The organism is Leifsonia sp. NPDC102414, assembly GCF_044765685.1.
In the GTDB taxonomy this organism is placed as follows: domain Bacteria; phylum Actinomycetota; class Actinomycetes; order Actinomycetales; family Microbacteriaceae; genus Leifsonia.
On sequence record NZ_JBIWKN010000002.1, the window covers coordinates 1 to 57,671 of the forward strand.

51 protein-coding genes (1 of these 51 running past the window's edge) are annotated in these 57,671 nt (G+C 68.3%); 28 read left to right on the plus strand and 23 right to left on the minus strand.

What is annotated here, in order from left to right:
• From ACIRCZ_RS08290 to ACIRCZ_RS08315, 6 genes are all read right to left on the minus strand, one after another.
• Positions 1-1,226, minus strand: a 1,226-nt coding sequence (locus tag ACIRCZ_RS08290) for a DUF11 domain-containing protein (RefSeq protein ID WP_402851726.1), incomplete at its 3' end; no start/stop codon positions are given.
• Between the two features lie 572 nt (positions 1,227-1,798).
• Entirely contained in the window at positions 1,799-3,127 is a 1,329-nt protein-coding gene (locus ACIRCZ_RS08295; RefSeq protein WP_402851729.1) for an MFS transporter, read from the minus strand.
• Positions 3,124-3,741: a helix-turn-helix domain-containing protein gene (locus ACIRCZ_RS08300; protein WP_402851732.1), complete on the minus strand. Its 618-nt coding sequence runs from the start codon at positions 3,739-3,741 to the stop codon at positions 3,124-3,126. The genes ACIRCZ_RS08295 and ACIRCZ_RS08300 overlap by 4 nt, the downstream gene beginning before the upstream one ends.
• A 57-nt stretch (positions 3,742-3,798) precedes the next feature.
• The gene (locus ACIRCZ_RS08305; protein ID WP_055898752.1) at positions 3,799-4,140 is read right to left on the minus strand and encodes a hypothetical protein; all 342 of its coding nucleotides are present in this window, start codon (positions 4,138-4,140) and stop codon (positions 3,799-3,801) included.
• Entirely contained in the window at positions 4,137-4,730 is a 594-nt protein-coding gene (locus ACIRCZ_RS08310) for a hypothetical protein (protein WP_402851736.1), read from the minus strand. The genes ACIRCZ_RS08305 and ACIRCZ_RS08310 overlap by 4 nt, the downstream gene beginning before the upstream one ends.
• Positions 4,727-5,290 carry an RNA polymerase sigma factor gene (locus tag ACIRCZ_RS08315; RefSeq protein ID WP_055898749.1) on the minus strand — a complete coding sequence of 188 codons (564 nt, stop codon included), beginning with the start codon at positions 5,288-5,290 and terminating at the stop codon, positions 4,727-4,729. Before ACIRCZ_RS08315 ends, ACIRCZ_RS08310 begins: the two co-directional genes overlap by 4 nt.
• Before the next feature lie 196 nt (positions 5,291-5,486).
• Between ACIRCZ_RS08315 and ACIRCZ_RS08320 the strand changes: the two genes are divergently transcribed.
• The 6 genes from ACIRCZ_RS08320 to ACIRCZ_RS08345 are packed head-to-tail and all read left to right on the plus strand — an operon-like array spanning position 5,487 to position 7,830.
• Positions 5,487-5,906: an Asp23/Gls24 family envelope stress response protein gene (locus ACIRCZ_RS08320; protein ID WP_402851739.1), complete on the plus strand. Its 420-nt coding sequence runs from the start codon at positions 5,487-5,489 to the stop codon at positions 5,904-5,906.
• Entirely contained in the window at positions 5,903-6,094 is a 192-nt protein-coding gene (locus tag ACIRCZ_RS08325; protein WP_055898743.1) for a hypothetical protein, read from the plus strand. The genes ACIRCZ_RS08320 and ACIRCZ_RS08325 overlap by 4 nt, the downstream gene beginning before the upstream one ends.
• Entirely contained in the window at positions 6,091-6,420 is a 330-nt protein-coding gene (locus ACIRCZ_RS08330) for a hypothetical protein (RefSeq protein ID WP_402851742.1), read from the plus strand. Before ACIRCZ_RS08325 ends, ACIRCZ_RS08330 begins: the two co-directional genes overlap by 4 nt.
• Positions 6,417-7,007, plus strand: a complete 591-nt coding sequence (locus ACIRCZ_RS08335) for a DUF6286 domain-containing protein (protein ID WP_402851745.1) — start codon at positions 6,417-6,419, stop codon at positions 7,005-7,007. The genes ACIRCZ_RS08330 and ACIRCZ_RS08335 overlap by 4 nt, the downstream gene beginning before the upstream one ends.
• Positions 7,004-7,633, plus strand: a complete 630-nt coding sequence (locus ACIRCZ_RS08340) for a hypothetical protein (RefSeq protein ID WP_402851747.1) — start codon at positions 7,004-7,006, stop codon at positions 7,631-7,633. Before ACIRCZ_RS08335 ends, ACIRCZ_RS08340 begins: the two co-directional genes overlap by 4 nt.
• A gap of 23 nt (positions 7,634-7,656) precedes the next feature.
• Complete coding sequence (locus ACIRCZ_RS08345; protein ID WP_055898732.1) at positions 7,657-7,830, plus strand: CsbD family protein; 174 nt, start codon at positions 7,657-7,659, stop codon at positions 7,828-7,830.
• A gap of 67 nt (positions 7,831-7,897) precedes the next feature.
• On the opposite strand, the gene ACIRCZ_RS08350 is transcribed toward ACIRCZ_RS08345, so the two are convergent.
• Positions 7,898-9,721, minus strand: a complete 1,824-nt coding sequence (locus ACIRCZ_RS08350; protein WP_402851751.1) for a glycoside hydrolase family 3 protein — start codon at positions 9,719-9,721, stop codon at positions 7,898-7,900.
• Positions 9,722-9,723: 2 nt separating this feature from the next.
• Entirely contained in the window at positions 9,724-11,037 is a 1,314-nt protein-coding gene (locus ACIRCZ_RS08355) for an MFS transporter (protein ID WP_402851754.1), read from the minus strand.
• Positions 11,038-11,178: 141 nt separating this feature from the next.
• Between ACIRCZ_RS08355 and ACIRCZ_RS08360 the strand changes: the two genes are divergently transcribed.
• Together ACIRCZ_RS08360 and ACIRCZ_RS08365 are read left to right on the plus strand one after the other, a co-directional pair.
• Positions 11,179-12,426: a TetR/AcrR family transcriptional regulator gene (locus tag ACIRCZ_RS08360; protein ID WP_402851756.1), complete on the plus strand. Its 1,248-nt coding sequence runs from the start codon at positions 11,179-11,181 to the stop codon at positions 12,424-12,426.
• 59 nt (positions 12,427-12,485) lie between these two features.
• Positions 12,486-12,980, plus strand: coding sequence for a hypothetical protein (locus ACIRCZ_RS08365; RefSeq protein WP_402851759.1), 495 nt, complete (start codon positions 12,486-12,488; stop codon positions 12,978-12,980).
• A gap of 18 nt (positions 12,981-12,998) precedes the next feature.
• Here the strand turns inward: ACIRCZ_RS08365 and aceB are convergent, their stop codons facing one another.
• Both aceB and aceA read right to left on the minus strand, forming a co-directional pair.
• A complete protein-coding gene (gene aceB / locus ACIRCZ_RS08370) occupies positions 12,999-14,642 on the minus strand; it encodes a malate synthase A (protein WP_402851762.1) in 1,644 nt (547 codons plus the stop codon).
• A 10-nt stretch (positions 14,643-14,652) separates the two neighbouring features.
• Positions 14,653-15,975: an isocitrate lyase gene (aceA, locus tag ACIRCZ_RS08375; RefSeq protein ID WP_402851765.1), complete on the minus strand. Its 1,323-nt coding sequence runs from the start codon at positions 15,973-15,975 to the stop codon at positions 14,653-14,655.
• Between the two features lie 146 nt (positions 15,976-16,121).
• Here aceA and ACIRCZ_RS08380 point away from each other — a divergent pair, with 146 nt between their 5' ends.
• Positions 16,122-17,594: a helix-turn-helix domain-containing protein gene (locus ACIRCZ_RS08380; protein ID WP_402851768.1), complete on the plus strand. Its 1,473-nt coding sequence runs from the start codon at positions 16,122-16,124 to the stop codon at positions 17,592-17,594.
• Positions 17,595-17,598: 4 nt separating this feature from the next.
• Here ACIRCZ_RS08380 and ACIRCZ_RS08385 read toward each other — a convergent pair whose 3' ends face one another.
• From ACIRCZ_RS08385 to ACIRCZ_RS08395, 3 genes are read right to left on the minus strand one after another with little or no spacing between them, the layout of a single operon-like run.
• Positions 17,599-18,390: a glucosamine-6-phosphate deaminase gene (locus ACIRCZ_RS08385; RefSeq protein WP_402851771.1), complete on the minus strand. Its 792-nt coding sequence runs from the start codon at positions 18,388-18,390 to the stop codon at positions 17,599-17,601.
• Complete coding sequence (locus ACIRCZ_RS08390) at positions 18,387-19,745, minus strand: 6-phospho-beta-glucosidase (protein WP_402851774.1); 1,359 nt, start codon at positions 19,743-19,745, stop codon at positions 18,387-18,389. Before ACIRCZ_RS08390 ends, ACIRCZ_RS08385 begins: the two co-directional genes overlap by 4 nt.
• A complete protein-coding gene (locus ACIRCZ_RS08395; protein ID WP_402851777.1) occupies positions 19,742-20,515 on the minus strand; it encodes a DeoR/GlpR family DNA-binding transcription regulator in 774 nt (257 codons plus the stop codon). Before ACIRCZ_RS08395 ends, ACIRCZ_RS08390 begins: the two co-directional genes overlap by 4 nt.
• A gap of 182 nt (positions 20,516-20,697) precedes the next feature.
• On the opposite strand from ACIRCZ_RS08395, the gene ACIRCZ_RS08400 reads away from it, so the two are divergent.
• Genes ACIRCZ_RS08400 through ACIRCZ_RS08420 form a run of 5 tightly spaced genes read left to right on the plus strand, consistent with a single transcriptional unit; the run spans position 20,698 to position 26,613 of the window.
• The gene (locus ACIRCZ_RS08400; protein ID WP_402851780.1) at positions 20,698-21,723 is read left to right on the plus strand and encodes a carbohydrate kinase family protein; all 1,026 of its coding nucleotides are present in this window, start codon (positions 20,698-20,700) and stop codon (positions 21,721-21,723) included.
• Between the two features lie 34 nt (positions 21,724-21,757).
• The gene (locus ACIRCZ_RS08405) at positions 21,758-22,792 is read left to right on the plus strand and encodes an extracellular solute-binding protein (RefSeq protein WP_402851783.1); all 1,035 of its coding nucleotides are present in this window, start codon (positions 21,758-21,760) and stop codon (positions 22,790-22,792) included.
• On the plus strand, positions 22,789-24,531 hold the full coding sequence (locus ACIRCZ_RS08410; RefSeq protein ID WP_402851786.1) for an ABC transporter permease: 1,743 nt from the start codon (positions 22,789-22,791) through the stop codon (positions 24,529-24,531). Before ACIRCZ_RS08405 ends, ACIRCZ_RS08410 begins: the two co-directional genes overlap by 4 nt.
• Positions 24,532-24,565: 34 nt before the next feature.
• Entirely contained in the window at positions 24,566-25,627 is a 1,062-nt protein-coding gene (locus tag ACIRCZ_RS08415; protein WP_402851789.1) for an ABC transporter ATP-binding protein, read from the plus strand.
• Positions 25,624-26,613: a sugar phosphate isomerase/epimerase family protein gene (locus tag ACIRCZ_RS08420; RefSeq protein WP_402851792.1), complete on the plus strand. Its 990-nt coding sequence runs from the start codon at positions 25,624-25,626 to the stop codon at positions 26,611-26,613. Before ACIRCZ_RS08415 ends, ACIRCZ_RS08420 begins: the two co-directional genes overlap by 4 nt.
• Here ACIRCZ_RS08420 and ACIRCZ_RS08425 read toward each other — a convergent pair.
• The 9 genes from ACIRCZ_RS08425 to ACIRCZ_RS08465 all read right to left on the minus strand — a co-directional run bounded on the left by ACIRCZ_RS08425 (position 26,559) and on the right by ACIRCZ_RS08465 (position 38,236).
• A complete protein-coding gene (locus ACIRCZ_RS08425; protein WP_402851795.1) occupies positions 26,559-28,082 on the minus strand; it encodes a glycoside hydrolase family 3 protein in 1,524 nt (507 codons plus the stop codon). The two genes, ACIRCZ_RS08420 and ACIRCZ_RS08425, sit on opposite strands and share 55 nt — an antisense overlap.
• Positions 28,083-28,169: 87 nt before the next feature.
• Positions 28,170-30,956, minus strand: coding sequence for an FAD-binding and (Fe-S)-binding domain-containing protein (locus ACIRCZ_RS08430; protein ID WP_402851798.1), 2,787 nt, complete (start codon positions 30,954-30,956; stop codon positions 28,170-28,172).
• The gene (locus tag ACIRCZ_RS08435; protein WP_055899104.1) at positions 30,953-31,642 is read right to left on the minus strand and encodes a PIG-L deacetylase family protein; all 690 of its coding nucleotides are present in this window, start codon (positions 31,640-31,642) and stop codon (positions 30,953-30,955) included. Before ACIRCZ_RS08435 ends, ACIRCZ_RS08430 begins: the two co-directional genes overlap by 4 nt.
• Before the next feature lie 62 nt (positions 31,643-31,704).
• The gene (locus tag ACIRCZ_RS08440; protein ID WP_055898708.1) at positions 31,705-32,589 is read right to left on the minus strand and encodes a carbohydrate ABC transporter permease; all 885 of its coding nucleotides are present in this window, start codon (positions 32,587-32,589) and stop codon (positions 31,705-31,707) included.
• Complete coding sequence (locus ACIRCZ_RS08445; protein ID WP_082581583.1) at positions 32,589-33,557, minus strand: carbohydrate ABC transporter permease; 969 nt, start codon at positions 33,555-33,557, stop codon at positions 32,589-32,591. The genes ACIRCZ_RS08440 and ACIRCZ_RS08445 overlap by 1 nt, the downstream gene beginning before the upstream one ends.
• A gap of 96 nt (positions 33,558-33,653) precedes the next feature.
• Positions 33,654-34,958, minus strand: coding sequence for an extracellular solute-binding protein (locus tag ACIRCZ_RS08450; RefSeq protein WP_055898706.1), 1,305 nt, complete (start codon positions 34,956-34,958; stop codon positions 33,654-33,656).
• A 32-nt stretch (positions 34,959-34,990) separates the two neighbouring features.
• Positions 34,991-35,965, minus strand: coding sequence for a GNAT family N-acetyltransferase (locus tag ACIRCZ_RS08455; protein ID WP_402851807.1), 975 nt, complete (start codon positions 35,963-35,965; stop codon positions 34,991-34,993).
• A gap of 132 nt (positions 35,966-36,097) precedes the next feature.
• Entirely contained in the window at positions 36,098-37,300 is a 1,203-nt protein-coding gene (locus ACIRCZ_RS08460) for an exo-beta-N-acetylmuramidase NamZ domain-containing protein (protein ID WP_402851810.1), read from the minus strand.
• 66 nt (positions 37,301-37,366) lie between these two features.
• A complete protein-coding gene (locus ACIRCZ_RS08465; RefSeq protein ID WP_055899097.1) occupies positions 37,367-38,236 on the minus strand; it encodes a MurR/RpiR family transcriptional regulator in 870 nt (289 codons plus the stop codon).
• Positions 38,237-38,394: 158 nt separating this feature from the next.
• Between ACIRCZ_RS08465 and ACIRCZ_RS08470 the strand changes: the two genes are divergently transcribed.
• The 9 genes from ACIRCZ_RS08470 to mgrA all read left to right on the plus strand — a co-directional run bounded on the left by ACIRCZ_RS08470 (position 38,395) and on the right by mgrA (position 46,509).
• A complete protein-coding gene (locus ACIRCZ_RS08470) occupies positions 38,395-39,315 on the plus strand; it encodes an N-acetylglucosamine kinase (RefSeq protein WP_402851813.1) in 921 nt (306 codons plus the stop codon).
• Complete coding sequence (gene murQ / locus ACIRCZ_RS08475) at positions 39,308-40,249, plus strand: N-acetylmuramic acid 6-phosphate etherase (protein WP_402851816.1); 942 nt, start codon at positions 39,308-39,310, stop codon at positions 40,247-40,249. Before ACIRCZ_RS08470 ends, murQ begins: the two co-directional genes overlap by 8 nt.
• Before the next feature lie 118 nt (positions 40,250-40,367).
• Positions 40,368-40,982, plus strand: coding sequence for a GNAT family N-acetyltransferase (locus ACIRCZ_RS08480; RefSeq protein ID WP_055898694.1), 615 nt, complete (start codon positions 40,368-40,370; stop codon positions 40,980-40,982).
• Positions 40,983-41,038: 56 nt separating this feature from the next.
• Positions 41,039-42,310 carry a sensor histidine kinase gene (locus ACIRCZ_RS08485; RefSeq protein WP_055898692.1) on the plus strand — a complete coding sequence of 424 codons (1,272 nt, stop codon included), beginning with the start codon at positions 41,039-41,041 and terminating at the stop codon, positions 42,308-42,310.
• Positions 42,307-42,984, plus strand: coding sequence for a response regulator transcription factor (locus ACIRCZ_RS08490; protein WP_055898690.1), 678 nt, complete (start codon positions 42,307-42,309; stop codon positions 42,982-42,984). Before ACIRCZ_RS08485 ends, ACIRCZ_RS08490 begins: the two co-directional genes overlap by 4 nt.
• Before the next feature lie 121 nt (positions 42,985-43,105).
• A complete protein-coding gene (locus ACIRCZ_RS08495; protein WP_402851821.1) occupies positions 43,106-43,990 on the plus strand; it encodes an ABC transporter ATP-binding protein in 885 nt (294 codons plus the stop codon).
• Entirely contained in the window at positions 43,987-45,111 is a 1,125-nt protein-coding gene (locus ACIRCZ_RS08500) for an ABC transporter permease (protein WP_402851824.1), read from the plus strand. The genes ACIRCZ_RS08495 and ACIRCZ_RS08500 overlap by 4 nt, the downstream gene beginning before the upstream one ends.
• 24 nt (positions 45,112-45,135) lie before the next feature.
• A complete protein-coding gene (locus ACIRCZ_RS08505; RefSeq protein WP_055898681.1) occupies positions 45,136-45,396 on the plus strand; it encodes a LapA family protein in 261 nt (86 codons plus the stop codon).
• Positions 45,397-45,471: 75 nt separating this feature from the next.
• Complete coding sequence (mgrA, locus tag ACIRCZ_RS08510; protein WP_402851828.1) at positions 45,472-46,509, plus strand: L-glyceraldehyde 3-phosphate reductase; 1,038 nt, start codon at positions 45,472-45,474, stop codon at positions 46,507-46,509.
• A 50-nt stretch (positions 46,510-46,559) separates the two neighbouring features.
• Here the strand turns inward: mgrA and ACIRCZ_RS08515 are convergent, their stop codons facing one another.
• Complete coding sequence (locus ACIRCZ_RS08515; RefSeq protein WP_402851831.1) at positions 46,560-47,267, minus strand: SOS response-associated peptidase; 708 nt, start codon at positions 47,265-47,267, stop codon at positions 46,560-46,562.
• 547 nt (positions 47,268-47,814) lie between these two features.
• Here ACIRCZ_RS08515 and ACIRCZ_RS08520 point away from each other — a divergent pair.
• The 5 genes from ACIRCZ_RS08520 to ACIRCZ_RS08540 all read left to right on the plus strand — a co-directional run.
• Entirely contained in the window at positions 47,815-49,356 is a 1,542-nt protein-coding gene (locus ACIRCZ_RS08520; protein WP_055898673.1) for a sugar transferase, read from the plus strand.
• 62 nt (positions 49,357-49,418) lie between these two features.
• Positions 49,419-54,137: a PKD domain-containing protein gene (locus tag ACIRCZ_RS08525; protein WP_402851834.1), complete on the plus strand. Its 4,719-nt coding sequence runs from the start codon at positions 49,419-49,421 to the stop codon at positions 54,135-54,137.
• Positions 54,138-54,145: 8 nt separating this feature from the next.
• The gene (locus tag ACIRCZ_RS08530) at positions 54,146-55,297 is read left to right on the plus strand and encodes a glycosyltransferase (protein WP_402851837.1); all 1,152 of its coding nucleotides are present in this window, start codon (positions 54,146-54,148) and stop codon (positions 55,295-55,297) included.
• Positions 55,298-55,367: 70 nt separating this feature from the next.
• Positions 55,368-56,711 carry a hypothetical protein gene (locus ACIRCZ_RS08535; RefSeq protein WP_402851840.1) on the plus strand — a complete coding sequence of 448 codons (1,344 nt, stop codon included), beginning with the start codon at positions 55,368-55,370 and terminating at the stop codon, positions 56,709-56,711.
• A gap of 121 nt (positions 56,712-56,832) precedes the next feature.
• Positions 56,833-57,671: the 5' portion of a polysaccharide biosynthesis tyrosine autokinase gene (locus ACIRCZ_RS08540; RefSeq protein WP_082581579.1), read on the plus strand. Its footprint extends 604 nt past the window's final position; the window shows 839 of its 1,443 coding nt (coding positions 1-839); its start codon is at positions 56,833-56,835; its stop codon lies off the right edge, out of view.

The window sequence follows — 57,671 nt, forward strand, 5'->3', positions numbered from 1 at the left end:
TGAGCAGCCGGGTTCCCGTTCGCATCCGCCGCAGCCGACGCCGCCGCATTCGCATTCACGTCCGCATTCAGCGCTTGCACGGTGGTGTCAGAGGTGGCGCTGTTATTCGAAGCAATCGGATCGACCTCGTTGCCAGCAACTTGAACGTAATTCGTCAGGACCGTGGCCGTCGTCGGCGAAGGAGCCCTCACCTGATACCGCACCACCTGCGATCCACCAGCGGCGATCGGCGCCACATTGCACGCCAGCGCCCCAGAAACGGCCGAACAGTTGGCAGGCAGCTGGGTTACGCTCACTCCTGCTGGCAGCACGTCCTGAATCGTCGAACCCGACGAGTCTTCACCACTCTCATTCGTGACTGTCACCGCGTAGTCGATCAATCCGCCCGCTGCAACCAGCGGCGTCCCCGTCTTGGCGACGCTCAAATCTACGCTGACTTCATCCGCAGCCCGCGGCAGGATTATCGCGCCATTTCCGCTGTTAGAGGTCGGACCGCCTGGAGTTCGGGCCACAAGCGAGAATGTTGGCGAGTCCGAATTCGGGTCGCTCACACGGAATCGCACCGTCAATCCATTCGTATCGTCCGCAGCGCGCTGCACCAGCGATGCAATGTCTCCATTTGCATAGTTCCACATGCCGCGATCAGTTCTAAAAACCTGGTCTCCAAAGAAACCGTCCGGAAACGCGAACCGGGTCTGAACTCCCGTATACGGATCCATACGATTGATGGTGTAGGCGCCTGTCGACCAGAGATAGCCGTCCATATATACGAAGTCCGCGCCAACGTAGGCACTACTAACGTTACTGACCACCGTCGGCTGACCGTTCGAGAAGTCAATGGCAACGATGTGAGTGGTGTCCGGGGCGTAGATATCGTCAGTCAGGACGAAGAAGCGATCCTCGTCGACGCCGGCGCCGAACGCACCACCGATCGCGTACTCGTTCGTCGTGGGAAGTCCGCCAGGTCCCTGCCACATCCCTGGAAGGACGCCCAGCGGCTCGGCAACCCCGTCTGCGCCGATGCGAACCAAGCCTCCGCGGTTCTGGCCCGCAGCTCCCTGAATTCCGTAAAGGTATCCGTCGCCGCTCCACCCGCCCAGAGCCGAGTAGGACAGCTGCGGTACACCGATAGGGCTGAACTGCGCGCCATCGGGGGGCGACGCCCACAACTGTGTATCCGCAATCAAGCTATTGCTCTGCGAGACAAATGGAACGTTAAATGGCACTGGCGAAGCGGCAGCTGAAGCCGAGGGAAGCGTCGGCATACCTGAGACCAACGCCGCGGCCAAGGTGCTACCAGTCACCACCATCGCGGCGGACCGCCACGGTCGACGCCTACCACCCGCCTCAACACGTCCTGATTTTCTACCTAACAAACCGACACTCCAAGATATGGGAAGAATAGGCACAAGTTGTGCCCACGGGCTTAAGACCCCATCGGCACCCATCGGTAACGTGAGCCGCAGGAAAAGGTCGCGAGCAGGCACTTCGAGGAGCGCGAAGGCGCTCCCATAACGCACCGGGACGCTCTCGTTCTTGGGCCTGCGCACCCGGCACCACGACCAGGCCGCCGCGCTCTCCGGAATGGCGCAGTCCGTCGGCTATGACTCGCGGCCGCCGGTCCGATCGCCGCCGGCGTGTTGCACGACGCGACGGGCTGGTGGACACCTGTGCTCGCGATCTTCGTCGGACTGCTCGCCGTGTTCGCCGCGTTCGGCTGCCTCGCCGGCCGGGCACGGGTGATCGCCAACTGAACTCTCGCCCGCTCGCGCGGAGCGCCCGCGGTTTCGCGATACGGCTACGAACTTGCGAGTGCCGGCGGCGGCGTCCTGTCGAGACCGCGCCAGGCGGGGAAGACGAACGGTGCGAGGGTCATCAGGAGCATCGCCGCGCCGGTCAGCAGCAGGGCGGCGGTGAGGCCGACGGCGGCGGCGAGCGCTCCGCCGACCAGCGAGCCGAACGGGATGCCGACCCAAGCGCTCGCCTTGACAGCACCGAGGACGCGGGCGCGCATCCTGGGCGGGATGCGTTCGAACTGCACAGCGCCCACGATCGGGTTCAGGACGCCGCCGAGTGCGCCGCACACCACCGCCACGGCCAGGACAGCGGGGACGGACGACCAGGCGGCGAGCGCGAAGAACGGTGGAGCGCCGGACAGGACGGTGCAGCTCGCGTATGTGGCCCAGCGCGGCAGCCGGGGTCCGAGCCACGCTCCGAGCATCACGCCGATCAGGGCGCCCAGCCCGAGCGCACCGCCGATCAGCCCGAACGTCGCCGAGCCGTGGCCGCGGTCGCTGGCCCAGACCGGCAGGAGCACCGAGGTGAGCGCCTCATCCAGCAGGTTGGTGACTGCGACCATCGCGACGATCCCCAGCAGCAGCCGGTCGGTGCGGAGGAACCGCATCCCCTCGGCGAGTTGATGCGCGTAATCGCGCAGCCCGAGCGAACCGGTCGCCTCTTCCGGCTTCCCTGCGACCGCAGGGACCACAGACGCGACGATGACGACGGCGACGCAGAACGCCAGCGCATCGACAACGAGCACGCCGCCGGCTCCGACGAGGGCGACGAGCGCACCGCCGAGCGGCATGCCGACCAGGAGCGCACCGCGGCTACCTGCCGCGTACACGCCCGTCGCGCGCTCGATCGGCATCCGCGCCGCCTCGGCGACGACAGGGAGGAGCGGGGCGGTCGCAGCATCCGCAAGGCCCCGCGCCGCCCCCGACACCGCGACCAGGACCGCGAGCGGCCAGAACCCGGCGGAGGCACTGGCGGAGGCACCGGCGCGCGGACCGGCGGCGTGGAACGCGACGACGGCTGCCGCGACCCCGATCGCGACCGCGGCGATCGTGTTGCCCACCAGCATGGAGCGGCGCAGACCGGCACGGTCGACGAGCGGACCGGCGGTCGCCTGGAGGAGCACGTACGGCGCCAGCTGCGCGAACCCGACGACCCCCGTCAGGACGGCGCTGCCCGTCAGCTCCAGCACCAGCCAGGGAACGGCCACCGCGGCCATCGCGGTGCCCAGCCCCGAGGCGAAGCAGGCGCCGACCAGTCCGTGCAGCGCGAGCGTCCGCCGACGCTGCGGCCTGTCCGCCCCGTCGTCCCGCCCAGCGCCGGAGGGCATCATTCCGCCCGCTGGCTCTCAGGCACGAGCTGGAACGCGACATGAGCGCGCACGGTGCCAGGCGCATCCGGGGTGGCGGGATCGCGCCGGTAGCGCACGAGCAGCTCCTGCACCTCACTGCGCAGCGCACGCGCCTCGTCCGGCGTGAGCCGGAGCGGCAGGTCGGTCACCGTCCAGGGCGACTCGGCGAGCTCATCGACCTGACCGGCCACCGAGTCGATGAAGGCGATGGTGCGGCGGTGCGACTGCTCGGCGACCAGGCGGAGGAACTGCGCGGCCTGCTCGGTCGCGCCGGCCGTGTCGTGGCCGTCCGCGTCCTCCGGCATCCGGAAGGTGAACGACGTCGACCGTTTCGCCGCCTTCCACCACCGGTCTCTGCCCGTGCCCCGCTCGCTGTCCTCGACGATGAACCCGTGCTCGGCGAGCACCCGCAGGTGGTAGCTGAGCACCCCGGTGGACAACCCCAGCCGCTCCCCCAACCCGGTGGCGGTCGCCGGGCCGTCCGCCTGCAGCAGGTCGAGCAGCTGCAACCGGATGGGGTTCGCGAGGCCGCGCAGCGCGTTCGGCGTGAGGACGTCGTCACTGGCGGGGTCGATCCAGCCGGGGAGGGTGCTCATGCGAGAGAGTCTAATCGCAGAATTGATTCTGCAGAATAAATTCTGCGATTAGTTCGGTCACGCCCCGATCGTCGCCGCCGTGACGTCGATGACCGCGCCGGCGCGCCCGGACGACGCCGCCCACGCGCTCGCGACGTCGTAGACGCGGCGGCACACCTCCGCGGCAGGCTCCATACCGTCCACTCCGATCCGGATGCGGATGCGGTCCCCCGCAACCAGCACGTCCTCCTGCTGCACCGCTCCCGTCGTGAGAGCAGACCCGATCGCGGTGGCCACCTGGCCGAGCGGGCTGGCGGCCGGGTAGAGCGTGTCGACGCCGGGGACGGCGAGGATGCTGGAGGCCAGAGCGGCCGTCGACCCCTCGACGGAGGCGTCGTCCGCCGCGCGCGTCTCGCTCATCGTCCGTCCTTTCCCGTCCGCGACTCGCGCACGTCGGTGACGACCACATCCACGGAGGCGATGGTCAGCTCGGCATGCCTGCCGAGCTCGCCGATGACGGCCGCGCGCACCTCGTCGGCTGCGTTCGCCATGGATGCGCCGTAGCGCACCGAGATCTCCAGGTGGACCGCGATCGGCGCCCCAGGCGTTTCCACGTCGCCGTCCAGCCTGCACCGTCCGACGAGCACTCCGTCGATGCCGTCGCCGACGCTGCGGACGAGGGCGCGCACGGCGCCCTCGGTCAGGGCCAGATCGGCGGCGGGATCCGGATGGACGATGGGGATGCGGCGACCGGACTGCACATCCAGCCGGATGCCCGTGAGGATGCGGCCGACCCAGTCGTCGTCCGCCGGAGCAGCCGCGGCCTCCTCGTCGAGGAGGTCTCTCGTGGCTCGGCCGAGACGTTCCAGCGCCGTCAGCGCCGCACGGCACTCGGGAGAATCGTCGATCGCGGGATCGGCCGGCGTGCGACCTGCCGCCAGGTAGTCGCTCAGCTCGTCGAGAGTGTGCCCGTCGATCAGCTCGTCGGCGGGGAGCAGCGGATCGGTCATCGCCATTCCTCCATTTCGTCGAGCAGCTTCCTGCGGCCACGGGCCAGCTGTCCGCGCACGGTCGACACGGGGACGTCGAGCTCACGCGCTATGTCGTCGTAACTGTACTGTCCGACCTCGCGCAGCACCCAGCATCTCTTCTGCAACGGCGGCAACCGGTCCAGCGCCCGGCCGAGGGCTTCGGTAGCGGTGCGCGCCTCCGCGACCCTGCTCGGCTCCTCGCGGTCAGGTGTCGGCGCATCCAGCTCTGTCACATCGTCGTGCTCGTGGCGCGCGCGGATCCTGTCGATGCACCGTCTGCTCAGGATGCGCATCAGCCAGCTCCGGACGGCAGCGCCCTCCTGCAGTTCACCCAGCCGACGCCAGGCCGTGACGAACGTCTCCTGCACCACGTCGTCCGACTCGTACGTCGAGCCGAGCATCCTGGCCGCGTACGCGCGCATCAGCGGGCCGTGGCGGCGCACCAGCACCTCGAACGCGACCGTGTCGCCGTCCGCGGCGCGGCCGGCGAGGGTGTCGTCGGCCGCGTCCCACAGGTCGGACACGGTTGTCCTCGGCACGGCACCCCCTCGCTTCGACGGCCGCTCTTGAACGGCCGCACGCATCATGTTAGACAGGCGAACAGTACGCCAGGAAAGATTTTCGGAGTTTTCTGTACCGAAAGCGTGACGAACGGGCGCGGCCTCCCGTCCCAGGAGCACGAGTCACAGCAGTGACCGCAGCGGGAGATCCCTGCAGCAGACGGAAGGACCACGCATGGCGAACACAACGACCACCGCCGTATCGAACATCGGAGCGGCGCAGGGCAAGACCGTCATCAACGACGCGGTCGTGGCGAAGGTCGCGGGCATCGCTGCTCGTGAGGTGCCGGGGGTGTACGCCCTCGGCGGTGGAGCGGCCCGCGCGCTCGGAGCACTTCGCGACGCGATGAACAACACCGACCTCGGCCAGGGCATCAGCGTCGAGGTGGGCGAGACGCAGGTCGCCACCGACGTGACCATCGTCGCCGAGTACCCGGTGTCGCTGCAGAAGGTCGCGGCCGACGTGCGCGCGGCGATCACGCAGGCGATCGAACAGATCGTCGGACTCCAGGTGACAGAGGTCAACGTGACCATCAACGACGTGCACGTGCCGTCGGACGATGACGACGAGCAGCAGGAGGCGCGAGTCCAGTGACCTCCGCCAAGTTCGGCGTCCTGGTCGGCGGCGCTCTCGCCGTCGTCTGGGCCGCCTTCGGCTTCTGGGTGTTCGTCGGGGTGGCAGCAGCCATGCTCGTCGGGTACTTCGTCGCGCGGCTGGTCAGTGGCGACATCGACGTGGCACGTCTGACCGACGCGCTGCGCGGCCGCCGCTCCTCCTCATGACCGCGGGGCGCGACCGCATCGCGCCACGCGCGCTGGAACGCCTCGCCAGGGCCGTCGCCGCAGAGGCGCTCGGCGTGCGGATCGCCGACACGGCGGCGCGCGTCGTCGACTCCGCCGGCGCCATCGCCGTGCGCATCCAGTCACCCGTGGCGATGCCGCCGTTGCGCGACGGCACAGGCATCGGGGCGGGCACCGGCCTGACCGTCCGCCTCGCGGACGCCGCAGCCGACACCCGCGCACGGTTGGCGGAACTCACCGGCCTGGAGGTCACACGCGTCGACGTCCGCGCCACCGGCGCCGTCATCACGGAGAAGAGAGTGCGATGAGCGCAGCAGGTTCGATCGGTGCCGTGGATGCGCGGATCGTGCGCCGCGAGACCCACTCGCCGCGGTCGACGGCCGCCGTGATCACTGCGGTGGTCCTGGTTGTGGTGATCGCCTGGGTCGCGACAGAGTCGGTCCTGTTCCTCCTCGGACTGCGACCGCTGCTCGTCTCACCCAGAACGATGCTCACGGCGGTGACCGCGCTGCCGGACGCCCCGGTGGCGCTGCAGCTCGGCATCGCCGCGCTCGCCGCGCTGATCGGCGTCCTCCTGGTCTGCCTCGCGATACTCCCCGGCCGTCGGGCACGACGACGGCTCGCGGCGGACAACGCCATCGTGGTGGCCGATGACGACATGGTCGCGTCGGCACTCGCCCGCGTCGCGGCACGCACGGCCGGGGTGGCCGCCGACGCGGTGTCCGTGTCCCTCGGACGGCGTGCGGCCACGGTCCGAATCGTCCCCGTCTCCGGGAGCCGCGTCGACCGCGAGGCGGTGCGCAGCGCCGTCGTGGACGCCTTCGGACTCGCTGGTCCTGCACACCCGATCCGCGTCGCTGTGCTCGTCTCGCCGGAAGGAAGGGTCGGATCGTGAACAACACCAACCGCGCTCTCAATCGCACAGTCCTCGCGATCGCCGGGCTGGTCTCGCTCGCGATCGGCGCATCCATCGTCTGGATGCTCGTCGATCCGAACGCGCGCACCATCTGGCGAAGCACGGGCGGCACGGTGACCTCGTGGGCCGACGACGTGTTCGGCCGGCCGCTGTGGGCGGGCACGACGCTCAGCCTCGCCGCCGTGATCGCGCTCGTCGTCGCTCTCGTGCTCGTGGTCCTCCTGATCGCGTTCGCGTCTCGGCGGGGCGGAGGGTCGACAGGCACGGTGCTGCGTGCGCGCAGCGACGACGGCGAGATCTCGATCGACACCGCCATCCCGGCCGCTCTGCTCGCGGAGCGTCTCGCCGATGTGCCAGGGGTGGCGACCCTGACGGTCAGCGCATACCGGGTGCGTCGACAGCCGACCCTGAAACTCACCGTCAATTGCCGCAGGGGTGCAGCCCCGCGCACCGTCGTCGATGCCATCGACGACGCCGTCGTCCGGCTCGAGGGCGCGCTGGGCGCCCGTCCGATCGTCTACGCCCAGCTCACCGGAGGATTCCGCTCGCGGATCCATTCGCCCATCAGAGTCGACACGAGCACGACGACCGCCCGGTCGTCGTGACCATCACACAGAGGAGGAACAGCATGAGTGCAGCAGACAAGATCAAGAACACCGCTCAGGACCTGAAAGGCAAGGCGGAGGAAGCGATCGGCAAACTGACCGACGACGACAGCAAGGTCGCGGAGGGCAAGGCCGACCAGGCGGCGGCGAAGGCGAAGAACACCGTCGAAGACGTGAAGGACACCTTCCGCAAGTAGCTCAGGACGCACCAGCGGCGACGACTCTTCCGAGCCGTCGCCGCTGGTGCGTTTCCGTGGTGTCGCGTCAGTACGACAGTCCGTGCCCGAAGCGGAACAGCGGGTCCTTCGTGTCGAAGGGGACGTCCTCGCGGCTGGCCTCGACGGCGGCCATGCTCGACGGAAGGTCGAACGGCAGCTTGCCGAGCGGCTGTGCGGCACCGGTGAGCACGTCGAGGAGTGCCCTCGCGTTCGCGCCGTAGTCGGCGACGATCGCGGCGGGAGCGTCGACGATCGGCGTGAGGATCGCCGGGCGGTCGAGGTGGACGGCGACGATGGTCGGCACGGTCGCCGCGATCTCGCGGAGGTGGCTGACGGCCTCTTCCGTGAAGTCGAGCGAGCCCTGGTGGAAGAAGTTCTCGAACGTCGTCGCCCTGACCTCGAACGGGGCATGCGTCCTGACGATGGCGATGTCCGCATCCACCGGGGAGGCGACGACGGTGCCGTACTCGGCGGCGACGGCATGGTCGATCCCCTCGACATAGAGCCGCAGGCCGGTCGCGAGCGGCAGGACAGGCGCTCCGGACTCCCCCGCCGTGTTCGTCAGCACGGTGATCGAGGAGCGCTGCGCCGCCTCGCCCGCCGCGCGGAACTCCTCGGAGCCCACCAGCGCGGCGGCCTTCTTCGCGTCGACCATGGGCCGGTCGAACAGGCCGAGCCGGAACTTCTCGCGCAGCAGGCGACGCGCCGAGACATCGAGTCGCTGCTCGCTCACCTCGCCGCTGCGCACCAGGTCGAGGAGGAGCTCCGGGATGGCCTCCCCGCCGAACTGGTCGGCACCGGCATCCAGGATCTTCCGCATCCGCTCGCGCGGCGAGAGGTGCTCGACGCCCCAGGCGCGGGCGGGGAACGGCTGCCCCATGATCTCGGAGTCCGAGATCAGACCCCAGTCGGTGCAGACGATGCCGTCGAAGCCGTAGCGCTCGCGCAGCAGACCGGTGATCACGGACTTGTTGAAGCCGAAGCCGACCTCCTCGTGCTCGGTGCCGACGGGCATCCCGTAATACGGCATGATCTGGCTGGTGCCGGCCTCGAACGCCGCCTCGAACGGCTTGAGGTGCAGCTCGAACTGGCCGCCGGGGTAGACCTGCTCGCGACCGTACGCGAAGTGGGCGTCCTCGCCGTCCAGCTGCGGGCCGCCGCCAGGGAAGTGCTTGGTCATCGTCGCGACGGAGTCCGGTCCGAGCTCAGCGCCCTGGAAGCCGCGGATGTATGCGGCCCCCAGTCGCGAGGTGAGGTCGGCGTCCTCGCCGAACGTCGCGACCTGCCTGCCCCAGCGCGGCTCCGTCGCGAGGTCGATCTGCGGGTGCAGAGCCACACGGATGCCGACAGCGGCATATTCCTGGCGCGCGATGTCGCCGAACCGCTCCACGAGCGCTTCGTCCCTGATGGCCGCGAGACCGATCGTCTCCGGCCAGCTCGAGAACGGCCCGGCCATCATCCCCGCGAGAGGGTTGTCGCTGAACGAGTGCCGCGGGTCGCTGGAGATGGTCACAGGGATGCCGAGGCGGGTTCCCGCGGCGAGCTCCTGCAGCCTGTTGTGCCACTCGGCCATCAACTCGGCGGTCGGCGCCGAGCCGAGCACGTTGAAGTGCGTCATGCCCTTCCCGATGACGTACTCCTCGTTGGACGGCAGCCCGAACACCGGGTCGGCCGGCGCGAGCTCGCCGTCCTGACTCATGGTGATCATGGTCTGGAAGAACAGACCGGCCTTCTCCTCCAGGGTCATCTGGCCCAGCAGGTTCTCGACGCGCTCCTCGATGGGGAGCGATGCGTCGCGATAGGTCGGGTCGACGCCGGCTGCGGTGTCGGTGCCTTCCGCGGTGTCGGTGCTGTGTGCGGTGTCGGTCATTGTTACTTGACTCCCTTGATCTTGTAGACGAGCACGGCACCCGACAGCGCGACGAGCGCACCGAAGAGATACCAGAGGGTGTATCCGCCGAGCGCGGTGGTCGCGCCGAACGCGATCACGGCGGGGGCGATCGCCGGGGCGACCGACTGCGGAAGGGCGTTGGCGATGTTCAGCACCCCGAGGTCCTTGGCGGTGTCGGCCGGGTTGGGCAGCACCTGGGTGGCCAGAGCGGTGTCGACCGAGAGGAACGAGCCGGCGCCGAAGCCGATGATCGCCTGCGCGACCACCACGATCCCGATGCTCGGAGCGAAGGCGAGCACGACCAGGCCGACCACCATGATCAGGCCGGCAGCGGTCACGAACGGGCGGCGCTTGCCCACCCTGTCGGAGAGGATGCCGCCGAGCGGACCGGAGACGGCCATGGCGAGCATCGAGGCGAGGTTGGCCAGGAGGATGGTTCCGATGGCGTCCGCCTCGCTCAGGTGGAACTTCTCCGTGAGGTAGAACGGCAGGAAGGTCGCGATGCCGGCGTAGCCGAAGAAGATGAGGAACTTGGTGAGCCAGGTCCAGCCGAAGTCCTTGTGCTTCACCGGGTTGAAGACGAACGAGCCGAAGAAGTCCTTGACGCCGTAGCGCTCCGCCGGCCTCTGGGCGAGCACGCGGTCCTTCAGGGTGAAGACGAACACCAACACCAGCACCACAGCGATCACCGCGGGCACCACGAACCGGCTGACGTCGTCCGCCAGGAAGTTCACCAGGAAGCTTCCGCCGAGGATGCCGAGCGGGGTCGTCAGCCCGACGATGCCGGAGACCTTGCCACGACCGTTGACAGGGACCTGATCGGGGACGGTCGCTGTGGAGGCGGCGAGCACGCCGTTCAGCGACGCCTGCACGATGCACCAGGCGATCAGCACGATCCAGGTGCTCGTTGCGACGCCGATGAGCACGAACGCGGCCAGTCCCACGAGCACGCCGCCGAGCATCCATGGGCGGCGCATCCCGAACCGGGAGGCGGTGCGATCGGACAGGCGGCCGACGAGCGGGTTGCAGACCAGGGCGAACAGGGCGCCGACGCCCATGATCATCCCCAGCTGGCTGGTCGCCTCTGCCGGAGAGGAGGTGATGTGCTCGACCTTGAAGGCGAGCGAGACCATCACGGGGGTGAGGAGGGCGAGGTAGAGGCCGAAGTTCGAGATGGCGAGTCCGGCGATGTACCCGCGGGGCGCCTTCGCGGCCGAGGAGAGAGCCGGATCGGCCAGGAGAGTTTCGGGAAGCGCACCCGGCTGCAGCTCTGCTGCCGTGGACGACTCTGTCATGGTGTTCCTTTCGGTGAACCTGAGCCTTCGTCGGCTCGCGGATGAGCATACATCAAATTAGACCGACTGGTAACTGAAACCTGTCCGCTTGGTAACCGGCGTGTGAGAGGATGGTCTCCGACCGGTCGAGGGGAGCACGGGATGGGCGAGGTCGCGACACAGGACGCCGCTGCGCCCGTCGCGCGTTCAGAGGCAGCGCAGCAGACGCGGGCGGCGATCCTGGATGCGGCGGCGGCCCTCTTCGTCGATCGCGGCTTCGGCGCCGTCTCCCTGCGCGACATCGCCACGGCCGCCGGGCTGTCGCATCCCGGCGTGCTGCGGCACTTCGCCTCGAAGGACGAGATCCTCGACGCGGTGGTCGACGACCTGGAGCGGCAGAACCGGGCGTGGGTCGAGGCGAACGGTGTCGGCCTCGACCTCTACACGGAACTCGCCGCGCACAACGCGGACACCCCCGGATACACCGCGCTCTTCACGACGCTTGCCGGAGAGGCGACGCGGTCAGGGCACCCGGCGCACCAGCGTTTCCGCGAACGCCACCGCGAGCTCCGCGCGCTCTCGACGGCACAGTTCCAGGCAGCGCTGGATGACGGCGTGCTCCCGGCAGGCACCGACGTGGCCGGCGAAGCGGTGCGGCTCGCTGCGGCGTGGGACGGCCTCCAGCTCGTCTCCCTCTATCTCCCCGAACGGGTGGATGTGCCCACGATGGTCGACGCCCACATCCGCCGGCTGAGGGGGATGGCCGCCATGGAACCTGCCGCAGGCGCCCGACCGCCTCGACCGGACGGCGAGAGCTGGGCGAACGACACCGGATACGCACCGGGCAGAGCGAGGCGCGCGCGGATCATCGCTGACGCATCAGCGCTGTTCGCCGCCAGAGGGTTCCACGCGACGAGCGTCCGGGAGATCGCGGAGCGGGCCGGCATCGGCAAGTCGACGCTGCTGCACCACTTCTCGACCAAGGAAGACCTGCTCACCGCGGTGATCGCCCATCGCGACTCGTCGCGCGACGAACAGCTCGGCCTGGATTTCGCAACGGCCGACGCGTACACGCTGCTCCTCGACCTCCCGGAGAAGGCACGCGACGACACCCGCCGCGAGCCGGGACTGATCGAGCTGTACTCCGTGCTCTCCGCGGAGGCGGCAGCGCCTGCCCACCCTGCGCACGCGTACTTCGGGCGGAGATTCGAGCTCGGCATCGCGCGCTTCGCGGAGCTGTTCGCACGCGCTGCCGACGACGGCCACCTGACGGAGGGACTGGACCCAGAGAGCGAGGCCGTCTGGCTCATCGCGCTGTGGGACGGCCTGCAACTGCAGTGGCTGTACGACCCGGAGAGCGTCGACATCGGCGATCAGCTCGCGGCGCACCTCGCCCAACGGCTCCGCTGATCGGAGCGCATCCCGACGCCCCCTGGCGCACCGCAGCCGTGCGCGTACGATGACCGGACATGAACGCAACCGGATGGATCATCCTGATCGTGGTCGTGGTGGTGGTGATCGCGATCATTGTCGTGATCGCGATGACAGCAGGGCGCAGGCGCAAGCTCGACGCCGACCGGCACAAGGCGGAGGAGCTTCGCGTCGCAGCGCGCGACGACGACCTCGCCGCACGGGAACGTGAGGCGAAGGCCTCCCGCGCAGAGGCCGACGCCAAGGAAGCCGAGGTCGAGGCCGAGCGCAGGCGCAGGGAGGCAGAGGCCCACGCCTCCGAGGCCCGCGATGCCCGCGCATCGGTGGACGAGAAGCTGACCAGGGCCGACCAGGTCGACCCGGATGTGCGCACGGACCGGTCGGCGGAGCGCGCGGCGCCCGCTGAGCGCACGGAGCAGGTGGCGGATGGCGAGCGCCGCGAACCGCGCCACAGCGAGCCGCGCATCGACGTCGGCGGGCCGGAGACCGCGAACGGCGGGACCGATGTCCCGCCGCCGCGTCCCGCGCGCTGACGCCCCAGCGCGGACGAGCTAGCCCGCCAGCTCCAGCGCATCCACCCTGTCGCCCGCCTCGACCAGGAACCTGGCGTACGCCGGGATCGTCAGGAACGTCGGGAACTCCTCCGCGAGGCAGACCTCGTGGAGGAGTTCGGCCGCGTCCGCGAAGCGGTCGGAGTCTCCTCCGGCGCCGGCCGAGCGCCGGCGCGTCTCCTCGTCGATGAGCGCGGCGACGCGTTCGCGCGTGACCTCCGCGCCCTCCGAGGTGACCACGCGGTTGTCGATCCACTGGCGCAGCAGGGAGCGGGAGATCTCGGCGGTCGCCGCGTCCTCCATCAGCCCGTCGATGGCGACCGCTCCCGTGCCGCGCAGCCAGGCCTCGATGTAGCGGAGCGCGACGGAGACGTTCGAGCGCACGCCGGCGTCGGTGACCTCGCCGGCCGCCGAAGTGATGTCGAGCAGGTCGCGCTCCGTCACCTCGACGTCGTCTCGGAGTCTGCCGACCTGGTTCGGCCGGTCGCCGAGAACGGCGTCGAACTCGGCGAGCGCCGTCGGGATCAGGTCGGGATGCGCGACCCAGGTGCCGTCGAAGCCGTCGCCGGCCTCCCTGCGCTTGTCCTCCGCGACCTTCGCGAGTGCGTTCTGCGTCGCCTCAGGGTCGCGGCGATTCGGGATGAAGGCGCTCATCCCGCCGATGGCGTGCGCTCCCCGCTTGTGGCAGGTCGCGACCAGCAGCTCTGTGTATGCGCGCATGAACGGAACGGTCATCGTGATGCCGCTGCGGTCGCCGAACGCGAACCGCTTCCCTCTGCCCTCGAACGTCTTGATGATCGAGAAGATGTAGTCCCAGCGTCCGGCGTTGAGGCCAGCGCAGTGGTCCCGCAGCTCGTACAGGATCTCCTCCATCTCGAAGGCGGCGGGGATGGTCTCGATCAGGACCGTGGCCCTGACCGTGCCGACGGGCATCCCGATGCGCTGCTGCGCGAACACGAAGATGTCGTTCCACAGCCGCGCCTCCAGGTGCGACTCCAGCTTGGGCAGGTAGAAGTACGGCCCGCGGCCGGACGCGACCAGTTCGGCGGCGTTGTGCCAGAAGTACAGCCCTAAGTCGACGAGGGATGCGCTCGCCGGGGCGGTGCGACCCGACCGGTCGGTGAAGCTGAGGTGCTTCTCCACGAGGTGCCAGCCGCGCGGCCGCATGACGACGGTGGGCGTGAACTCCTGCGGCGTGGTGACCCGGTAGTCCTTGCCGTCGGCGCTGGTGAACGAGAGCTCGCCTCGCACAGCGCGTTGCAGGGTGCGCTGGCCGCCGACGATGTTCTCCCAGGTGGGGCTCGTGGCGTCCTCCAGGTCGGCCAGCCACACCCGTGCCCCCGAGTTGAGGGCGTTGATCGCCATCTTCGGGTCGGTGGGTCCAGTGATCTCGACGCGGCGGTCGGTGAGGCCGGGGCCGGCTCCCGCGACGCGCCAGGTCGGGTCTTCGCGGACCGAGGCCGTGGTGCTCAGGAACTTCGGGTCGCGGCCGTTGCCGACTAGAGCTCTGCGCTGCTGCCGTTCGGCGAGGAGCTCCTGGCGCCGCCCCGCGAACGCCTGGTGCAGGTGGTCGATGAAGGCGATCGCCTCCTGGGTGAGGATGTGGTCGGTGCCTGGAACGGCAGGACCGGTGATGTCGATCATGATTCTGTCCTTAGAACTGGTGCTGCTCGGTGGAGCCGACGAGGGCGAGGGTGGCACTGTCGGGGTTGAGCGCCGTCGCGATGCGGTCGAAGTATCCGGTGCCGACCTCCCGCTGGTGGCGGGTGGCCGTGTATCCGGCTGGCTCGGAGGCGAATTCGGCCTCCTGCAGGTCGACGTATGCGCTCATGTTGCGGGACGCGTAGTCCTTGGCGAGCGTGAACATCGAGTAGTTGAGGGCGTGGAAGCCCGCGAGGGTGATGAACTGGAAGGCGTAGCCGTACGAGGCGAGCTCGCGCTGGAACCGGGCGATGGTGTCGTCGTCGAGGTGCTTGCGCCAGTTGAAGGACGGCGAGCAGTTGTACGCCAGCTTCTTGCCGGGGAACTCCGCGTGCACGGCCTCGGCGAACCGGCGTGCGAGCTCCAGGTCAGGCTCGGCCGACTCCACCCAGAGCAGGTCGGCGTACGGCGCGTACGCCAGACCGCGGGCGATCACGGGTTCGATGCCGTTCGTCACCTCGTAGAAACCCTCGGCGGTGCGCGTTCCGGTGAGGAACGGCCGGTCGCGCTCGTCGTGGTCGCTGGTCAGCAGCGTGGCGGCGAGCGAGTCGGTGCGGGCGATCACGATGGTCGGCACCCCGGCGACGTCGGCGGCGAGGCGGGCGGCGTTGAGCGTCCGGATGTGCTGACCGGTCGGGATGAGCACCTTGCCTCCCATGTGCCCGCACTTCTTCTCGCTGGCGAGCTGGTCCTCCCAGTGAACGCCGGCCGCGCCCGCCTGGATCATCCCGTGCATCAGCTCGTAGGCGTTGAGCGGTCCACCGAACCCGGCCTCTGCGTCGGCGACGATCGGCGCCATCCAGTCGGAGACGGTGCCGCCCGTCCCCTCGATCTGGCCGGCGCGGAGCAGCGCGTTGTTGATGCGGCGCACGACCGCGGGAACGGAGTTCGCCGGGTAGAGGCTCTGGTCCGGGTACGTCTGACCGGACAGGTTGGCGTCCGCCGCGACCTGCCAGCCGGACAGGTAGATGGCCTCCAGACCGGCGCGCACCTGCTGCACCGCCTGGTTGCCGGTCAGTGCGCCGAGGGCGGCGATCCACTGCGCATCCTGGCCTGTTCCGTCGCGCTGGATGAGTTCCCAGAGCCGTTCGGCACCTCGGCGAGCGAGCGTCTGCTCCTCCCGGACGGGACCGCGGAGGGCCACGACGTCCTCGGCCGTGTAATCGCGGCGGATGCCGGACCAGCGCGGGTCCCCATCCCATTCCAGCCGGAGCTCGTCCGCGGTCTGGCTGGTGTCGCCCGGTCGCGCTGCGCCGGTGCTGTCGTGGATGCTCATCTGGACCTCCATCGGTCGTGGTCTGTGGTGCGTCGTTCGGTGGTGCGTTGTGTCGAGTGTGTGCCCGTCGCACAGCCCGCGAGCAGAATCGATGGACAGAAGTTCGGCCGTTCTTCTGTTTGCCAGAACTTCGGTGGAGTGTCAGCATGGCCTGCATGACCATCGCCGACGATGTGAACACCGACCAGGCGGGCGCGGATGCGCTCACGCTCGGTCGCCGGGTGCGGGCGTTCCGCATCCGGCAGGGGATGACGCTCGAAGCGCTCGCCGCGGCCATCGACCGCGCCCCGTCGCAGGTGTCGACCATCGAGAACGGCAACAGGGAACCCCGGCTGGCGCTGCTGCGCGCCATCGCCTCAGCGCTGGAGGTGAGCGTCGACGATCTCCTCGACCCTGAGCCGCCAGACGAGCGTTCCGCCCTGGAGATCGCGGTCGAGCGCGCACAACGCGGTTCGGTGTTCTCCGCCCTCGGAATCCAGCCGATGCGCGTGGGCAAGACGGTCCCGGATGCCACGCTGCAAGCGGTCCTCGCTCTCCACCAGGAGGTCGAGCGGCTGCACCGCGAGCGCGCGGCGACCCCCGAGGAGGCGCGCCGCGCGAACGCCGAGCTGCGCGCATCCATGAGGGCGAGAGACAACTACTTCGCCGACCTGGAGACCATCGCCGCCGACCTGCTCTCCGTCGCCGGCCACTCGGGAGGACCGGTCTCGCACCAGACGGTCACGGAGATGGCCGACCACCTCGGCTTCTCCCTGCACTATGTGGGCGACCTGCCGCACTCCACCCGCTCCGTCACCGACAAGCGCAACGGCCGCATCTACCTGCCCACCGAGCAGTCGGCCTCCCGGGACTCCCGCTCGCCCATCCTGCAGGCCTTCGCCTCCCAGCTCCTGGAGCACGACGAGCCCGGAAACTACGCGGAATTTCTCCGGCAGCGCATCGAGACCAACTACCTCACGGCGGCGCTCCTTCTGCCGGAGCGGGATGCGGTCGCCTTTCTCACCGAGGCCAAGAACTTCCGGCGCATCTCGATGGAGGACCTGCGGGATGCGTTCGCTGTCTCATACGAGACCGCCAGCCACCGCTTCACCAACCTCGCGACCGCCCGCCTCGGCATCCCCGTCCACTTCATGAAGGTGCACGAGTCCGGCACGATCATCAAGGCGTACGAGAACGACTCGGTGTCCTTCCCCTCCGACGCCCTCGGAGCGATCGAGGGCACCCCGGTCTGCCGCAGCTGGACGGCGCGCACGGTGTTCGACGTGCCGGACCGATTCAGCCCGTACTACCAGTACACCGACACGCCGCGCGGAACATTCTGGTGCACCTCCCGCATCGAGAAGGCGAAGGAGGGCGACTACTCGGTGAGCGTCGGCGTCCCCTTCGAGCACGTGAAGTGGTTCCGCGGCCGCGACACGAGCCACCGTGCGGTGTCGCGCTGCCCGGACGAGACCTGCTGCCGCCGCCCTCCGTCCGCACTGTCGGAGAAGTGGGAGGGGCAGTCCTGGCCGGCGGCGCGCACCCCGACGTCGCTGCTGGCGGCGCTGCCGACGGGGACGTTCCCCGGGGTGGATGCGAGCGAGGTGTACGACTTCCTGGAGCGGCACCAGCCGCGGTGAGTCCTCAGGGGTGGAACTCCATGACCATGCGTTCCGATAGATCTGGCGCCTCGAACGACGGGATGAGCCGCGCGGCGGCGCGGTCGAGGAAGACGGCTGCGCGAGGGTGCGTGCGCAGGAGAGTGGCAGGACAGTCGACCGAGATCTCGCCGGTCGACATGGCGAGGACCGCAGCCGCCTTCGCCTCCCCGGTGGCGATGACCACGAGAGAGCGCGCAGCGGCGATCGTAGCGAGTCCCTGCGTGATAGCGTGCGTCGGCACGTCATCTTCCTTGGGGAAGAAGCGCGCGTTGGCGTTCCTCGTCTCGGCAGCGAGTTGAACGACGCGCGTTTCCGAGTCGAACGGAGAGCCTGGCTCGTTGAATCCGAGATGACCATTGCCGCCGATGCCCAGGATCTGCACATCAATCCCGCCGGCGGCGACGATGGCGCGCTCATACCGTGCAGCCGCCGCGTGCGGATCGGGCGCGGAGCCGTCCGGCACATGCACGCGAGCGGCGTCGAGTCCGAGCGGGACGCTCACGGTTCTGTCCACGACACTGTGGTAGCTCTCCGGATGCGCTGGGTCGATGCCCACGTACTCGTCAAGAGCAAAGACCTCGAGATCGGAGAATACGCCAGGTGTCACTGTTCGCGCCAGGTGCCGATACAGGGGCTCGGGCGACGAGCCGGTGGCGACGCCGAGAACCGGACGCGTCGCGCTGCTGAGCGCGGCGGCGACGGCTTCCGCCGCCGCCGCGCCCGCAGCTTCGGCGTCGTCGAAGACCTCGAGCCGCAGCGAGAGCCCCCGTGTCATCGGTGGAGGACTGCCGCGACTTCGGGGATCCCCGCGATGTAGCCGTCGACGAGCTGCCGCGCAACTGTGACACTGTCTACCAGAGGGTGCAGGGCGAAGGCCGTGACGGCCTCCTCGCGCGAGCCGCTCGATGCAGCCGCGATGATGCCGCGCTCCACCTGCTTGATCTGGGACATCAGTCCGATCTGGTGCAGCGTCGGCGGGCTCGCGACGATCGGGTGCACACCGTTTGCGTCGACCATCGTCGGCAGTTCGACCACAGCATCGACCGGCAACCCCGGGATGGCCCCTCCGTTGCGCACATTCAGGATCATCGTCTGCCGCTCATTACGAGCGATCGCGTTCATCACGCCGAGTGCGACTCCCGCGTAGCCCTGATGAGAAGGATCGGGCTCGTGCTGCTTCTCCGTGATCGGCGCATCCTGAGTGCCCCCTGTCGCTTCGGCCATGTAGCTGGCACTACGTCGATCGACCGTCGCACGCCAGAGTTCGGCACGACCGGAGTCCAGCCCCTTGGCCTTCTCGTAGAATTCCGCCTGACTGACGGCGAGAAAGTCGCCTCTAGTCTTGCCAGACGCCTGGATCGCGTTCACGGCGTCCCTGGTGAAGTAGTAGTAGTAGAGGTACTCGTTGGGGATGACGCCGAGAGCGCGGATCCATTCGGTGCCGAACACCTGACCTTCCTCCAGGCCGGCGAGCAGTGCGGAGTCCCCCAGGAGCTCCGGCAGACGGTCGGTGCCGTCGTAGTGCAGACCACGGAGCCAGCCGAGGTGGTTGAGGCCGACATAGTCCAGCTGGACGCGGGTGTGGTCGAGGCCGAGCAGACTGGCCGCGCGGCGGCCGAGGCCGGACGGAGTGTCGCAGATGCCGAGGACGCGATCGCCCAGCTCGGCCTGCATGGCTTCGGTGATGATTCCTGCCGGATTGGTGAAGTTGAGCACGAAAGCGTTGGGAGCGAGCTCCTTGACCACTCGCGCGACCTCGAGCATCACCGGGAGCGTCCTGAGGGCGTACGCGAGGCCGCCCGGCCCCGTGGTCTCCTGTCCGAGCACGCCGCGGTCGAGTGCCACGTGCTCGTCGCATCTGCGACCCTCGAGCCCTCCGACGCGGATGGCGGCGAAGATGAAATCGCTGCCGGCGACGGCCGCTCGCAAGTCGGTGGTTGCGGTGACCGTCGGCGCGTCGGCGACGCCTTCGGCGAACTCGCTGAGGATCTGGGTCATCGTGCCGAGGCGTGCCTCGTCGACGTCGTACAGCGTCACCTCGTCTACACGCGGATCCCCCGCATCATGCAGGAGGGCTTGATAGATGTACGGGGTGCGGAATCCGCCTCCGCCGAGAATGCACAACTTCATGCGACGATCACCTCTCCGCCGGCGTGCCGGCACAGTTCAAGGGTTTCTTCCGGGGCGTTCTCAGTGGTGATCAGGACGTCGACATCGGCGACCGAACACAGGCGGAGCGCACCAGAACCGGGGAATTTGGCCTCGCTCGCGAGAAGAACGACCCGATCGCTGGATGCGATCATGCCCTGCTTGATCGGAGCCTCGACGGCCATGTTGTCGACGACGTGCCCGTTCGCACGAACGCCGGTACAGCTGAGGAAGAGAATGTCGGCGCTCACCTGGCTGAGAGCAAGTTCGGCGAGCGAGCCGACCAGGGAGCGATAGTTGCGCCGCACGACGCCACCGAGAAGGACGAGACGGACCGCGTTGTCGTCGCGCAGCTCGTCGAACACGGCGATGCTGGACGTGATCACCGTGATGTCGCGCCCTTTGAGTCGCCTGGCGATGAGCGGCGTCGTCGTGCCGATGTCGAGCAGAATCACCTGACCATCGCGCACCATCGCGGCCGCGGCGTCGGCGATGGCTGTCTTGAGGTGAAGGTCGGCCTCCGGAGCGTACGCTCCCTCGTCGCCTGGCTCCCCGTCTTCGACGGTGCTCCGCGGACGCAGGACCGCCCCGCCGTATGTGCGCGTGAGCTCGCCATTGCCGTCGAGAATCTCGAGGTCCCGCCTGATGGTGGACTCGCTCACTTGGAGGCTGCGCGCGAGGTCCCGCACCGATGCAGCTCCGTCGGCGCGCAGCGCGGACAGGATGCTGTCTTGTCGTTCCCGTAGAAGCATGCTGGTCATCCTAGCGTGCATTTGCGCGAAGATGCGCAAACTCTTCCATTTGTGCCTGACAGAATGACAGACCTTGTGCATTTACCCCAAAAGTGTGTCAGTATTCATGCTCATGTTCGCTCATTCGTGAGTATGACAGGACAACAGCCACCGATGGCCGCTCGCCGATGACGAGGAGTTCAGTGTTGAAAGCCCAGCAGGAACCGGGAAACGGGAACCTTTGCGCGCAGATCGATGCCTCGACGCGCCGCGATGTCCTGTTCGTCGGCGACACCTTCTGCGACCTGGTGTTCGCCGGTGTCGAAGCTCCCCGGCCTGGCCACGAAGTGTGGGCGAGCGGGTTCGCCATCGCGCTGGGCGGCGTCGCCACCCGCGCCGTTGCCGCCGCGCGGCTCGGGGCCGGCGCCGCGCTGCTCACCCGCTTGGGCGCGGATCCGCTCGGCAACCATCTCGCCGCCATGCTCGAATCGGAGCCACGGCTCGACACCACTCTCGTCGAGACCGTGGATGGCTGGCAGACCCCCGTCAGTGTCGCGATCACCAGTGAGGCCGACCGCTCCTTCATCACCTACCAGGAGCCACAGGCGGCTCATACGCTGTCGGAGGCTGGACTCGACTTCGGCGCTGTGCAGGTCAGCGTCGCCGACGGCGAGCTTCCCTTGTGGATCGCAGAGCTCCGCCGACGCGGCGCAGTCGTCTACGGCGGCGTCGGATGGGATGAGACAGGTGAATGGTCGCAGGACATCTTCGACCGACTCGTGAATGTCGACGTGTTCATCCCGAACGAGGACGAGGCTCTGCGGTACACCCGCACGGACGATCCCGTCGCCGCTGCCAAGAAGCTCGCAGAGCATGTTCCGCTCGCCGTCGTCACCAGGGGCGCCGACGGCGTCGTCGCTGTCGACGCTGTTACGGGGAGCGTCATCGAGGTGCCTGCACCGCGTGTGCGCGCCGTCGATCCGACAGGGGCAGGCGATGTGTTCGCCGCCGGCTTCATCGCCTCAGCCGCTGTGGCGCAGGACGGTGAGGACTGGAGCCTGCGCGACAGGGTCCGATTCGCAGCGCTCGCCGCATCCATCTCCGTCACCAGGCTCGGGGGCGCGTCCAGCGCGCCGAGCTTCGACGACGTCGTCGCGTTCGCAGACCACTTCGACCTCGACGATCGCGCATTTCTCGACCACCACCAGGCCGCCATCGCCTCCCGGTGATGCTGCAGCCCCCACCCCCAACGAAGGAGAACCCATGAAGTTCAGACGACTGCTTCCCGTCATCGCGGTCGCAGCCATCAGCGCCGTGGCGTTGAGTGCCTGCGCGTCCGGCTCGGAGGGGGCGTCGACGTCGACGTCCTCCGCCGGGTCGAATGCAGGATCAGCGGCTTCCGGCAATCTCGTGATCTACACCGGCAGCGGCACGGAGGTGACAGAGCCGCTCCTCAAGGCATTCGCCAAGCAGTACCCGGACATCAAGGTGCAGATCGTGAACGCCGGTTCCGGCGAACTGCTCGCGCGCGTCACCGCCGAGAAGGGCAACCCCGGCGGCGACGTCTTCCTCGGCGCCTCCCCATCGTCGTTCACGTCCGCGCCGGAGCTCTTCCAGGCGTACACGTCCCCCGGAGACGCCGACCAGGTCCAGAAGGACCCCGATCACCTCTGGCACGGCTGGGACATCATGCCCCAGGCGATCCTCGTCAACACGCAGTTGCTCCCGAACAAGTCGTCGTGGCCGACCAAGCTCTCCGACCTGACCAAGTCCACCTGGTCCGGCGGCAAGATCGCGTTCGCCGACCCGACGAAGTCGGGGACCGGTCAGTCAATCGTGCGCGGGATGGTGGCGGCCAAGGGCTGGGACTACATTTCCAAGCTTGCTCCGAACCTCACTGTGCTGCCTGGCTCAGACGCGATGTTCGATGCGGTCAAAGGCGGCGCACAGCCGGTCGGGTTCATCAACGAGGATCTCGGGACCAAATGGCAAGAGGCCGGGGTCCCTGTCAAGATGATCTTCCCGTCCGATGGCGTGACCAACGCGCTCGACGCGTTCGGCATCATCAAGGGCTCGAAGAACCTCGGCAATGCCAAGCACTTCGTCGACTTCCTCACATCGAAAGAGGGCGGTGAGGTGACGGTGAAGGAGATTCTCCGCCGCTCGACACTCACCGGTGCATCCACTCCTGCCGGCCTCGCCAAGCTCTCCACGCTCAAACTCATCGACACGAGCAAGGTCAACAGCGAGGACGTCTCGACGAAGTTCACCGACACAGTGGCCGAGGCACGCAAGTGACCATCCAGGCCGAACGGGCGGCCCGGCAGGAGCAGCAGGCCGCTGCCCCTGCCGGGCCGCCGCCCGCCAGGGCTGGACGCACGATCCGCGCTGCGCTCCAGCGGAGCCCGTGGCTGATCTTCGCCGCCGTCACGATGGTGATCGGCGCGGTGTTCATCATCCTGCCCCAGATCAACACGATCGCGACGGCGTTCCGAACGTCGACGGGCTGGGGCCTCGACGCGTTCGTCACGTTCTTCTCGTCGTCCCAGTACACGGCGGCCATCGGCAACAGCCTTCTCGTCGTGTTCTCGACGGCGGGCATCGCAACGGTCCTCGCCGTCCCACTCGCATACCTGTTCGCCCGCTATGACTTCACCGGCAAGAATGTCGCCCTGACCTTCATCACCCTCGCGACCGCGTCACCGCCGTTCCTCGGTGCGTACGCGTGGCTGATCCTCCTCGGGCGCTTCGGCGTCGTGCACAACATCGTCCAGGACCTCTTCCACGTCGACCTCGATCTGCACATAATCGGACCAGCAGGGGTCATCTGGGTGGTCACCTGGCTGGTGTTCCCTCTGGTCTTCCTGCTGAGCTTCGAGGGCTTCACGAACCAGGACCCGAGCCTCGCCGATGCGGCAGCGTCCGCAGGCGCCCACCGCATCCGCACGCTCTTCCGCGTCGAGATCCCTCTCGCAATCCCGGGGATCGTCACGGGGATCTTCATGGCGATGCTGGCAGCGTTCTCCGACTTCGGCACCCCCGCTGTGATCGGCGGCGAGTTCCCCGTGATGCCGACCCTCGTCTACGGGCAGTACGTGAGCGAGGTCGGCGGCAATCTGTCGCTCGCTTCCACGGCCGGTCTCGTGATGATCCTGATGTCGTCGGTGGCCCTCACCGTGCAGCGGATCATCCTTGCCAAACGCACCTTCGCCACTTTGGGAGCGAAACGGTCCAGAACCGCACGAGCGGGCCGGGCGGGCACAATCGGCATCATGGTCTACACCGCCGTCATCCTCATCGCCGCTTTCGCGCCGCACGTGACCCTGGTCGTCGTCTCGTTCCTCAAATGGAACTACGGCATCCTCTCCAGCACATTCACGCTCGAGAACTACACCAGCCTCTTCACCGAGCATCTCGCGCCGATCGGCGTGAGCTTCATGGTGGGCGGGATCGCCACCGTGCTGTGCGCAGTGTTCGGCGTCGGGATCTCGTACCTCGTCGTCCGCAAGAAGATGAAGTTCGTCTCGCCGTTCCTCAATGTGACGACGACGCTGCCGTACATCATCCCAGGCACCGTCCTCGCTCTCGGCTATGTCGTCGTCTTCAACAACCCGCCGCTGATTCTCACCGGCACCTGGCTGATCCTGGTCATCGTGTCCTTCGTACGGAAGCTGCCCTTCGCGATCAAGAGCGCGGAGGCGTCGCTCTATCAGGTGCATCCAGCTGTCGAGGAGGCTGCGCTCATGGCTGGGGCCGGCCCTGGGCGCGCATTCCTCACCACGACCCTCCGGCTCATGATGGGTGGCGTGCTGACGGGGGCATCCCTCGCGTTCCTCCAGATGATGACGGAGTTGAGCTCCAGCCTGATCCTCTACCGGCCGCCGTGGGAGACCATGACGGTGGCGATCTACCGCAATGCCCTCTCCAGCGGTGCAGACTTCGGTCTCTCCGCCGCGATGGGCGTGGTGCTCCTCCTCAGCGTGAACGTCATCCTGCTCACGGTGAACCTCGTCACCAGAAAGAACATCCGGCTGTGACAACCCAGAAACTCTCAATGAAGGGGCATCGAGCATGACCGCCGAAATCCGTATCAAGAACCTCGTGAAGTCGTTCGGCTCCGTGCAGGTGCTCAACGGCGTCGACCTGACCGTCGAGGACGGCGAGTTCTTCACCCTGCTCGGTCCGTCCGGCTGCGGCAAGACCACGATGCTGCGCTGCGTCTCCGGCTTCGAACGCGCCACGAGCGGTCAGATCCTCATCGGGAACGAGGACGTCTCGACGGTCGACGTGTGGCGGCGCAACATCGGCTTCGTGTTCCAGAACTACGCGCTGTGGCCGCATCTGACCGTCGCCGACAATGTGGCGTTCGGGCTGAAGACGCGCAAGGTGCCGAAGCCCGAGCGCGAGCACAGGGTGATGGAGGCGCTCGAGATGATCGACATGGCGCACGTCGCCAAGCGCTATCCGAGCGAGCTGAGCGGCGGTCAGCAGCAGCGTGTCGCTATCGCGCGCGCTCTTGTCTTCCGCCCCCGGGTCCTGCTCTTCGATGAACCGCTGAGCAACCTGGACGCGCAGCTGAGGGTGAAGATGCGGCGCGAGATCAAGGAGATCCAGCGCAGCCTCAATATCACCTCCATCTATGTCACACACGACCAGGAGGAGGCCCTCGAGCTCTCGGATCGCATAGCGGTGATGTCGGCGGGCGACGTGCTCCAGGTTGACACGCCTGCCGGCGTCTACCGCACTCCGGCCGACGAGACGGTTGCACGCTTCGTCGGACGGAACAACCGGCTCACCGGCACCGTGGTCGATCGCGTGTTCACCAGCGACGCGGGCGGCCTCACCCTCCCGGCGCCCGAGCGCGGCGATGGCCCCGCCGTCCTCTGCTTCCGGCCGGAGGACGTTCATCTCTCCGGCAGCGCCGGCGAACGAACCCACCACGCTGTCATCGTCGCCTCTGGCTTCCGCGGCAGCTACTCCTTGGCCGAACTGGAGCTGCCAGGTGGGGAGACGTTCGCCGCCGACCTGCCGCCGCTGACCGGGCCGGGAGAGCGGACGGAATTCACCGTCTCCCGGTACCACCTCTTCGACGCTTCCCCGAGCGTCGAAGAGGAGGAGGCGGTCGCAGCATGACCGGCTCACCGCAGACACCTGCAGGCGGAATGCCCATCGTCGGCCTCGGAATCAGCACGAACGCCGACATGATCGATGGAGACGACGAGCTGCTTGCCCAGCACCTCGGTCAGATCGCAGACGCGGGATGCACCCACGCCGAGCTGATCCTTCAGGGTCTCGACGTGGTGGTGGGCGGCGCGCTGCAGCCCGCGCGCGTGCGCAGAGTCGCATCCGTGCTCGCGTCAGCAGGGCTCCGCTACAGCATCCATCTGCCGTACGACCTCAACCTGATGGATCAGGAGTGGGGCGATGACTATCGCGCGGTCTTCGACGCCGGCTTGGAGTTCGCCGGCGACATCGGCGCAGAGGTGGTCGTTTACCACTCGTCGTTTCTGGCTCCCGGCTCGGGAGCGGTCGCCGCAGAGCATCCGCGCGGCCGCGATCTGCTCAAGCGCGACATCGACCAGCTGCGCGCGCTCGGCGACGCAGCGGAGCGCAACGGCGTCGTCATCGGCGTCGAGAACAACGCGTGGACAGATCCGGCAGCGCTGACGTACGGTCTCCGTCCCTCCGACATCGCTCGGCATGTCGAGGCGGTCGCCCACCCGAACGTTGGAATCACGCTCGACCTCGGGCATCTGCACCTCACGTCGGCCGCGTACGGTTGGGGGTTCATCGAGGAGATCGCCGCCGTGCGCCCGCTGCTCGCGCACGTGCACGCGCACGACAACTTCGCCAGGCTCTCGCAGAATGGGCAGTACAACAAGGACCTCCCCCTCGGCCGCGGGGATCTGCACCTTCCGATGGGCTGGGGCTCGATCGACTGGGAGACCACCATCGACGCGCTGGCGGGCTACTCCGGAATCTGGATGATGGAGATCGAGTACCGGCTGTCCGGTCTCTTCCCGGAGATCGTGACAGAGGCCACGCGTCGTCTCGGCATCTCGCCTCAGCCGCAGAGGACCCGCGCTACTGCGGCCGCGTTGATGCGCGCTGAGCCGTAGGCGTAGACCGCGTTCAGGCCGGCTGCTGCGTCTCCGGGCGGCGGCCAGCCGGCGACGATCACCACCGCGTCCGGGCGCCGCGCGATCACGGCGTCCAGCACCGCGGCTTCGAGCGCGTTGCTCTGCACCTGATTGACGATGAGGACGGGCGCCGTCGCCGCGCCGAGGACATCGGCGGCGCGGCGCGCAGCGTCCGCGGCGGAGCCGGCGTCGGTCAGCCAGACCCGCTCGACCTCGCGGTGCGCGCTCAGCGCTCTGGTGAAGTGGTCGGCCTGCGCGCCGACGGCGATGTTGCGCTTGGTGCGCGCATCCACCACCGTCAGCCGGCCAGGCCCGAGCCTGGGCGCGCCTGCGACGTCGAGCGCTGCGGACACGATCGCGTCGAGCTGCGGAACGGCGGGCAGGGCGTCCCGGTGCTGCTGCATCCGCACCCAGGCGGCCAGCTCCGCGATCCTGCGCGCGGCGTCCTCGACCCTGGCAACCGGGAGCTCGCCGGAGCGCAGTGCGGCGACCAGCGCATCCCTGACCTCGCGGTACTCCATCTCGTCCGTCGGCCCGTCCGGATGCGCGGGGTTCGATGCCGGGTTGCCGACGCAGAGCAGATCCACGCCCGCCAGCAGCGCGAGCACCGCTCCCCTGCCCATCCCGACCGTGTGCCTGATCGCCGCCATGTCGAGGGCGTCCGAGACGATCACGCCGTCGAAGCCGAGGGAGCGGAGCAGTCCGAGAGCGCGCGGGTTGAGCGTCGCAGGTTCGTCGCCGAGCTGCGGCACCCGCAGGTGCGCCGTCATCACGGCTTTCGTGCCCGCCGCCACCGCCTCGGCGAACGGGCGGAGGTGCACGTCGTGGAACTGCGCATCCGACGCGTTGCTCACGGCGAGCGCCAGGTGTGAGTCGGTGGAGGTGTCGCCATGGCCGGGGTAGTGCTTGACGCAGGCCGCGACGCCCGCCGACTGGAGTCCCCGCACCGCTGCGATGGTGTGCCGGGAGACGAGGTCGGGGTCGGCGCCGAACGACCGGACGCCGATGACGGGGTTGCGCGGGTCCACGTTGACATCGACCGTCGGGGCGAGATCCACGTCGATGCCCGCCGCGGCGACCAGGTCGCCTGTCCAGGCTGAGACCCGCTCGGTCAGCGCGATGTCGTCGACCCTGCCGAGGACCGCGTTCCCCGGCGTCGACGAGCCGTCGCGGGATTCGAGGCGCGTGACGATGCCGCCCTCCTCGTCCACGCCGATCAGCCCGGCAGGGTTGAGCTGGTGGATGCGCGCGGAGAGCGCCCTGGTCTCCTCCGGACCTCCGATGTTCTGCTCGAAGTAGACCAGCCCTGCGAGGCCGTCCCGCAGGGCGTCCTCCGCCCAGGCCGGCAGTGTCCTCCCGCGGAATCCCGGCCAGATCACACTGTTGGCGAGACGCCGCAGCGCGCTGTCGTCGCCGATGTCCGGATGCTGCGTTGCTGGCTCCTGCATGTCGATGTTCCGTTCTGCGTCGAGGAATGAAGAGGGAAGGGTTTCCCGCCCCGTGCGATCGCGCCGTACGCACGGGGCGGAAACTGTTCAGTCCTGCTGCCTGGTCGCGCGCTCCAGGTGCACCAGGATGTGCTCGTAGTCCTCCCCGACCGCCCTGGTCATCCCGAGCTCGCAGGTGCGGTTGGTGGACGCGTATGCGTCGAAGCTGCCGGAGGCAACCTCTGCTGCTTCGGCGGCGGTGGCACTGGCCGTCAGCTCGGGATGCAGCAACCCCCTGTCGCCCGCGAAGCCGCAGCATCCCCAGGCGACCGGTGTCACGACCTCGGCCGCGATAGAGGAGGCGAGCGACGTCAGGACCGGGTCGATACCCAGTTGCGCTGACGAGCAGGTGGGGTGCAGGACCATCGAGCCGATCGGCTCGGTGACCGTCAGGGCCGGCAGCAGGTGTTCGCCGGCGAAGGCGATGCTGTCGACGACGCGGAAGCCGGCCGATTCCGCCATCAGGGCGAGGCCCTCCGTACAGCTGCTCGCGTCGCACACCACGGGCAGGCGCCCGCCGTCCGTCGCCTCGGTCAGTACCTCGCGCACCCGGTCGGACATCCGTTCGTAGCCCGCCGTGTACCCCTTCGACTTCCACGGGGTTCCGCAGCAGAGCGAGCCGATGCCGTCCGGCACCGACACCTCGACGCCCGCGCGCTCGCACAGAGCGATGAACGCCTCTGACGCCGACAGAGCACCACCAGGCGCTCCGAACATTGTGCCCACGCAGGCGGGGAAGAACACGGCGACAGGCTCGGCGGCCGCGCGCGCACGGCGAGCGCGACCTCCGCCTGGAAGCTCAGCGGAGTAGAGAGGAACCTGGTCGGCGCCCAGCAGGGAGCGGCCGACCACCGTCGCGGCTTTCACCGCGGGAGCTGGCAGAGCCTTCGCGATGGTGAGCGCCGCGCCCGCCGCGGCCGTGACAGCGCCCCACTGACGGGACGCTCCACCCCAGACCGCAGCGGCCGGACCCGCGGCCGTCTCCGCACGAAGCCGCCGCACCAGGTCGCCGGTGTTGATGCCGACGGGGCACGCCGACTGGCACATCCCGTCGACGGCGCAGGTCTCGACGCCCTGGTACTCGTAGTCGGACCGCAGTTCCTCCAGCAGCTCGCTGTCGCCTCTGCGCTCGGCGTCCGCCATCTCCCGGCGCAGCACGATCCGCTGCCGAGGAGTGAGCGTGAGGTCGCGCGACGGGCAGGCCGGCTCGCAGTATCCGCACTCCACACAGCGATCGACCTCCGACTCGACGGTCGAGGTGATCTTGAGGTCGCGCAGATAGGAGTCGGGGTCGTCGGAGAGCAGGACGCCGGGGTTGAGCGTCCCCGTCGGGTCGAAGAGGCGCTTGATCTCCCACATCACCGCGTACAGCTCGTCGCCGTATTGCCGGGAGACGAAGGGCGCCATCACCCGGCCCGTGCCGTGCTCCGCCTTGAGCGAGCCGCCGAACTCCAGCACCAGGTCGACCATCGCCTCGGTGAACGCGCGATAGCGAGCGAGCAGCTCCGGCTGGTCGAAGCGCTCGGTGAGCATGAAGTGGACGTTGCCGTCCTTGGCGTGGCCGAAGATCACCGAGTTCTCATAGCCGAACCGGTCGAACAGCGCGATCAGGCCGTCGCAGAACGCCCCGAGATTCTCGACGGGCACGGCCACGTCCTCGAGCAGCGCGGTCGTCCCGGACGGCCGCGCTCCTGCGACCGCGGTGTACAGGCCCTTGCGGAGGTGCCACAGGGATGCGCGCCGTGCCGGCTCAGGGGACAGGACGACCGCATCCACCACGGGCAGCGCATCCAGTACGGCTGCGGTGCGGCGCCGTTCGGCGGCCAGCGTCGCGGCGTCCCCCGCCTGGAGCTCGATGAGCAGGGCAGCGTGCCGATCGACCGCGAGCGCCGCGATGTCGTCCGGGCAGTCGGGGAGCTGCTGCGCCACCCGCAGCGAGGTCGCATCCATCAGCTCAACGGTGGCGAACCCGGCGTCGGCAAGAACACTCGTGGCTGCCGCAGCGTCCGCCAATGTGCGGAAGACGGCGAGCCCCGTGGCGACGGAGCCGAGCACGGGAACGGTGCGGAACGTGGCGGACGAGATGAAGCCGAGGGTGCCCTCGCTGCCGATCATCAGGTGCGCGAGGATGTCGACAGGTCGCTCGAAGTCGAGCAGGGCGTTCACACCGTAGCCCATGGTGTTCTTCCTGCTGAACAGCCGCTCGACGGTTGCGACGGACGCGGGATCGGCGAGCACGCGTTCGCGCAGCCTGGTGAGACCGGAGTGCAGCTCAGGCTCGGCGCTCGCCAGGGCGGCGTCGGCGTCCGGCAGGGCGGTGTCGACCACCGTCCCGCTCGGCAGCACCACGACCAGCGACTCCACCGTGCGATACGAGTTCTGCGTGATCCCGCACACCATGCCGCTGGAGTTGTTGGCGAGGACGCCGCCGATGGTGCACGCCACCTCGCTCGCCGGGTCGGGGCCGAGCTTGCGTCCGTGTCTGGCGAGCGAGGCGTTGACCTGCCTGACCGTGGCTCCGGGGCCGACGCGCACGCGCATCCCGTCGTCGAGCACGCGGATGGCGCGGAAGTGCCTGCGTGTGTCAGCAAGCACCCCCGCGGTCGAACCCTGCCCGCTGAGGCTGGTGCCGCCGGAGCGGAAGGTGAGGGACGTGCCGGCCGCGCGCACTCTGCGCATCAGGTCGGCCACCTCGCCCACCGTCTCCGGCGACTCCACCGACGACGGGATCAGGAGGTAGTGCGACGCGTCGTGCGCGATCGCGTGCCTCCTGGTTGCGCCGCCCGTCGCGCCCGTCGCGCCGGTCGTGCGCTCGGCAGGGGCTGCGATGCTCACGGCCCGGCGAGCTCGAACTTCGAGCTGCCGCCGACGGTGAAGCCGCAGGCGCGCTCCGTGCCGACGAGGCATCCCTTCGCCGACATCATCGCGGTGTAGTAGTCGATGTAGCGGAAACCGTACGTCTCTCCGCGGGCGAACGCCTGGTTCTGGATGGCGGCACGCCAGATGTCGAACGCCTCCTGCGGGATCGGCACGTACAGGTCCGGCTGGAAGCCTTCCGCGTCCTCCCAGTTGTCCGCGTGCAGCACCTGCTTCACGCCGTGGCGGCCGAGCGGGCTGTCCAGCGGGAGCGAGGCGAGGAATCTGGCACGCTCGGCGAGGATCGCCGCGCGCTCGTGATCCCTGTGGATGCTCGTGGTCCAGTGGGTGATGATGATCTCCGGCTTCTCCGCCCGGATGATGTCCGCCAGCTGGTTCGCGGCCTCGTCGTCGTCCGGCAGGAACCCGTCCGAATAGTCGAGCACCCGGAACTCCGCACCGATGTCCGCGGCGAACTGCTCACCCTCGCGCACCTTCTGGACGCGGTACTCGTCCGGGCTGAGGGTGGGGTGTCCGCGCTCGCCGTACGTGCACGCGACGATGATCGCGCGGTCGCCGTCGAGCACCATCTTGGCGAGGGTCGGCCCCGCCGTGAGGTCCATGTCTCCGATGTGCCCGCCGATGGCGAGGACTGTCCTGCTCACGTAGTGCTCCGTTTCTGGTTGGTCGTGCGATTCGAGGTGCACATCCCGCTACTTCATGCCGCTTACTTCATGCCGCTGAGCATCACGCCGCGCACGTAGTACTTCTGGAAGAACAGGAAGATGATCAGCACCGGGATGGTGCTGATGACGATTCCGGCCATGACGATGGGCATGGTGCGGTTGGGGTCGATGAAGCTCTGCAGCAGCTGGATGCCGACGGGGAGGGTCATCAGGTCGGAGTTGGTCGACGCGATCAGCGAGGTCCAGATGTAGTCGTTCCACTGGCCGACGAACGTGATCAGCCCGAGGGTGATGGCGACCGGCTTGGCCTGCGGAAGCACGATGTTGTAGAACAGCCGCCACTCGCCGGCACCGTCGATGCGCGCCGCCTCCAGCATCTCGTTCGGCACGCTCACCATGAACTGCCGCATCAGGAAGATTCCGAAGCCGCTCACCAGGAACGGGAGCATCAGCGAGACGATGTTGGTCGTCATGCCGCCATCTCCGCCCTGGCCCAGGATGTTGTTGCCGCCGACGAGCGGCCAGTTCACCATGATGAGGAAGTCGGGGATCAGCAGCAGGAACGGCGGGAGCATCATCGTCGCCAGGATGAAGCGGAAGATCACATCCCTGCCGCGGAAGCGCAGCTTGGCGAGCGCGTATCCCGCCATCGCCGAGGTGATCAGGACGGACACGGTCACCACCACGGTGACGATCACGCTGTTCATGAACAGACGCCCGAGCTGCAGCTGATCGAACGCGGCGCTGTAGTTGCTCCACGTGAAGTCCTCCGGCAGGAAGTGGTACGGGAGGACGCCGTACTCGCCAGGTCCCTTGAAGGAGCTGAACAGCATGTCCAGGAACGGCAGCGCCATCACGACGCCGCCGATCGCGACGAGGGCGTAGGAGAACCAAGGGGTGCGGACTCGTTTGTTGCGCGCGGCCATCAGTCGTCGTCTCCCGAACGTCGGCTGACCCAGAGCTGGATCAGCGTGATGATGAAAATGATCACGAACAGCACCATGGCCATCGCGCTCGCTGTCCCCCACGCACCGAATTTGAAGGCCTGCTGGTACATCTCGAACGCGGCGACGTTCGTGGAGTTGACCGGCCCGCCGTCCTTCGTCATCACGATGATGAGGGCGAACGATTGCAGTCCGGCGATCACTTGAGTGATGAAGACGAAGACCAGGGACGGCCGGAGCAGGGGGAGGGTGATGCCCCAGAACGTCTGCCAGCTGTTGGCGCCGTCGATCTCCGCGGCCTCGTACACCGTGCGGTCGATCGACTTGATGCCGGCGGTCAGGATGAGCACCGCCGCCCCGATGGAGGCCCACGCCTGCACGACGGCGACGGACGGCAGCGCGATCTTCGGGTCGGAGAGGAAGCCGATCGAGTTGATGTGCAGCGCGTTGAGCAGGCCGTTGATGAGGCCGGACGGCTGGTACATCATCTTCCAGACGTTACCGATGGCGACGACGGTCGCGACGACGGGCAGGAAGTAGAGGAAGCGCCAGAAGCCCTGGAACTTGAGCCGCTCGATGCACTGCGCGACCAGGAGAGAGCCGGCGACGGCGAGGACGACGGACATCGCAGCGAAGACGAGCGTGTTCACCAGGATCGGCGACAGGAACGTGCTGTTGAAGTTGAGGATGTCCGAGTAGTTCTCCACCCCGATGAACTTGATCTGGGTGAGGTCGTACCCTCCCCACTGCGAGAGCGAGAGGAAGATCGCGAAGAACGACGGCAGGATCAGGAAGATCAGGAAGAAGAGGAGGGACGGCGCCAGGAACAGGTAGCCGGCGCGGCCCTCCCTCCTGAACCGCCTGGATCGCGTCTTGGACGGCGCTGACAGCTCCGTCTGGCCGAGTTGGCTCGTCGCTTCGCGCGTCGCGCTCGCGTACATTCCAGTCATATGTCGTCTCCGCCTGTCGGGGCTGGTACGCCCGGTGGGCTGTTCGGGGGTAGAGGCTGGACAGGGCTGCGGGGGCAGCCCTGTCCAGCCGGATTGCTACTTGCGGTCGATCTCGGCGTTCAGGTTCTTGAAGGTCTGATCGACGGGAGCGTTGTTCACAAGAATCTCGTTGAGCGCATTGTGCAGCGAGGTCTTCGCCTTGTACGCGTTGGCGGCGTTGGACTCGGCCATCGCGTAGCTCGCCGCGTCGTAGATCGGCGTCAGGTTCGCGTCCTCCGCCTGCAGCTTCGGGCCGAGGATGTCGGCGTCTGCCTTGCGCGGCGGGATGAGACCGTTGGTGGCCAGGAAGTCGCCCATCTCGGTGACGCCCTCCTTGTTCTTGTTCGAGTTCAGCCAGGTGAGGAACTCCCAGGCCTCCTTCTTGTGCTTGCTGCCGGAGTTCACACCGGTGAAGAAGGAGTATGCGAGCGAGCCCTCCTCACCGGCCTTCGGACCTGGCACAGGAGCCGTGCCGACGTTGGAGTACTCGTCCTTCATCTGGGACTTGAGGCTGCCGATCCACCATCCGGCCTGGATCGCCATGGCGACGCCGTTGCTCGGGAAGGTCTTGGTCGGCATGATCGACGTCGTCGTGGCACCGGACTTCGCGAGGTCCGCCTCGAGCTGCATCGTCTCCTTGGCCTTGCTGTTCAGCGCGGAGTCGCCCTTGTCGTTCAGGAACTTCCCTCCCGCCGAGTCCAGCAGGGAGAGGAACGGGTGGGCCGTCTGGTTGTCGCCGTCCTGGATGAGCGAGATGCCGACGACCTGGTAGTTCCCAGAGCTGTCCTTCTTGGTCGTCTTGTTCGCGATCTCCTTGAGCTCGTCCCAGGTGGCAGGCGGCTTGTCGTATCCGGCGTCGGCGAGGATCTTCTTGTTGTAGTACAGGACGTAGGTATTGAACTCCGTCGGGTACCCGAAGACCTGGCCGCTTCCGCCGGTGACCGACGCGGCCGCCGCGGTGCTGTAGTTGTCCGTGATGTCCTTCGCGACCTCCGCCGACGGCTTGTCGAGCACGCCGTTTGCTGCGAGCTGGCCGCCCCAGAGCGAGTACGAGCTCATGATGTCGGCGCCCTTGCCGCCCGTCTGACGCACGTTGAGCGTGGTGAGGAGATCGTCGAAGTTGACCGTCTGCTGCTTGACCTGGATGTCGGGGTGGGACGAGTTCCACTCGTCGATCATCTTGGTCATGCCGCTCTTCATCGGGTCCTGGCCGTAGTGGCTCAGAAAGGTGAGCGTGACTTTGCCGTCGTCGCTGCCGGACGAACCGGTACCGCTGCAGGCGGACAGCGCGAGCGCTGCCGCACCGACGACGAGTGCCGCCTTGGCGATTCGGCCTCGGCGGCCGAACAGTGCTGTTCTCATGGTTTTCCTCTCAGTGGTGGTGACGCTGCTGTTCAGGCAGCGAGCGGCGCGTGCAGGATCGCGAATGAGCGAGTGATGGTGAAGCCGGTCTTCGTGTACAGGTATCCGGCCGCGGAAGTCTCCTCTGTCCAGAGGAACCAGGCGCTGTGGGCGCCGAGTGCGCGCATCCGTTCGAGCGTGAGGTGCAGGAGGATCTCGCCCAGGCCGGTGCCTCGGCTCTCCGGCAGCACGCCGAACGGGCCGAAGCGCTCGAGCACGTTCTCGTACGTGCCGTGCATCGCCCAGCCGAGCATCACCCCCTCCGGGTTGCGGACGGTGATGATCCGCTCGAGCGGCTGACCGCCGAGCACGCCCTCGCGGATGCCGCGGGACCAGTCCGGGTTGAAGCGCGAGCCAGCGATGTCGATCAGGTCGACGAGGTCGTCTCCTGTCGGCGAGCCGAACGTCCAGCCATCCGCCCGCATCGCGGCGACCTTCTCGCGGATGCGCTCCGGCAGCTCGTAGTCGTTGAGCGTCCGGTCCATCGCGACCGATTCGTACTGCTTGGTGAAGCCGAGCGACGCCAGCAGGCGAGCGGCCTCCGGGTACCGCGCCGCGTCGAGGCCGGGGAGGAAGTAGTTGGGCGTGTACGAGGAGAAGTAGACGGTCTTCGCGCCCGTACCGGCGAGCCAGTCCATGACGTTGCGGACGAGGGCGGTGCCGAGTCCCTGCGTGCGGTGGCCGGGGGTGACGAAGAAGAACGGGATCCAGCCGGAGTCCGGTTCGAGGTCCGCACCGTCGGCGGCGATGAGGCGACGGACGCCGTACGCGGCTCCGACGATCTCGCCGTCGGCCTCGGCGACCAGGAGGCCGGCCGCGTCGAAGTTGCGGTCGAGGAGGAACATGTCGCGGAATCGGTCGTACGTGATTCCATCTGCCGATGCCGCGGCCGTCCAGGCCTGGGCGATCCGGGGGCCGTCGCCACTCTGGAAGGGTCGGATCGTCGCGGTGGACGTGGACTGCTGCATCGAATCTCCTCGTGCCTTTTCACTTCGGTGTGCTGGCGCATCCTGGCCTTGGACCGAAATTACCTTCATTGATCGAACTATGTCAAGTATTTTCAACCGCCGCTATGGCTGCGGCAATCATTTACGCGTCCGTTACACGGCGAAAACGCGCGGGTACAGCAGAACGTCGTCCCCGTAGACGTCCTGAACCGGCACGACGCCGGGGTTCAGAGCCGCGGTGGGCTCCCCTGCGCGCACGGCGTCGCGCAAGGCGCTCGACCCCCAGAGCCGATCGATGGCGTAGCCGTTCTCTCCGGACTCCACCCGCTGGCCAGGCTCGAGGAAACGGAACCGGTCTGGATACAGCTCCGCGAAGGCGTCGAGCACCGCCAGCCCGGTCGACACGGGATCGAACGCCGAGCGATCGACGACGTGGAGCTGCACTCCGCGCACGGTCTCCCCCGCGTACTTGTGGAAGGTGGGCGTGAACCAGATCTCCCTGAACAGCACGCCAGGGATGCCGGCATCCCTGAGCCGCGCTGCGAGCCTTCCGTCGACATACGGCGCCCCGAGCATCTCGAACGGTCGCGTCGTCCCTCTGCCCTCACTGACGTTGGTGCCCTCGAAGATCCCGGTGCCCGTGAACGCGTACGCCGTGTCCAGCGTCGGCATGTTCGGCGACGGCGGCACCCAGGGCAGGCCGGTGGCGTCGAAGTCCGCCGTCGTATCCCAGCCTGTCATCCGGATCACGTCGAGGTCGGCGGATATGCCGTCCGCTGGCAGGTCGCGGGTGTTGAACAAGCGCGCCAGCTCTCCGGCGGTGAGACCGTGGCGCTGGTGCACGTCGCTGCGCCCGACGAAGCTGCCGAATCCGGCGACGTCCAGCCCGGGCCCGGAGACCACGGCGCCGCCCAGTGGATTCGGGCGGTCGAGCACCACGAAGCGCACGCCCGTGCGCGCAGCGCTCTGCAGGCAGTCGTAGAGCGACCACACGTACGTGTAGTACCGGACCCCGAGGTCCTGCATGTCGAACACGACGGTGTCGACGCCGGAGTCCTCGATCAGCCGGTCGAGCTCGACCCCGCTCTTCAGGTACGTCTCGACGATCGGCAGGTCCGTCCGCGCGTCGTGCGTGCTGGTCTCCGTCTCGCCGGCCTGCACGGAGCCGTTCAGTCCGTGCTCAGGGCCGAACAGTGTCGTGATCGGAGCACCGGCGTCCACCAGGGCGTCGACGCTGCGGCCGAGGTCGCGCGTGGTCCCGGTGAAGTTGGTGAGCAGGCCGATCCTGCTCCCGCCGAGAAGCCCAGGCTCCTCCGCGACGATGTCGATGCCCGTGCGGGCGCGCTGCGATGCCATGCCTATCCTTCCGTGGGCGCGCGGCATCGCACCGGCGCGCTGACGCGCACCGGGTGGAGCCGGCGCTCAGTGTTCTTCTCGGAGTTCCCTGACGATTTCGTACGTGCTCTTCAGCGCCTGCACCGTGCGGTCGTATCGACCGCGGGCGACGCCGACGAAGATGTAGTCGACGAGCGTGAGCTGCGCGATCCTGCTCGCCATGGCGCCCGACCGGAACGTCGTCTCGCGCACCGCAGTGCGCAGAACGTCGTCCGCGTGCTCGGAGAGCGGCGAATCGGGCACGTTGGTGATGGCGACCGTGTACGCCCCTCCATTGTGCGCTCCGCGCAGGAAGGCGTTGGTCTCCTTGGTCTTGCCGTTGTGCGAGAACCCGATCGCCACATCCCCGCTGCCGATCAGCGCCGCGGAGACGAGGGCGTCGTGCGCGTCGGTGAATGCGAGGGCGATGTGCCCGATCCGCAGCAGCTTCTGAGCGAGGTCCTGGGCGCCGGCGTTGCTCGCCCCGACGCCGAAGACCACGACCCGCTTGGCGCGCTCGACCTTGCGGACGACGCGTTCGAGCACGTCGACGTCGATGCTGTCCGCCGTCTCCCTGATCCCGAGGATCTCGCTGCTGGCGATCTTCGACACCATCTCGGCGAGGGTGTCCGTCGGGCTGATGTCCGCACCGTACGTGCCGGATCCGTTGCCGCCGAACTCCGCCGACTCCTTGCCGAGCTCAGCGGCGAGCTGCAGCTTGAGCTGCGGGTACCCGGTGAGGCCGAGCGACTGGCAGAAGCGCACGATCGACGCCTCCGAGGTGTTGCACGCCCTGGCGAGTTCGGTGATCGTGTTCTCCACGACGATCTGCGGCCGCTCGAGGATCGCGTCTGCGACGCGACGCATGGTCGGCGGGAACGATTCGACGTGCGCCTGGATGTTGGTCTGGATGCTCACAGGGAAGACACTAATGACACCGTTCGCCATGTCGGCTCCCTCCGCTCGTTTTGGTGCTTGGCGAGTCACGCTATCGACGCGCCGATCCATTTGTCAATCATTTACTTTGGATTGATGATCCATGTAAATTGTCTCTATCACCGACGGATAAGGATCACGTGAGCACAGAAGCCGTACCGAGTCACATTGCGGTCGACCTCGGCAAGACCAACTGCCGGGTGCGGATCGACGACGGCCGCGCATCCACGGAGCTGCGCGGTGCGGGATTCCCCGGACTCGCGGCAGCCGGAGGGGCCGAGCTCGCCATCGACGCGATCGCGCCGCTGGTCTCCTCTCTCGGTCAGGAAAGGCTGTCAGCGGTCGCCGAGCTGGCGATCGGCGCGGCAGGGGCGGACTCCGGCCGGGACGCGGCCAGAACCGCCGCCCTGCGCGCCCGCGAGCTCTGGGGATTCGGCGTCACCATCGCCTCCGACGTGCTCACCGCACACATCGGAGCGTTCGACGGGGAGGCGGGAACGGTGCTCATCGCCGGGACGGGAGCCGTGGCCTTCCACGTGGCCGCGGACGGCGCGGCCCAGCGGTCGGACGGCTGGGGTCCGTGGCTGGGCGATGAGGGCAGCGGTCGCTGGATCGGCCAGGCCGGACTCGTCGCCGCGCTCCGGGCCTCCGACCGCCGAGGTCAGCGCACCGCACTCGAAGAGGACGCGCGCGCGATCGCAGGCGACCTCACCGGCCTGCCCAGCGCGATCATGGGCGGCCACGACGTCGCCAGGTCCCTCGCATCCTTCGCCCCCACCGTGCTGAGACGCGCGGCAGCGGGCGACGAGGTCGCGCATCGCATCGTCGACGCCGCCGTCGACCACCTGGCGACCACCGCATCCTCTGTCGCCGCTCCCGGCTCGCCGGTCAGCGTCATCGGCGGCCTCACCGACGACCCAGAGTTCCTCCGGCTGCTGCTCGACGAGCTGACCAGCCGCCACCTGTCCCCGCGCCGTCCAGCCGGATCGTCGCTGGACGGAGCGGCGACCCTCGCCGTCCGCCGCGACCTTCCCCACGAAAGGTATGCCATCCGTGTCTGACATCCTCAACAGAGAGAGACGCCCGCGCGATCTCCTCCGCGCCGAGCTCTCCACGCTCACGACCGAAGCGGTCGTGGACGACGAGCGCGACCTCGACACCCTGAGCACGGCCGACCTGGTCGCGCTGATGAACAACCACGACGAGAGCGTTCCGCCCGCCGTCGCCGCCGTGCTGCCGACGATAGCGACAGCCATCGACGGCATCGCAGACCGGATGCGCGAGGGCGGCCGTCTCATCTACATCGGCGCAGGCACCCCAGGACGTCTCGGGATCGTGGACGCCAGCGAGTGCCCGCCCACCTTCAACGTCGACCCGTCCCTCGTCGTCGGCATCATCGCCGGAGGCGACGGTGCGATCAGGACCGCCGTGGAGAACGCGGAGGACGATCCGCAGGGCGGCGCAGACGCACTGACCGGCATCGCCCTCACGCCGCTCGACATCGTCGTCGGCATCTCCGCCTCCGGTCGCACCCCGTACGTGGTCGGCGCGCTGGAGTACGCGTCCGGCCTCGGCGCCCTCACCGTCGCGATCGCGTGCAACAGCAACTCGACGATCGGCGGCGTCGCCGATCACGCCATCGAGGTGGTCGTCGGCCCAGAGCTGATCGCCGGATCGACGAGGCTCAAAGCCGGCACGGCGCAGAAGCTCGTGCTCAACATGATCTCGACCATCGCGATGGTCCGTCTCGGCAAGACCTACGGCAACATCATGGTCGACCTGCGCGCCACGAATGAGAAGCTCCGCGCCCGCGCAGAGCGCACCGTGATGCTGGTCACCGACTGCAGCCCGGCGGAGGCCGCAGAGACCCTCGCCCAGAGCGACGGCTCCGTCAAGATCGCCATCCTGATGCTGCTGCGCGGACTCAGCGCCGACGACGCCCGCGCCTCCATGGAGACGGCGCCGAGCCTCCGCGCCGCCCTCGGCGCCGCCTGACCGTGGCGACGCTCGTCCGCGTGCTGCGAGCGATGCTCGACGCGCACCGCCCCGGGGTCAGCCTGGGGAACGTCATCGCACCGCTGCCGACGGGCGCCGTGCCGACGGGTGAGCGTGCGTGATCCGGCCGTTCAGCCCTGATGACGTGGCGTCGCTGTCCAGAGTCTGCCTCCTGACCGGCGACTCGGGCGGCGACGCCACGGGGAAGTACGAGGACGACACCCTTCTGGCGGACATCTTCCTCCTGCCGTACCTCCGGCTGGAACCGGCGTACGCCCACGTCCTCGAGCTGGGCGGGCGTGCGGTCGGTTACCTCGTCGCGACCCCGGACAGCGCGGCGTTCGCCGAGCGCTACGAGCGGGAGTGGCTTCCGGGGTTCGCGGCCGCGCATCCACTGGTCGAGCCGGCCGTCACCCCCACGCAGGTCCTCGTCCGGCTCGGCCACTCGACGGCGCACCTGGTCGGACCCGACCACGCGCTGTACCCGGCGCACCTGCACATCGACCTGCTCCCGGAGACCCAGGGCGCCGGCTGGGGCAGGAGGCTCATCAGCACCCTGCTGCGGCAGCTCCGGGATGCGGGCGTCCCCGGCGTGCAGCTCGGGGTCGGCGAGCGGAACACCGGCGCGCAGGCCTTCTACCGGCGGCTGGGGTTCGCACCGCTGCCGTCAGCACCGGACGACGGGCTGCGGCTGGGGATTCGCACGGCCGCGGCGCTCGTCGAGCGCCGCTGAGCCGCCTCCCCCGCGCGACGGATCCGCGCCCGCACATCCACCACTAGCGTTGGGGGATGACCAGCGCCCCTGTGACCGAGTGGCACCGGCCCGCCCCCGATGCGGTTGGACGCCGCAGGGACATCCTGCTGGCCGGGGTGATGACGCTCGCCATGATCGGCTCGGTGTTCCTCTATCAGCGCACCGGGCTGTACGGGACCGCCGAGGTCTGGGTCAGCATCCTGTGGGCCGTCGTCAGCGGCGGGATGCTCGCGGTGCGGCGCCGCTGGCCGGAGGCCGTGGCGCTCGGGTCGGCCATCGCGTTCTGGTGGGGCGGGGAGTTCCGGGTCGGGGAGTACCTGTTCTCGAACATCGCGCTCTTCATCGCCATCTACACGCTCGGCGCCTGGGGTCGCAGGCGCACCGTGGCGACGGCGCTGCGGCTGGCGATCATCGCCGCGATGTTCGTCTGGCTGTTCTGGAACCTGATCGTCACGGCGGGAATGACCTCGCTCGTGCCGGAATTGTCGCGCGAGGGAACGCTGTCGCCGTATGTGGCGTTCGGGCTCATCCAGATCATCATCAACCTGCTTTACTTCGGCGGCGCGTACTACTTCGGCGAGGCCGCGTACCGGTCGGCGCGCGGACGCTTCGAGCTGGAGACGCTGACCCGCGAGCTGGCGGAGGAGCGAGAGCGCACCCAGCAGCAGGCGATCGCGCTGGAACGGGTGCGGATCGCCCGCGAGCTGCACGATGTGGTGGCGCACCACGTCTCCGTGATGGGCGTGCAGGCCGGTGCCGCCCGGCTCGTGCTCGACCGCGATCCGGATGCGGCGCGCGCGTCCCTGCTGAATGTGGAGTCGAGCGCGCGGACGGCGGTCGACGAGCTGCGGCTGCTGCTCGGCGCCCTGCGCGACGACGAGCACGCGCCGACGGACAGGACCACGAGCACGCGCGGCGTCGAACACCTGCCCGAGCTCGTCGGAGATGCGACGGACGCCGGGCTCCCCACCAGCCTGCAGGTGATCGGGACCCCGAGGACCGTGCCCGCGACCATCGGGCTCTGCGTGTACCGCGTGGCGCAGGAAGCACTCACCAACACCAGGAAGCACGGCGGCGCAGGCGCGACGGCCGAGCTTCGGCTGAGGTACGAGGACGACAGCCTGGAGGTCGAGGCGTCGGACACCGGGCTCGGCCATCCCAGCCCTGGCGCACCCAGTGCCGGCCTCGGTCACCTCGGGATGCGCGAACGCGTCGCCTCCGTCGGCGGCAGCATCGACATCGGCCCTCGCAGCCGCGGCGGCTACCTGGTGCGCGCCCGCTTCCCACTTTCGGCGAAGGCGCGATGAGCATCCGCGTGCTGCTGGCCGACGACCAGGAGCTGGTGCGCGCCGGATTCCGGATCATCCTGGAGACGGACCCGTCGATCGAGGTGGTCGGCGAGGCAGGGGACGGCCAGGCCGCCGTGCGGCTCTGCGAGGAGTTGCAGCCGGATGTGGTCTGCATGGACGTGCAGATGCCGGGCGTCGACGGACTCGAAGCCACCAGGCAGATCGTCGCAAGAGACGACCTGGCGGCGAGCGTGCTCGTCCTCACCACGTTCAACCGCGACGACTACCTCTTCACCGCCCTGCAGGCGGGCGCGAGCGGCTTCCTGCTCAAGAACTCGTCGCCGGAGGAACTGGTGAACGCCGTACGCGTGCTCGCCAGAGGCGACGCGCTCCTCTCGCCGGACGTGACCAGGCAGGTCATCAGCCGGTTCAGTGCGCCAGCGGATGCGCACGCCCAGGCGGCCACGCGGGGCGCGGCGGAAGGCGGCCCCGTCGACGACCTCACCGACCGGGAGCGCGAAGTGCTCGGCCTGCTCGCCGCCGGCCTCTCCAACGGGGAGATCGCGGCCAGGCTCTACCTCGGAGAGGCGACGGTCAAGACGCACGTCTCGAAGGTCTTGCTGAAGCTCGGGCTGCGCGACCGCATCCAGGCGGTCATCTTCGCGTACGAGAACGGGCTCGCCGGGCGCTGAGCCTCGCCGCGCTGAGCCACCCCGCGCTGAGCATCCCCCTCTCGGCGGACGTCAGGAGGTGGATGCGCCGCGCGCGTCGCCGTCCGTAGCGTTGAGACCACCACGAAAGGGGACCGCGACCATGCTCGAGATCCAGAACGTCGAGAAACGCTACGGAGAACGCACCGTGCTGCGCGATGTGAGCTTCACGGTGCCGAGGTCGCGGATGACGGGGTTCGTCGGCGGCAACGGCGCGGGGAAGACCACGACGATGCGCATCATCCTCGGCGTGCTCGCCGCTGACGGAGGCACGGTGCTGCTCGACGGCGATCCGCTCACCGCAGACGACCGCCGCCGGTTCGGCTACATGCCGGAGGAGCGCGGGCTGTACCCGAAGATGAAGGTCGCAGAGCAGCTCGTCTACCTGGCACGGCTGCACGGGCTCACGCCCGCCACTGCCCGCCGGAACGCGGACGCCCTCCTCGACAGGCTCGGCCTCGGCGAGCGCAGCAACGACCTCGTCGAGAGCCTCAGCCTCGGCAACCAGCAGCGGGCGCAGATCGCCGCCGCGCTGGTGCACGACCCGGAGGTGCTGGTGCTGGACGAGCCGTTCTCCGGTCTCGACCCTCTGGCCGTGGATGTGGTGGTCGGCGTGCTGCGCGACCACGCGGCATCCGGTGCTCCCGTCCTGTTCAGCTCCCACCAGCTCGACATCGTCGAGCGGCTCTGCGACGAGCTGGTGATCATCGCCGACGGAGAGGTCAGGGTCGCCGGCGGCACGGACGCTCTGCGGCGCGAGCACGGCGGAGGGCGCTACGAGCTGCTCGTCGCAGGCGACGTCGGCTGGCTCCGCGCGGTCGACGGGGTCTCCGTCCTCGACTTCGACGGCGGCTACGCGCTGTTCGAGGCCGACGACGCCACGGCGCAGGCCGTGCTCCGCCGGGCGACCGCAGACGGCGGCGTCGTCAGTTTCGGCCCGCAGAACCCGTCCCTTGCACAGATCTTCCGAGAGGCCATCGGCAAATGAGCGCAACACCGTCGCACGACACCGTCCCCGCCAGCACCACTCCTCCTGCGCCGAGCTTCGCATCCGGTGTCTGGCTCGTAGCTCAGCGCGAGATGGTCACCAGGCTGCGCAGCAAGTCGTTCACGATCTCGGCCGCGATCCTCGTGCTCGGCGTGCTCGCCGCCGTGCTCCTCGGCGGGATCTTCGGTGGAAGCACGGAGAGCACCAAGGTCGCGGTGGTCGGTTCGGCTGCGCAGGTCGTCGGATCGACGGAGGGCCTCGAGTCCGTCGACGTCGCGACCAGAGCGGAGGGCGAGGAGTTGCTTCGCTCCGGTGACGTCTCGGCGATCGTCCTTCCCTCCTCCGGCACCCCGCCCGTCACGGTCGTCGGCCTGGACAGTCCACCGCAGGGCGTGCTCGCCGCGCTGAGCATCCAGCCGGACGTCGAGCTGCTCGACCCGGCGTCGCAGCCGACAGGGCTCATCTACATCGTCGCTCTCGGCTTCGGGATCGTGTTCATGATGTCCGCGCTGACGTTCGGCACGATGATCGCGCAGAGCGTCGTGGAGGAGAAGCAGACCCGAATCGTCGAGATCCTGCTGTCGACGGTGAGCGCGCGGGTGCTGCTCGCAGGGAAGGTCGTGGGCAACAGCCTGCTCGCGCTCGGCCAGATCGCGGCCATCGCGATCGCCGCCGTCGTCGGGATGATGGTGACGGGCCAGAAGGTGCTGCTCGGAACGGTCGGCCCAGCGGTCGCCTGGTTCGTGGTGTTCTTCGTGATCGGCTTCGTGCTGCTCGCGGCCATCTACGCCGCCGCTGCGTCGCTCGTCTCCCGCTCGGAGGACATCGGCTCTGTCACCTCCCCGGTGATGATCCTGATCATGGTGCCGTACTTCCTGGTCATCTTCTTCAACGACAACCCCACTGTCATGGCGATCATGAGCTACGTGCCGTTCTCCGCGCCGGTCGGGATGCCCGTGCGCATCTTCCTCGGAACGGCGGAGTGGTGGGAGCCGATCCTGTCGCTCGCGGTGCTCGTCGCATCCACTGCCGTGGTGATCGTGCTCGGTGCGCGGGTGTACTCGAACTCGCTGCTGCGCACGGGGGCCAGGGTGAAGGTGTCGGACGCGCTGCGCGGATGAGCCGGCTGGCGGCATACTGAGCGCATGAGTGCTGAGGATGCTGGGGGCCAGGACAACGCCGTCGTCCGGTTCCTGAAACGGAAATGGCTGGCCATCGTCCTGGTGGTCCTGCTGCTGATCGTCGCGATCCAGAACGGCGTCGGCAACGACCAGGCGACCATCTACCTGCTCTGGGCGCAACTGCGGATGCCGACCTGGCTGCTGGTGGTCGCGGTGTTCCTGGTGGGCGGCGTCGTGGGGTGGGTGCTCGCCAGGAACAGGGCGGCGAGGCGCGCGAAGCGCTGATTCAGCTGCCGCATCCCTGAATCGGATCGCCGCCGCCTGTTGGACAGGACAGGCCGGACGCGGGAGGGTGGAGACATGGCGTACCAACCCCTCCCCGAGCGCTACGACCGGATGCAGTACCGTCGCACCGGCCGCAGCGGGCTCGACCTCCCCGCCCTGTCCCTCGGCCTCTGGCACAACTTCGGCGACGACCGTCCGTTCACGACGCAGCGCGACATCGTGCTGCGCGCGTTCGACCTCGGCATCACGCACTTCGACCTCGCCAACAACTACGGCCCGCCGTACGGCTCGGCCGAGGTCAACTTCGGCAGGATCGTGCGCGACGACCTGAAGCCGTACCGCGACGAGGTCGTCGTGTCGTCGAAGGCCGGCTGGGACATGTGGCCAGGACCGTACGGTCAGGGCGGCGGAGGACGCAAGTACCTGCTCGCCAGCCTCGACCAGTCGCTCGCGCGGCTCGGGCTCGACTATGTCGACATCTTCTACTCGCACCGCCCGGACCCGTCCACTCCGCTGGAGGAGACGATGCAGGCGCTCGACACCGCCGTCCGCTCCGGCAAGGCGCTGTACGTCGGCATCTCGTCCTATGGGGCGGAGGATGCGCGCCGCGCTGCGGAGATCCTGCGCGACCTCGGCACGCCGCTGCTCATCCACCAGCCGTCGTACTCGATGCTGAACCGCTGGATCGAGACGGAAGGGCTCCTCGACACGGTCGGCGAGCTGGGCGTCGGCGTGATCGGGTTCACTGCGCTCGCCCAGGGCATGCTCACCGACAAGTACCTGAACGGCATCCCGGAGGACTCCCGTGCAGCGGCAGGCAGCTCACTCGACGCCGACTGGCTCACCGACGACGCGGTCGCGCGGCTCCGCTCGCTCAACGAGATCGCGCGAAGCCGCGGTCAGTCGCTCGCGCAGCTCGCCCTCGCCTGGGCGCTCCGCGACGAGCGGGTCACGTCGCTGGTGATCGGCGCGAGCAGCGTCGCCCAGCTCGAGCAGAACGTCGGAGCGCTCGACAACCTGTCGTTCACGGACGCCGAACTCGCCGAGATCGACGAGCTGGCCGTGGATGCGGGCGTCGACCTCTGGGCGGGAGCGCGCCGAGGCGAAGTCTAGGGATACCACCGCATCCTGCGGCCGGGCTCTCCCCTGCCGGACGGGAGGCGTCAGTCGATCGGCTGGATGAGTTCCGGCCCGTCGCCCGTCACCGGCCCGACGCGATCGAACGCCAGCGACTCGGCCACGCCGACGGCCGCGCGAACGGCCTCGTCGAGGAGTGCCTGGTCGCCGACGACGGTCGGGTCGACCCAGTGGTCCCACAGCTCGCGCGGCAGCGGCACGGGGTTGCGGTCGTGGATGTGCTCGAGCGTCTGCACCGCATCCGCCGTGAGGATCGTGGCCGTCAGGTGCCAGCGCTCAGGGTCGCCGTGCTCCTTCGCCGGATCGGCCCACCACGCGTACAGCCCGGCGAACCCCATCAGCTCGCCGTCCGGCAGGTGGATGAAGTACGGCGTCTTCTTCTTGGTGACCGGATCGGTCTGCCATTCGTAGTACCCGATGGCCGGGACGATGGCACGGCGCGAGGCGACGGACGCCTTGAACATCGGCTTCTCCGCCGCGGTCTCTGCCCTGGCGTTGAAGGTGGGGACCTTCGTCTTGAGCTCCTTGGACCAGGAGGGCACGAGCGACCAGCGCGCGAGCTCGATCCGACGCACGCTCGGCTCGTCCTTCTTCTTGCTCTCCAGGAAGATCGGGATGGCGTCTGTCGGGGCGATGTTCCAGCTCGGCCGCCAATCCCGGAAGTCACCGCCCTCTGCCACGAACTCCTGGATCATGTCGTCCGTCTCTTTGTCCATCGCGAACCGTCCACACATATCCCGACCATACTGCGCACCCCCGACGCTCACAGCGGCCGCGACGAAATGCCGGCAAGTGTCGCAAACCCCCGGGGATGCGGCACGGTCACTGGTGTCTCGTCAGCTGAAGCGTGTGGATGCCGCGGCGTTTCGGCGCGCCGAAATCGCCCTCGAATCAAAAGTGAGCAATAATCACCCCCATAGAGGGCTCACGCTTAGCTGAGAAAACGATGTAATCTCACTTTTGTGAATAGGTGAGAAACAGTCACTTTCCGTTCGCTGAACAGCTCGTCGGTCTCGCGAGTGCGTCTCTCCGGTTCACGCCACCCGAAAAAGCACCATCCCGACACACGCAGGGACGACCCGTGAACCCGCATCCGCCACGTCGAGCGACCCGTTCGCTCAACCCCCTTGACCCGAGGGTCACCCGGCGTGCGCGGAGCAATGGGACGACCCTCATCAGCGGGGCCGGCGGCGGTGAAGCCGTTCGAGACCACGGCTTTCCCCCAGCCGTCGTCGGCTCTTCGGTCGGACCCAGCATCAGCAGCGCGGGGAGGGCGCTCCGATGACCGTCATCAAACCACGCCTGGCCACCATCGGCCATCCGGCCGCCGCCATCGGCCATCCGGCCGCACCGACGCATCCCCGCAGCTCTGAGCGCACCTGGGCTCGTCAGTACCGTGCGCGCCTGTTCATCACCGACACCGCCATCATCCTGGCGTCGACCCTGTGCGCGATGTTCCTGCGCTTCGGCCTCGACGACTCCGGCACGCAGTTCGCCGGCTTCCGCACCGACTACTTCACGCTCTCGATGCTCATCGCGGTGACCTGGATGTTCGCCCTCGCCGTCAACCACTCGCGCGACCCGCGCGTCGTCGGTGTCGGCGTCGCGGAGTACAAGAGGGTCGTCAACGCGAGCGCGCTCACCTTCGGTCTGCTCGCGATCGTCTTCCTCGTCGCCAAGGTCGACATCGCCCGCGGCTACTTCGTGCTTGCGCTGCCGCTCGGCGTCGTGGGCGTGCTGTTCTCGCGGTGGCTGTGGCGGCAGTGGCTCATCCGGCAGCGGATGTTCGACCACTACCTCTCCCGCGCTCTCGTTGTGGGAGGGTTCTCCGACGTCGACTATGTCGTGCGGCAGATCCACAACAAGTCGGGCGCCGCGTACCACGTGGTCGGCGCCTCCCTCGACACGGGCAAGCGCAAGGGCGCCAAGAAGGACGCCGCGATGAAGAAGCGCATCGCAGCGCCCGACCGCGAGGTCCCTGTCGTCTCCGATCTGGACGGTGTGGCAGACGCCGCGGCGCGGCTCGGCGTCGACACCGTGATCGTCGCAGGTCAGTCGCTGACCAGCGGCGATTTCGTGCGCACGCTGGCCTGGAAGCTGGAAGGGACGGCGACGGAGCTCGTGCTCGCGTCGCGCCTCACCGACGTCGCAGGACCGCGCATCCACTTCCGCCCCGTGGAGGGGCTGCCGCTCATCCACGTGGAGATCCCGCAGTTCGAGGGCGGCAAGCACGTGCTCAAGCGCGCGTTCGACTTCTTCGCCTCCGGCATCGCCCTCGCCCTGCTCTCCCCCGTGTTCCTCGCCGTGGCCCTGTTCGTCAAGCTCGACGACAAGGGACCGGTGGTGTTCACCCAGGAACGCGTCGGCCGCAACGGCGAGACGTTCCGGATGTTCAAGTTCCGTTCCATGTGCGTCGACGCCGAAGCACGCCTCGCCCAGCTGCAGGCGAAGAGCGACGGCAACGGCGTGCTCTTCAAGCTCAAGGACGACCCGCGCGTCACCCGCGTCGGCCGCGTCCTGCGCAAGTACTCGCTCGACGAGCTGCCCCAGCTCGTCAATGTCTTCCTCGGCGACATGAGCCTGGTCGGACCGCGGCCCCCGCTGCGCTCCGAGGTCGAGGGTTATGAGAACCACGTCCATCGCCGCCTCTACATCAAACCGGGACTCACCGGGATGTGGCAGGTGAACGGGCGCTCCGACCTCTCCTGGGAGGAAAGCGTCCGACTCGACCTCTACTACGTGGAGAACTGGTCGCTCACCGGCGACCTGGTGATCATGTGGCGGACGGTCAAAGTGCTCACGCATCCCGTGGGGGCGTACTGATGCGTCCCCGACCTGCTCTCACAACAACCCCCACCCCGACCCGAACAGACACCGAGGTTGTCATGACCACAGAACTCCGCCCTCGCGCTCGCTCGCTGGGCATCCTGACCGCGATCATCACCGCGGTGGGCCTGGTCTTCGGAGGCCTGGCGATCGCATCGCCCGCCTCCGCGGACAGCGCGCCACCCGACCCGACGAACCCGGCGACCCCGACCACCGTCACCGACGACGTCCTCCCGACCCCGCAGATCAACGGCGTCGTGTGGGCGCAGGTCGTCGTCGGCAACACCGTCTACGTCGCCGGCAAGTTCACCTCGGCGCGGCCGTACGGCTCGCCCGCCGGAACGAACGAGACCCCGCGAAACAACCTCCTCGCCTACGACATCACAACGGGCAACCTCCTCCCGTTCGCACCGAACCTGAACGCGCAGGCCCTCGGGATCACCGCATCCCCCGACGGATCGCGCATCTACGTGGTCGGCGACTTCACCTCGATCGACAGCAAGGGCTACTACCGGCTCGCGGCGTTCTCGACGGCGACGAACACCATCGTGACGGCGTTCCGCCCGATCATGGAGAGCGAGACCCGCGCGGTCGCCGCCAGCAACACGACGGTCTACATGGGCGGTGACGCCTCCAGCATCAACGGCGTCGCCCGCGCATACGTCGGAGCGGTGAGCGCGGCGGACGGATCGACCCTCAACTGGCAGGCCGACGCCGACGCCCCCGTGGATGCGCTGGCCCTCACCAAGGACGGCTCCAAGCTGATCGTCGGCGGCCGCTTCCAGAACCTCGGCGGCGTCGCCAACTACGGCCTCGGCGCCGTGGATGCGAGCACGGCGGCGATCCTGCCGTTCGCCGCCAACCAGACCGTTCGCAACGCGGGGACGCAGGCGAGCATCACCTCGCTGTACACGACCGCCGACCGCGTCTACGGCTCCGGCTACGTCTTCGGCGCGGGCGGCAACCTCGAGGGCAGCTTCTCCGCCGACCCGAACACGGGAGCCATCAACTGGATCGAGGACTGCCACGGCGACACGTACTCGATCTTCGCCCAGAACAACGGGCCGCTGTACGTGGCGGGTCACCCGCACTACTGCGGCAACATCGGCGGCTTCCCGCAGACCAGCCCGACCTGGACGTTCCACAACTCGATCGCCTTCAGCAGGGCGGCGACCGGCACCATCACGAACGACCCCTACGGCTACTTCAACTGGGCCGGCAACCCGTCCCCGTCGCTGCTCGACTGGTTCCCGACCTGGACGGTCGGCACCTTCACCGGTCAGAGCCAGGCGACCTGGAGCGTCTCCGGCAACGACAAGTACGTCGTCTACGGCGGCGAGTTCCCCTCCGTCAACGGCATCCAGCAGCAGGGCCTCACGCGGTTCGCGCTGTCGACCTCCGCTCCGAACAAGGTGGGCCCTGCCGGCATCCCGCTCGTCCCGACCGCGGCGTCGTTCAACGCCGGCCAGGTGCGCGTGAGCTTCGCCGCGACCTACGACGCGGACAACGGCTACCTGACGTACAAGGTGTACCGGGATGCCGGCACGACGCCCGTCTACCAGACCACCGTGCGCTCCAACTTCTACACCAGGCCCATGATCGGCTTCGTGGACAGCGGGCTCACACCGGGGTCGCACCCGATCTATCACGTGAAGGTCTACGACCCGTTCGGCAACACCACGTCCCGTGACACGAACGCGGTCACCGTCGCTGCCACCAACAGCGGAGGCGCGTACTCCGACTCGGTGACGCAGGCGGGAGCATCCAGCTACTGGCCGTTGGACGAGTCGAGCGGAACAGTCGGATTCGACCATGTCGGATTCAACGACCTGCAGGAGACCGCCGTCACGCAGGGCGCAGCAGGCCCGATCACCGGAACGACCGCATCCACGTTCAACGGATCGACGAGCCTCGCGGTGACGCCGACGGCCATCCAGGCGCCTGACACGTACACGGCATCCGCCTGGTTCCGCACCACGTCGACAAGCGGAGGCAAGATCCTCGGCTTCGGCAACACGAACACCGGGACGTCGAGCAGCTACGACCGCCACGTCTACATGGACAACAGCGGCAAGATCTGGTTCGGTGTCTACCCGGGCGGCGTCGCGACGCTGAACAGCTCCAGCTCGTACAACGACGGGCAGTGGCACCAAGTCGTCACCTCGCTCGGCGCGAACGGGATGCGGCTGTACATCGACGGCAAGCAGATCGGCAGCAGGACCGACGTGACCAACGGTCAGTCGTACGCCGGCTACTGGCGCGTCGGCGGAGACAACCTGGGCGGCTGGCCGAACCAGCCGGCCAGCAACTTCTTCGCCGGTGACATCGGCCAGGTGTCGATCTACCCGACGGTCCTGGACCGCACCACCGTGGTGAACCAGTTCGTGGCCTCCGGTCGTCCGTCGCCGCTCGCCCCCGCACCAGCCGATGCGTACGGAGCCGCCGTCTACAACGGCAACCCGGACATCTTCTGGCGCCTCGACGAGACCAGCGGCTCTGTCGCGAACAGCGCGGACGCCTACACCAACAACGGCACGTACTCCGGCACCGCGACCACGAAGAACCAGTCGGGCGTCCTGCCCGGCACTGCGGACAAGGCGGTGCGGTTCAACACGAACAACTCCGGGTCCTCCGGCGGCATCGTGTCGAGCAACCAGCAGTTCGCCAACCCGACGGTCTACACCGAGGAGATCTGGTTCAAGACCACGACCACCAAGGGCGGAAAGCTGATCGGCTTCGGCGACCAGCAGACCGGTCTGTCGAGCAACTACGACCGTCACATCTACATGCAGGACGACGGACGCATCGTGTTCGGCACGTACACCGGCCAGACCAACACCATCACATCGCCCAACCCGCTGAACAACAACCAGTGGCACCAGGCAGTGGCGACGCAGGGTCCTGACGGCATGAAACTGTACGTTGACGGCCAGCTCATCGGGACCAACCCGCAGACGCAGGCTCAGGCATACAGCGGATACTGGCGCATCGGCGGCGACAACACCTGGGGTTCCACCGGGCCGTACTTCAGCGGAACGCTGGACGAGGCCGCGGTCTACTCCAGCGTGCTGAGCGCTCAGGATGTGGCGAACCACTACTCGCTCGGAACCTCGGGAACGCTGCCCAACCAGCTCCCGACAGCGTCGTTCACGTCCAGCGCGACGTTCCTCAACGCGAGCTTCGACGGCTCGGCTTCGACGGACCCGGACGGCACGATCGCCTCGTACGCCTGGGACTTCGGAGACGGTGACACCGCGACGGGAGCCACGGCCACCCACACCTTCCTCCAGAGTGGGAGCTACCCCGTGAAGCTCACCGTGACGGACAACCAGGGTGGGACGGGGACCGTGACGCAGGTCGTGGCCGTCCAGGCCGCACCGCCGAACCAGCCGCCTGTGGCAGCGTTCACGTCCACTGCGACGTTCCTCGACGCGAGCTTCGACGCATCCGGTTCGTCGGACCCCGACGGCACGATCGCCTCGTACGCATGGGACTTCGGAGACGGAGCGACAGGCACGGGCGCGACGGCGACGCACTCGTTCCCCGCGACCGGCACATACCCGGTGAAGCTGACCGTGACCGACAACCAGGGCGCGTCCACCAGCATCACCAAGGGTGTCGCCGTGACGGCCGCACCGCCGAACCAGCCGCCCGTGGCAGCGTTCACCTCGTCGGTGACGAACCTCGGCGCATCGTTCGACGGCTCGACCTCGAGCGACCCGGACGGCACGATCGCCTCGTACGCCTGGGACTTCGGAGACGGAGCGACGGGCTCGGGAGCGACAGCGACCCACACGTACGGATCGGCAGGCACCTTCACGGTGACCCTGACCGTGACGGACAACCAGGGCGCGACCACGTCGATCCAGCACCAGGTGACGACCACCGTCCCGCCGAACCAGCCGCCGACGGCGTCGTTCACCGCCACGGTGACGAACCTCGGCGTGTCGGTCAACGGGTCGGCGTCGAGTGACCCGGACGGCACGATCGCCTCCTACGCCTGGAACTTCGGAGACGGAGCGACAGGAACGGGAGCGACCACCACCCACACCTATGCAGCAGCCGGCCCGTACACGATCACCCTGACCGTGACGGACAACCAGGGCGCGACCGCCAGCACCACCAAGGCGATCACCGCGACCAACCCGGCTCCCAACGCCCTCGCGCAGGATGCGTTCGAACGCTCCGTGGCGAACGGCTGGGGCTCCGCCGACAAGGGTGGGGCGTGGACGCTGTCCGGCGGCGCGACCAGCTTCAACGTCGCCAGCGGCGTCGGCCAGCAGGTCACGCCGGCCGGAATGACGAAGACGGCCACACTGCAGACGATCACCCAGACGAGTGCCGATGTGACGGTGACCGTCTCCGCCGACAAGGCGGCGACGGGCGGCGGCATCTACTACTCGGCGATCGGCCGCATGATCGGGTCGAACGACTACGAGGCCAGGGCGTGGGTCAAGTCGACCGGCGCCGTGCAGCTCCAGCTCATGCAGGGTTCGACGACCCTGTCCGCCCTCAATGTCGCCAACCTCACGGTCGGCGCCGGTGACAAGCTGAAGATCCACCTGCAGGTGTTCGGCACGTCGCCGACGACCATCAGGGCCAAGGTGTGGTCCGCATCCACCACGGAGCCCGCTGCCTGGCAGCTGAGCACCACGGATGCGACGGCAGCCCTCCAGGCAGCCGGGTTCACCGGACTCCGCACCTACGTCTCCGGCACGGCGACCGACATCCCGGTCACCACCAGGTTCGACGACTTCGTGGTGGTGCCCGCACAGTGAACGACCGAATGAACCGCACGCGGCGCACGGTTCTCGTGGCGCACCCGAGCTCGGAGCTGTACGGCTCCGACCGGGTGCTCCTCGAGAGCGTCACCGCCCTCGTGGACGACGGCTGGGATGTGGTGGTGACGGTGCCGGACGACGGCCCGCTGCTGCCAGAGGTCGTCGCCCGCGGGGCGAGGGTCAGGAGGTGCGCAGCGCCCGTCGTGCGCAAAAGCGCCCTCCGTCCCCTCGGCTTCGTGCGGTTCATCGGCACGGCCGTCCGCGGCCTCGTCGACGGGATGCGGTTGCTCCGCCAGGAGCGTCCGGCCCTCGTCTACGTGAACACGGTCACCGTGCCGCTCTGGATCGGCCTCGGACGCCTCGCCCGCGTGCCCGTGCTCTGTCACGTGCACGAGGGCGAGAGCTCCGCATCCCCTCTGCTGCGGCGCATCCTCGCGACGCCGCTGCTGCTCGCGAACACCATCGTGGCCAACAGCAGGTTCAGCGTCGGCGTTCTCGGCGGGTCGTTCCCGTCGCTGGAGCGTCGCGCGGAGGTCGTGTACAACGCGGTGCCGGGTCCGCCTGAGCCGCAGCCCGTCCGTTCGCACATCGACGGCGACCTGCGGGTGACGTACATCGGGCGCCTGTCGCCCAGGAAGGGCGTCGACGTCGCCATCGACGCGATCGCCGAGCTCGACCAGCGCGGCATCGGAGCGAGCCTCGACCTCGTCGGAGCCGTCTTCCCCGGCTACGAGTGGTACGAGGAGGCGCTGCGCGAGCAGGTCACCAAGAACAACCTCGGCGACAAGGTCCGCTTCCGCGGTTTCCAGCCGTCTGTGTGGGAGTACGTGCACGACGGAGACGTCGTGCTCGTGCCGTCGCGCGCCGACGAGCCGTTCGGGAACACCGCTGTCGAGGCGATCCTGAGCGGCCGTCCGGTGATCGCGAGCGCCACCAGCGGTCTGCTGGAGGCGACGGCAGGATACGCGTCGGCGACCACCGTCGAGCCCGGGAGCTCGGCATCGCTCGCGGATGCGCTGGTCGGCACGATCGCCGAGTGGGAGGGCACGAGGGCGAACGTGGGCTCCGACGTCGCGGCGGCCGAGCGCAGGCACAGCCCTGACGCATACCGCCGAAGGATCGCGGCCATCGCACGCAGCAACGCGCGTACGCGCTGACGGCCGCTCTGAACAGGAACGGTCTCCGGGCCGCCCGCTGGCTTAACATGGGCGGAAGGGGGTGATGAGGATGTTTCACACGCTAACGCTGACCGGTCCGGCCGTCGACAAGACGCTTCCGCTGATCCTCGCCGTCGTGCTCGCGTTCGCGGGCTTCCTCGTGCTCAGGCGCTCCCCCAAGCTCGCGGTGTCCGTGTGGATCTGCGTGCTCGCGTTCGTGCCGATCTGGCTGGGCGTCAACGTGGGCTTCAACGGCAACTACTATCTCCCTCCCGCCACGGCCGCAGGGCTTCTCGTCATCGCCGCGCTGATCCCCCTTCCCCGGATGCGGCTGAGCTGGCTGGACGGCCTGCTCGTTCTCGTGGTCGTCGCCGCGATCTGCTCGCTCTACACGGGCAGCGCCTCCATCGCCATGAGCGCGCTGTTCAGCATCGTCACCTACTACGTCATCGCCTACCTGATCGGCCGCTTCGCCCCGATGCGGGTGGATGCGCGGTGGCTGCACGGCGCGATCGCCATCGTCTTCACGGGCGTGGCCGTGCTCGCCATCATCGAGGGGCTGACGCACTGGAACCCCTTCGTCGAGATCCACGCGAGCAACGCCATGTACACGATCTGGGGCAGCATCCAGGAGCGCGGGGGCGTCCCGCGCGCCGAAGGCGCCTTCGGTCACTCGATCGCCCTCGGCTCAAGCCTCGCCCTCGCCATCCCGCTTACCCTCGCCGCGCCGTTCCGGCTCTGGGTGCGCGCCGGCATGGTGCTCCTCATGCTGGTCGGCACGGTCTACACGTTCAGCCGCATCGGGATGGTGTGCGCGCTCCTCGGTCTCGTGCTGAGCATCCTGTTCATGCGAGACGCCATCACCAGGAAGGCCCGCATCACGCTCGTCGCCGCGATGCTCGCGGTCTCCGCCGTCGTGTTCCCCCTGGTCACCGCCGTCTTCGACGACGCGGGGTCCGAGGCAAGCGACAGCGCGAACTACCGCGGCGACCTGGTGTCCCTGATCGGCACGATGAACCCGATCGGCGTCGCGTCGTCCGCCGAGAAGAACTCGGCAGGCAACCTGTATTTCGGCGACTTCCGCTCGATCGACAGCCAGCTCATACTCACCGGCCTGACCAACGGCACCATTGTTCTCATCGGCATCCTGGTCGCCCTCGCCGGCGGCATCATCCTGCTCGTGCGGAGGAAGGCGAGCCCGGCGACGATCGCGCTCGTGGCGCAGATCCCCGCTTTCGCGACCGTCGCCCTCATCACCCAGTACTCGATCTTCGTGTGGTTCGTCGCCGGGCTCGCAGCCACGACGCAGCTCATCCCGCTCAGCACGGCGGGTGTGATGCTGAACACCCGCGCCGTGGAGCACCCTCGTCACACTCGCAGTGACGCGCGTCCTCCGGTGAGGAGTGCCGCCTAGAATGCCTTCAACGACGCCCGACCGCGTCCGCCGTACGCCCGACATCCGAGCGATCCACCGCTCGCTGCCCGGCGAACGACCGGCGCCTGCCACAACATCCGACTCCACGGGAGGCCCGACCATGAACACGCACCAGTACCTCACCGCTTTCCGGCGGTTCTGGTACGTGATCCTGATCGCGACCATTGTCGGCGGCGTCGCCGGTTTCGGTCTGTCACAGATCGCGAAGCCGGTGTACACGGCTACCTCCGGCCTCTACTTCTCGCTGAACTTCGGCGGGTCGGCGAGCGACCTCAGCCAGGGCTCGACGTACACCCAGAACCAGATGCTGTCGTTCGCCCAGCTCGCGGAGTCGCCTGTCGTGCTGCAGCCCGTCGTCGACGACCTCGACCTCGATGTGACGGCCAAGGGCCTGGCAGACGCGATCACCGTGAGCACGCCGCAGAACACCGTCATCCTCGAGCTCGCGGTCACCGACCCTGACCCTGCGCAGGCCGCGAAGGTCGCCAACGCGGTCGCCGCCAGCCTCAGCAAGACGGTCGAGCAGATCGCGCCGAAGAACGCGGAGGGCCAGACCACGGTCTCCGTGCGCGTGATCGAGAACGCGAGCGTCCCCAAGGACCCGTCCTCCCCGAACACCCGTCTCAACGTGGTCACCGGGCTCCTCCTCGGCCTGATCGTCGGCGTCCTCTTCCTGGTGCTGAGGGCCACTCTGGACACCCGCGTGCACAGCGCGGAGATCGCGGCCGCCGTGACCCAGGCGCCGCTGCTCGGCTCGATCCAGAAGGAGAAGGGCAAGCATCCACGGCCCGTCCTCGCCGTCGAACCGCTCTCGAACGCGGCGGAGAACTACCGGCAGCTCAGGTCGAACCTGGAGTTCGTCACGCTGGGGTCCGCATCCAGAGGCATCGTCGTCACCTCTTCCATTCCCGCGGAGGGCAAGTCGATGATCGCGACGAA

Coding starts and splice junctions, on each gene's coding strand:
- ACIRCZ_RS08505 (WP_055898681.1), top strand. CDS start 45,136: ATGAGTGCTGAGGATGCTGGGGGCCAGGACAACGCCGTCGTCCGGTTC.
- ACIRCZ_RS08530 (WP_402851837.1), top strand. CDS start 54,146: ATGAACCGCACGCGGCGCACGGTTCTCGTGGCGCACCCGAGCTCGGAG.
- ACIRCZ_RS08330 (WP_402851742.1), top strand. CDS start 6,091: ATGACCGCGGGGCGCGACCGCATCGCGCCACGCGCGCTGGAACGCCTC.
- ACIRCZ_RS08305 (WP_055898752.1), bottom strand. CDS start 4,140: ATGAGCGAGACGCGCGCGGCGGACGACGCCTCCGTCGAGGGGTCGACG.
- ACIRCZ_RS08415 (WP_402851789.1), top strand. CDS start 24,566: ATGACCGCCGAAATCCGTATCAAGAACCTCGTGAAGTCGTTCGGCTCC.
- ACIRCZ_RS08335 (WP_402851745.1), top strand. CDS start 6,417: ATGAGCGCAGCAGGTTCGATCGGTGCCGTGGATGCGCGGATCGTGCGC.
- ACIRCZ_RS08390 (WP_402851774.1), bottom strand. CDS start 19,745: ATGAAGTTGTGCATTCTCGGCGGAGGCGGATTCCGCACCCCGTACATC.
- ACIRCZ_RS08310 (WP_402851736.1), bottom strand. CDS start 4,730: ATGACCGATCCGCTGCTCCCCGCCGACGAGCTGATCGACGGGCACACT.
- ACIRCZ_RS08355 (WP_402851754.1), bottom strand. CDS start 11,037: ATGACAGAGTCGTCCACGGCAGCAGAGCTGCAGCCGGGTGCGCTTCCC.
- ACIRCZ_RS08320 (WP_402851739.1), top strand. CDS start 5,487: ATGGCGAACACAACGACCACCGCCGTATCGAACATCGGAGCGGCGCAG.
- ACIRCZ_RS08515 (WP_402851831.1), bottom strand. CDS start 47,267: ATGTGTGGACGGTTCGCGATGGACAAAGAGACGGACGACATGATCCAG.
- ACIRCZ_RS08495 (WP_402851821.1), top strand. CDS start 43,106: ATGCTCGAGATCCAGAACGTCGAGAAACGCTACGGAGAACGCACCGTG.
- ACIRCZ_RS08440 (WP_055898708.1), bottom strand. CDS start 32,589: ATGGCCGCGCGCAACAAACGAGTCCGCACCCCTTGGTTCTCCTACGCC.
- ACIRCZ_RS08365 (WP_402851759.1), top strand. CDS start 12,486: ATGAACGCAACCGGATGGATCATCCTGATCGTGGTCGTGGTGGTGGTG.
- ACIRCZ_RS08450 (WP_055898706.1), bottom strand. CDS start 34,958: ATGAGAACAGCACTGTTCGGCCGCCGAGGCCGAATCGCCAAGGCGGCA.
- mgrA (WP_402851828.1), top strand. CDS start 45,472: ATGGCGTACCAACCCCTCCCCGAGCGCTACGACCGGATGCAGTACCGT.
- ACIRCZ_RS08420 (WP_402851792.1), top strand. CDS start 25,624: ATGACCGGCTCACCGCAGACACCTGCAGGCGGAATGCCCATCGTCGGC.
- ACIRCZ_RS08425 (WP_402851795.1), bottom strand. CDS start 28,082: ATGCAGGAGCCAGCAACGCAGCATCCGGACATCGGCGACGACAGCGCG.
- ACIRCZ_RS08525 (WP_402851834.1), top strand. CDS start 49,419: ATGACCACAGAACTCCGCCCTCGCGCTCGCTCGCTGGGCATCCTGACC.
- ACIRCZ_RS08380 (WP_402851768.1), top strand. CDS start 16,122: ATGGCCTGCATGACCATCGCCGACGATGTGAACACCGACCAGGCGGGC.
- ACIRCZ_RS08360 (WP_402851756.1), top strand. CDS start 11,179: ATGGGCGAGGTCGCGACACAGGACGCCGCTGCGCCCGTCGCGCGTTCA.
- ACIRCZ_RS08405 (WP_402851783.1), top strand. CDS start 21,758: ATGAAGTTCAGACGACTGCTTCCCGTCATCGCGGTCGCAGCCATCAGC.
- ACIRCZ_RS08535 (WP_402851840.1), top strand. CDS start 55,368: ATGTTTCACACGCTAACGCTGACCGGTCCGGCCGTCGACAAGACGCTT.
- ACIRCZ_RS08485 (WP_055898692.1), top strand. CDS start 41,039: ATGACCAGCGCCCCTGTGACCGAGTGGCACCGGCCCGCCCCCGATGCG.
- ACIRCZ_RS08500 (WP_402851824.1), top strand. CDS start 43,987: ATGAGCGCAACACCGTCGCACGACACCGTCCCCGCCAGCACCACTCCT.
- aceB (WP_402851762.1), bottom strand. CDS start 14,642: ATGATCGACATCACCGGTCCTGCCGTTCCAGGCACCGACCACATCCTC.
- ACIRCZ_RS08395 (WP_402851777.1), bottom strand. CDS start 20,515: ATGCTTCTACGGGAACGACAAGACAGCATCCTGTCCGCGCTGCGCGCC.
- ACIRCZ_RS08490 (WP_055898690.1), top strand. CDS start 42,307: ATGAGCATCCGCGTGCTGCTGGCCGACGACCAGGAGCTGGTGCGCGCC.
- ACIRCZ_RS08385 (WP_402851771.1), bottom strand. CDS start 18,390: ATGACACGGGGGCTCTCGCTGCGGCTCGAGGTCTTCGACGACGCCGAA.
- ACIRCZ_RS08445 (WP_082581583.1), bottom strand. CDS start 33,557: ATGACTGGAATGTACGCGAGCGCGACGCGCGAAGCGACGAGCCAACTC.
- ACIRCZ_RS08345 (WP_055898732.1), top strand. CDS start 7,657: ATGAGTGCAGCAGACAAGATCAAGAACACCGCTCAGGACCTGAAAGGC.
- aceA (WP_402851765.1), bottom strand. CDS start 15,975: ATGAGCATCCACGACAGCACCGGCGCAGCGCGACCGGGCGACACCAGC.
- ACIRCZ_RS08455 (WP_402851807.1), bottom strand. CDS start 35,965: ATGCAGCAGTCCACGTCCACCGCGACGATCCGACCCTTCCAGAGTGGC.
- ACIRCZ_RS08350 (WP_402851751.1), bottom strand. CDS start 9,721: ATGACCGACACCGCACACAGCACCGACACCGCGGAAGGCACCGACACC.
- ACIRCZ_RS08295 (WP_402851729.1), bottom strand. CDS start 3,127: ATGATGCCCTCCGGCGCTGGGCGGGACGACGGGGCGGACAGGCCGCAG.
- ACIRCZ_RS08460 (WP_402851810.1), bottom strand. CDS start 37,300: ATGGCATCGCAGCGCGCCCGCACGGGCATCGACATCGTCGCGGAGGAG.
- ACIRCZ_RS08520 (WP_055898673.1), top strand. CDS start 47,815: ATGACCGTCATCAAACCACGCCTGGCCACCATCGGCCATCCGGCCGCC.
- ACIRCZ_RS08300 (WP_402851732.1), bottom strand. CDS start 3,741: ATGAGCACCCTCCCCGGCTGGATCGACCCCGCCAGTGACGACGTCCTC.